53 protein-coding genes, 1 pseudogene and 1 riboswitch (2 of these 55 only partly in view) are annotated in these 55,617 nt (G+C 72.6%); of the genes and pseudogenes, 29 read left to right on the top strand and 25 right to left on the bottom strand.

From position 1 onward, the window contains the following. Nucleotides 1–372: the end of a DUF2254 domain-containing protein gene (locus AB0M18_RS15925; RefSeq protein WP_365758145.1), read on the top strand. 921 nt of this gene lie to the left of the window's left edge; only the last 372 of its 1,293 coding nucleotides appear in the window; the start codon falls outside the window, past its left edge; its stop codon occupies nt 370–372. 78 nt (nt 373–450) lie between these two features. Here the strand turns inward: AB0M18_RS15925 and AB0M18_RS15920 are convergent, their stop codons facing one another. The 3 genes from AB0M18_RS15920 to AB0M18_RS15910 all read right to left on the bottom strand — a co-directional run bounded on the left by AB0M18_RS15920 (nt 451) and on the right by AB0M18_RS15910 (nt 2,018). After that, nucleotides 451–741, bottom strand: coding sequence for an SHOCT domain-containing protein (locus AB0M18_RS15920; RefSeq protein WP_365758143.1), 291 nt, complete (start codon nt 739–741; stop codon nt 451–453). Nucleotides 742–775: 34 nt separating this feature from the next. Further along, the gene (locus AB0M18_RS15915) at nt 776–1,228 is read right to left on the bottom strand and encodes a DUF6325 family protein (RefSeq protein WP_365758141.1); all 453 of its coding nucleotides are present in this window, start codon (nt 1,226–1,228) and stop codon (nt 776–778) included. 148 nt (nt 1,229–1,376) lie between these two features. Beyond that, a complete protein-coding gene (locus AB0M18_RS15910; RefSeq protein WP_365758139.1) occupies nt 1,377–2,018 on the bottom strand; it encodes a GAP family protein in 642 nt (213 codons plus the stop codon). A gap of 224 nt (nt 2,019–2,242) precedes the next feature. On the opposite strand from AB0M18_RS15910, the gene AB0M18_RS15905 reads away from it, so the two are divergent. Then, entirely contained in the window at nt 2,243–3,574 is a 1,332-nt protein-coding gene (locus AB0M18_RS15905) for a DUF1254 domain-containing protein (protein ID WP_365758137.1), read from the top strand. A gap of 69 nt (nt 3,575–3,643) precedes the next feature. After that, complete coding sequence (locus AB0M18_RS15900; protein ID WP_365758135.1) at nt 3,644–5,155, top strand: DUF4246 domain-containing protein; 1,512 nt, start codon at nt 3,644–3,646, stop codon at nt 5,153–5,155. Between the two features lie 15 nt (nt 5,156–5,170). Here the strand turns inward: AB0M18_RS15900 and AB0M18_RS15895 are convergent, their stop codons facing one another. Next, a complete protein-coding gene (locus AB0M18_RS15895; RefSeq protein WP_365758133.1) occupies nt 5,171–6,508 on the bottom strand; it encodes a DUF5685 family protein in 1,338 nt (445 codons plus the stop codon). A gap of 292 nt (nt 6,509–6,800) precedes the next feature. Here AB0M18_RS15895 and AB0M18_RS15890 point away from each other — a divergent pair, with 292 nt between their 5' ends. Further along, complete coding sequence (locus AB0M18_RS15890) at nt 6,801–8,702, top strand: FHA domain-containing protein (RefSeq protein WP_365758130.1); 1,902 nt, start codon at nt 6,801–6,803, stop codon at nt 8,700–8,702. Between the two features lie 107 nt (nt 8,703–8,809). Beyond that, nucleotides 8,810–9,040 (top strand): annotated as a pseudogene (locus AB0M18_RS15885) (glycosyl hydrolase 53 family protein); the annotation flags it as partial. A gap of 26 nt (nt 9,041–9,066) precedes the next feature. Here AB0M18_RS15885 and AB0M18_RS15880 read toward each other — a convergent pair. The 3 genes from AB0M18_RS15880 to AB0M18_RS15870 all read right to left on the bottom strand — a co-directional run bounded on the left by AB0M18_RS15880 (nt 9,067) and on the right by AB0M18_RS15870 (nt 11,876). After that, nucleotides 9,067–10,692, bottom strand: a complete 1,626-nt coding sequence (locus tag AB0M18_RS15880; RefSeq protein ID WP_365758128.1) for a multicopper oxidase family protein — start codon at nt 10,690–10,692, stop codon at nt 9,067–9,069. 76 nt (nt 10,693–10,768) lie between these two features. Further along, on the bottom strand, nt 10,769–11,188 hold the full coding sequence (locus AB0M18_RS15875; RefSeq protein WP_365758126.1) for a hypothetical protein: 420 nt from the start codon (nt 11,186–11,188) through the stop codon (nt 10,769–10,771). Nucleotides 11,189–11,240: 52 nt separating this feature from the next. Continuing rightward, nucleotides 11,241–11,876 carry a TetR/AcrR family transcriptional regulator gene (locus tag AB0M18_RS15870; protein WP_365758124.1) on the bottom strand — a complete coding sequence of 212 codons (636 nt, stop codon included), beginning with the start codon at nt 11,874–11,876 and terminating at the stop codon, nt 11,241–11,243. A gap of 120 nt (nt 11,877–11,996) precedes the next feature. Between AB0M18_RS15870 and AB0M18_RS15865 the strand changes: the two genes are divergently transcribed. The 9 genes from AB0M18_RS15865 (at nt 11,997) to AB0M18_RS15825 (ending at nt 18,750) form a co-directional block, all read left to right on the top strand. Continuing rightward, nucleotides 11,997–12,140: a hypothetical protein gene (locus tag AB0M18_RS15865; protein WP_365758122.1), complete on the top strand. Its 144-nt coding sequence runs from the start codon at nt 11,997–11,999 to the stop codon at nt 12,138–12,140. Further along, nucleotides 12,140–12,664, top strand: a complete 525-nt coding sequence (locus AB0M18_RS15860) for a hypothetical protein (protein WP_365758120.1) — start codon at nt 12,140–12,142, stop codon at nt 12,662–12,664. Before AB0M18_RS15865 ends, AB0M18_RS15860 begins: the two co-directional genes overlap by 1 nt. A gap of 182 nt (nt 12,665–12,846) precedes the next feature. Beyond that, nucleotides 12,847–13,413: an SRPBCC family protein gene (locus AB0M18_RS15855; protein ID WP_365758118.1), complete on the top strand. Its 567-nt coding sequence runs from the start codon at nt 12,847–12,849 to the stop codon at nt 13,411–13,413. Between the two features lie 56 nt (nt 13,414–13,469). After that, complete coding sequence (locus AB0M18_RS15850; protein ID WP_365758116.1) at nt 13,470–13,898, top strand: hypothetical protein; 429 nt, start codon at nt 13,470–13,472, stop codon at nt 13,896–13,898. A 163-nt stretch (nt 13,899–14,061) separates the two neighbouring features. Next, nucleotides 14,062–14,481, top strand: a complete 420-nt coding sequence (locus tag AB0M18_RS15845) for a CBS domain-containing protein (RefSeq protein WP_365758114.1) — start codon at nt 14,062–14,064, stop codon at nt 14,479–14,481. A gap of 219 nt (nt 14,482–14,700) precedes the next feature. After that, nucleotides 14,701–16,062: a lamin tail domain-containing protein gene (locus AB0M18_RS15840; RefSeq protein ID WP_365758305.1), complete on the top strand. Its 1,362-nt coding sequence runs from the start codon at nt 14,701–14,703 to the stop codon at nt 16,060–16,062. 143 nt (nt 16,063–16,205) lie between these two features. Further along, complete coding sequence (locus tag AB0M18_RS15835) at nt 16,206–16,913, top strand: VanZ family protein (RefSeq protein WP_365758112.1); 708 nt, start codon at nt 16,206–16,208, stop codon at nt 16,911–16,913. A gap of 66 nt (nt 16,914–16,979) precedes the next feature. Next, nucleotides 16,980–17,672: a response regulator transcription factor gene (locus AB0M18_RS15830; RefSeq protein WP_365758110.1), complete on the top strand. Its 693-nt coding sequence runs from the start codon at nt 16,980–16,982 to the stop codon at nt 17,670–17,672. Then, the gene (locus tag AB0M18_RS15825) at nt 17,665–18,750 is read left to right on the top strand and encodes a HAMP domain-containing sensor histidine kinase (protein ID WP_365758108.1); all 1,086 of its coding nucleotides are present in this window, start codon (nt 17,665–17,667) and stop codon (nt 18,748–18,750) included. Before AB0M18_RS15830 ends, AB0M18_RS15825 begins: the two co-directional genes overlap by 8 nt. A gap of 12 nt (nt 18,751–18,762) precedes the next feature. Here AB0M18_RS15825 and AB0M18_RS15820 read toward each other — a convergent pair whose 3' ends face one another. Continuing rightward, nucleotides 18,763–20,076, bottom strand: a complete 1,314-nt coding sequence (locus AB0M18_RS15820) for an MFS transporter (RefSeq protein WP_365758106.1) — start codon at nt 20,074–20,076, stop codon at nt 18,763–18,765. Nucleotides 20,077–20,728: 652 nt separating this feature from the next. Here AB0M18_RS15820 and AB0M18_RS15815 point away from each other — a divergent pair. From AB0M18_RS15815 to AB0M18_RS15795, 5 genes are read left to right on the top strand one after another with little or no spacing between them, the layout of a single operon-like run. Continuing rightward, nucleotides 20,729–22,408 (top strand): sensor histidine kinase, encoded by a 1,680-nt coding sequence (locus AB0M18_RS15815; RefSeq protein WP_365758104.1) that lies wholly within the window; start codon nt 20,729–20,731, stop codon nt 22,406–22,408. 29 nt (nt 22,409–22,437) lie between these two features. After that, a complete protein-coding gene (locus tag AB0M18_RS15810) occupies nt 22,438–22,818 on the top strand; it encodes a roadblock/LC7 domain-containing protein (protein ID WP_365758102.1) in 381 nt (126 codons plus the stop codon). After that, complete coding sequence (locus AB0M18_RS15805; RefSeq protein ID WP_365758100.1) at nt 22,815–23,171, top strand: DUF742 domain-containing protein; 357 nt, start codon at nt 22,815–22,817, stop codon at nt 23,169–23,171. Before AB0M18_RS15810 ends, AB0M18_RS15805 begins: the two co-directional genes overlap by 4 nt. After that, nucleotides 23,152–23,775 carry an ATP/GTP-binding protein gene (locus AB0M18_RS15800; protein WP_365758098.1) on the top strand — a complete coding sequence of 208 codons (624 nt, stop codon included), beginning with the start codon at nt 23,152–23,154 and terminating at the stop codon, nt 23,773–23,775. The genes AB0M18_RS15805 and AB0M18_RS15800 overlap by 20 nt, the downstream gene beginning before the upstream one ends. Then, nucleotides 23,772–25,223, top strand: coding sequence for a cytochrome P450 (locus AB0M18_RS15795; RefSeq protein WP_365758096.1), 1,452 nt, complete (start codon nt 23,772–23,774; stop codon nt 25,221–25,223). The genes AB0M18_RS15800 and AB0M18_RS15795 overlap by 4 nt, the downstream gene beginning before the upstream one ends. Nucleotides 25,224–25,320: 97 nt before the next feature. Here AB0M18_RS15795 and AB0M18_RS15790 read toward each other — a convergent pair whose 3' ends face one another. From AB0M18_RS15790 to AB0M18_RS15760, 7 genes are all read right to left on the bottom strand, one after another. Next, nucleotides 25,321–26,388, bottom strand: a complete 1,068-nt coding sequence (locus AB0M18_RS15790) for a hypothetical protein (protein WP_365758094.1) — start codon at nt 26,386–26,388, stop codon at nt 25,321–25,323. 559 nt (nt 26,389–26,947) lie between these two features. Then, nucleotides 26,948–28,198, bottom strand: coding sequence for an MFS transporter (locus tag AB0M18_RS15785; RefSeq protein ID WP_365758092.1), 1,251 nt, complete (start codon nt 28,196–28,198; stop codon nt 26,948–26,950). Nucleotides 28,199–28,264: 66 nt separating this feature from the next. Next, nucleotides 28,265–28,678, bottom strand: coding sequence for a hypothetical protein (locus tag AB0M18_RS15780; RefSeq protein ID WP_365758089.1), 414 nt, complete (start codon nt 28,676–28,678; stop codon nt 28,265–28,267). A gap of 55 nt (nt 28,679–28,733) precedes the next feature. Next, the gene (locus AB0M18_RS15775) at nt 28,734–29,084 is read right to left on the bottom strand and encodes a metalloregulator ArsR/SmtB family transcription factor (protein ID WP_365758087.1); all 351 of its coding nucleotides are present in this window, start codon (nt 29,082–29,084) and stop codon (nt 28,734–28,736) included. A gap of 150 nt (nt 29,085–29,234) precedes the next feature. Beyond that, nucleotides 29,235–29,597: a zinc ribbon domain-containing protein YjdM gene (locus tag AB0M18_RS15770; RefSeq protein ID WP_365758085.1), complete on the bottom strand. Its 363-nt coding sequence runs from the start codon at nt 29,595–29,597 to the stop codon at nt 29,235–29,237. 92 nt (nt 29,598–29,689) lie between these two features. After that, a complete protein-coding gene (locus AB0M18_RS15765; RefSeq protein ID WP_365758083.1) occupies nt 29,690–30,502 on the bottom strand; it encodes a polysaccharide deacetylase family protein in 813 nt (270 codons plus the stop codon). Nucleotides 30,503–30,665: 163 nt separating this feature from the next. Next, complete coding sequence (locus AB0M18_RS15760; protein ID WP_365758081.1) at nt 30,666–31,535, bottom strand: LysM peptidoglycan-binding domain-containing protein; 870 nt, start codon at nt 31,533–31,535, stop codon at nt 30,666–30,668. Between the two features lie 4 nt (nt 31,536–31,539). Further along, nucleotides 31,540–31,695, bottom strand: a riboswitch (cyclic di-AMP (ydaO/yuaA leader). Between the two features lie 561 nt (nt 31,696–32,256). Between AB0M18_RS15760 and AB0M18_RS15755 the strand changes: the two genes are divergently transcribed. Next, a complete protein-coding gene (locus tag AB0M18_RS15755; protein ID WP_365758079.1) occupies nt 32,257–35,073 on the top strand; it encodes a hypothetical protein in 2,817 nt (938 codons plus the stop codon). Between the two features lie 125 nt (nt 35,074–35,198). Next, nucleotides 35,199–35,450 (top strand): EF-hand domain-containing protein, encoded by a 252-nt coding sequence (locus tag AB0M18_RS15750; RefSeq protein ID WP_365758077.1) that lies wholly within the window; start codon nt 35,199–35,201, stop codon nt 35,448–35,450. A 37-nt stretch (nt 35,451–35,487) separates the two neighbouring features. On the opposite strand, the gene AB0M18_RS15745 is transcribed toward AB0M18_RS15750, so the two are convergent. The 3 genes from AB0M18_RS15745 to AB0M18_RS15735 all read right to left on the bottom strand — a co-directional run bounded on the left by AB0M18_RS15745 (nt 35,488) and on the right by AB0M18_RS15735 (nt 37,223). Next, the gene (locus tag AB0M18_RS15745) at nt 35,488–35,769 is read right to left on the bottom strand and encodes a hypothetical protein (protein ID WP_365758075.1); all 282 of its coding nucleotides are present in this window, start codon (nt 35,767–35,769) and stop codon (nt 35,488–35,490) included. A 185-nt stretch (nt 35,770–35,954) separates the two neighbouring features. Then, on the bottom strand, nt 35,955–36,824 hold the full coding sequence (locus AB0M18_RS15740) for a SigB/SigF/SigG family RNA polymerase sigma factor (RefSeq protein ID WP_365758072.1): 870 nt from the start codon (nt 36,822–36,824) through the stop codon (nt 35,955–35,957). 192 nt (nt 36,825–37,016) lie between these two features. Beyond that, on the bottom strand, nt 37,017–37,223 hold the full coding sequence (locus tag AB0M18_RS15735) for an antitoxin (RefSeq protein WP_365758070.1): 207 nt from the start codon (nt 37,221–37,223) through the stop codon (nt 37,017–37,019). A 168-nt stretch (nt 37,224–37,391) separates the two neighbouring features. Between AB0M18_RS15735 and AB0M18_RS15730 the strand changes: the two genes are divergently transcribed. Then, nucleotides 37,392–38,597 carry an alpha/beta hydrolase gene (locus AB0M18_RS15730; RefSeq protein WP_365758068.1) on the top strand — a complete coding sequence of 402 codons (1,206 nt, stop codon included), beginning with the start codon at nt 37,392–37,394 and terminating at the stop codon, nt 38,595–38,597. Nucleotides 38,598–38,631: 34 nt separating this feature from the next. Here AB0M18_RS15730 and AB0M18_RS15725 read toward each other — a convergent pair whose 3' ends face one another. From AB0M18_RS15725 to AB0M18_RS15710, 4 genes are all read right to left on the bottom strand, one after another. Further along, entirely contained in the window at nt 38,632–39,936 is a 1,305-nt protein-coding gene (locus tag AB0M18_RS15725; protein ID WP_365758066.1) for a sugar ABC transporter permease, read from the bottom strand. Next, a complete protein-coding gene (locus AB0M18_RS15720; protein WP_365758064.1) occupies nt 39,933–40,736 on the bottom strand; it encodes an ATP-binding cassette domain-containing protein in 804 nt (267 codons plus the stop codon). The genes AB0M18_RS15725 and AB0M18_RS15720 overlap by 4 nt, the downstream gene beginning before the upstream one ends. Before the next feature lie 43 nt (nt 40,737–40,779). Continuing rightward, nucleotides 40,780–41,883, bottom strand: a complete 1,104-nt coding sequence (locus tag AB0M18_RS15715; RefSeq protein WP_365758062.1) for a substrate-binding domain-containing protein — start codon at nt 41,881–41,883, stop codon at nt 40,780–40,782. 197 nt (nt 41,884–42,080) lie between these two features. Next, nucleotides 42,081–43,496, bottom strand: coding sequence for an aminopeptidase P family protein (locus tag AB0M18_RS15710; RefSeq protein WP_365758060.1), 1,416 nt, complete (start codon nt 43,494–43,496; stop codon nt 42,081–42,083). Between the two features lie 151 nt (nt 43,497–43,647). Between AB0M18_RS15710 and AB0M18_RS15705 the strand changes: the two genes are divergently transcribed. From AB0M18_RS15705 to AB0M18_RS15680, 6 genes are all read left to right on the top strand, one after another. Then, on the top strand, nt 43,648–44,631 hold the full coding sequence (locus AB0M18_RS15705) for a helix-turn-helix transcriptional regulator (protein WP_365758058.1): 984 nt from the start codon (nt 43,648–43,650) through the stop codon (nt 44,629–44,631). 354 nt (nt 44,632–44,985) lie between these two features. Further along, nucleotides 44,986–45,225, top strand: coding sequence for a hypothetical protein (locus tag AB0M18_RS15700; RefSeq protein WP_365758056.1), 240 nt, complete (start codon nt 44,986–44,988; stop codon nt 45,223–45,225). Nucleotides 45,226–45,354: 129 nt separating this feature from the next. Beyond that, nucleotides 45,355–46,125 carry an HlyD family efflux transporter periplasmic adaptor subunit gene (locus tag AB0M18_RS15695; RefSeq protein WP_365758054.1) on the top strand — a complete coding sequence of 257 codons (771 nt, stop codon included), beginning with the start codon at nt 45,355–45,357 and terminating at the stop codon, nt 46,123–46,125. Continuing rightward, the gene (locus AB0M18_RS15690; protein WP_365758051.1) at nt 46,122–48,356 is read left to right on the top strand and encodes an NHLP family bacteriocin export ABC transporter peptidase/permease/ATPase subunit; all 2,235 of its coding nucleotides are present in this window, start codon (nt 46,122–46,124) and stop codon (nt 48,354–48,356) included. The genes AB0M18_RS15695 and AB0M18_RS15690 overlap by 4 nt, the downstream gene beginning before the upstream one ends. Nucleotide 48,357: 1 nt before the next feature. Continuing rightward, nucleotides 48,358–51,327, top strand: a complete 2,970-nt coding sequence (locus AB0M18_RS15685; protein ID WP_365758049.1) for an NHLP bacteriocin export ABC transporter permease/ATPase subunit — start codon at nt 48,358–48,360, stop codon at nt 51,325–51,327. Nucleotides 51,328–51,372: 45 nt separating this feature from the next. Beyond that, complete coding sequence (locus tag AB0M18_RS15680; RefSeq protein ID WP_365758047.1) at nt 51,373–51,798, top strand: hypothetical protein; 426 nt, start codon at nt 51,373–51,375, stop codon at nt 51,796–51,798. Nucleotides 51,799–51,821: 23 nt separating this feature from the next. Here AB0M18_RS15680 and AB0M18_RS15675 read toward each other — a convergent pair whose 3' ends face one another. From AB0M18_RS15675 to AB0M18_RS15665, 3 genes are all read right to left on the bottom strand, one after another. Further along, nucleotides 51,822–52,469 (bottom strand): alpha-ketoglutarate-dependent dioxygenase AlkB, encoded by a 648-nt coding sequence (locus AB0M18_RS15675; protein ID WP_365758045.1) that lies wholly within the window; start codon nt 52,467–52,469, stop codon nt 51,822–51,824. 60 nt (nt 52,470–52,529) lie between these two features. Beyond that, nucleotides 52,530–53,402, bottom strand: a complete 873-nt coding sequence (locus tag AB0M18_RS15670) for an NmrA family NAD(P)-binding protein (protein ID WP_365758043.1) — start codon at nt 53,400–53,402, stop codon at nt 52,530–52,532. A gap of 108 nt (nt 53,403–53,510) precedes the next feature. Next, nucleotides 53,511–54,869 (bottom strand): aldehyde dehydrogenase family protein, encoded by a 1,359-nt coding sequence (locus tag AB0M18_RS15665; RefSeq protein ID WP_365758041.1) that lies wholly within the window; start codon nt 54,867–54,869, stop codon nt 53,511–53,513. A gap of 126 nt (nt 54,870–54,995) precedes the next feature. Between AB0M18_RS15665 and AB0M18_RS15660 the strand changes: the two genes are divergently transcribed. Beyond that, nucleotides 54,996–55,617, top strand: partial view of an ABC transporter substrate-binding protein gene (locus AB0M18_RS15660; RefSeq protein ID WP_365758039.1) — the beginning only. 1,133 nt of this gene lie beyond the right edge of the window; 622 of the gene's 1,755 nt are visible here — the first part of the coding sequence; its start codon is at nt 54,996–54,998; the stop codon falls past the right edge of the window.

The following is a 55,617-nucleotide window of genomic DNA, read 5'->3' as shown; positions in this document are numbered from 1 at the left end:
GCCGTGCAGGTGATCAACTACGTCGAGTGGCTGCTGCGCACGGTGGGCAGGACGCGCCTTCCCGGTCGATATGTGCTGGCCGACCGGCACGGGGACGTCAGGCTCGTGCTGCCGGGGCGCGACTGGGAGGCCTATCTCCAGCTCGCCACCTGCGAGATCATGGCCTACGGCAGCTCGTCCGTGCAGATCTGCCGGCGGCTGCGGGCCATGCTGGAGGGGCTGCTCGACACCGTGCCGCAGGAGCTGCACCCCTCGGTGCACGCGCAGTTGGGCCTGCTGCGGGACTCGGTCGAGCGGGAGTTCACCGATCCGGACCGCCGGGCCGTGGCGGAGCAGGCGGATCACCAGGGCATCGGCGGGCAGTCCTCCTGAACCCGCTCGCCCCGCCGCCCGCGCGAGGGGGCGCGGGCGGCGGGGCGAGCGGGTGGTTCAGCGGCCGGGCCGGCGGGTTCAGGAGCCGAGGATGCGGCTCTTCTGGGCCTCGAACTCGGCCTCGGTGAGCACCCCTTGCTCCTTGAGCTGACCGAGCTCCTTCAGCTGGGAGATCTTGTCGTCCATCGACGGCGCGGCCGGGGGCGGCGGAGCGCTGTACGCCTGCTGGGGCGGCGCCGCCGCGGCGCTTCGCTCGTAGTCCTGCTGCGCCCATCGGCCCGCCTGCCGGCGGGAGACCCGGTTGGACACGGCGGTGGCGGTACCGGCGACGACCGCGGTGCGCGCGACACCGCGAAGAAGACCAGGCATGTCAGATTCCTTCTTGTCGGGCGGCCGTCGGCCGTCAGGAGGCGGACCCGGCCTCGACGGCCTCCAGGGTTTCCAGGAGGTCCTCGGCCGGGATTCTTCCGTTGGCCACCATGCGCGCTCCGCTGCGGCGCAGGGCGGCCGCCAGCGGCGCGGCCCACAGGTTCTCGTACACGATGACGCCCGCGGAGTTGCCGGGTTCGAGGACGCCGGCGGCCTCCTGGAGGTCGTCCTGACCGAGCAGACCGGAGGACGCGCCCTCGAAGACGGCCAGGTCGAGCTCCCCGTCGCCGTCCAGGTCGGTGAGTTCGACCGCGGTGACCGAGCCGTCCTCGTCCTTGCGGACGAAGGACAGGTCGAGGATGCGGATGATGCGCCGATCGACGAGATCGAGCAGCAGGGGCAGGCCTTCTCCGGTCATGCGATTTCCCGGGAACTCCAGGATCAGGTAATCGACGGGTCCCATCTCGGAGAGTTCGTCGACGCTCATTCCGACTCCTCGCTGGCGGCTGACTGCCTCCGACGGTGCGGCGCCCACTGCCCCCCGGCCGCACTCATTTCCGCCTCCCATTCCAACACCGGGGGACGGCGCACGCACCTTCGTGGCGACCCCGGCGGCCCGCCCTGCCGCAGCGCGGTCAGGTGAGCTCGAAGATGGCTCTGCCGGTCAGCCAGAAGCCCAGGGCCAGGGAGAGGACGACGACGGCCTGGTCCTGGTGGGTCGTGATCGCGCGCATCAGCTCCTGGAGCCGGGCGTTCGCCCGAGCGGGCCGGAACGTCGCGTACAGCTCCATCGCCAGCAAGGTGGAGGTGGAGAGCAGGCAGTAGAACATCAGCGTCAGCCAGGTGAGGCCCTGCGACAGATCGGCGTTCACCACGGTCGCCGCGCCCGCCGCGACCATGCCCCAGGGCTGGAGGAGTACGGCCATGCCGGCGCCCGACCATGAGGAGGCATTGCGCAGCCTCCCCAGCCAGGCGGGCTCCTCCCTGGGCCTGCTCTCCTTGCGGTGCTTGTACGCGCCGTACAGGATCAGTCCGACGCCGATGGCGAGCTTGGCGGCGACGGCGGCGGTCGACGGAACACTGTGCTTCTTGGGCGGGTCCCCGCCGGTGAAGAGCAGGACGCAAGCGATCACCAGGACCAGGCACGCCAGCCAGGCGAGCACGAAGACCAGCCCCTTGCGCACGCCCCGGTCGCCGGACAGCAGCAGGATCAGTGCCATGGCGGGCAGCGGGTGGAGTGTGATCGCCAGGCCGATGAGGATCATGTCGAGTGTCATCTGCGGGCGCTCTCGTCATCGGGGCCGCGGACGGGTCTGCCGAACCCAGCCAGCCACGAACCTTCGGTACGTGCGAGAGGTGGACGCCCATGGGAGTGAGCCGCCCCGAAGGGACCGCGTTCCGTCCGTGCGCGCCACCCGTTCGGCGGACTCCCCGCGCGGGGAGCGGGAGGCGCTCGTAGCGTCGGCCCGGACGAGTACCCCCGTACCCCTGGGAGAGGGCGATGACGGACGAGTCGATGGAGAAGCTGGCGACGCAGGCCTGGATCTACGGGTATCCGCTGGTCACGGCGGCCGTGACGAAGAGCGACATGACGGCGGTCCCGGCCCGGGACGACGCGCGGCGGAAGGCCCCGGTCAACCAGTTCTGCTACATGCGCACCACACCGGACGCCGCCTTCACCGAGGTCGTCTCGCCGAACGCCGACACCCTGTACTCCAGCTCCTGGCTCGACCTCTCCGCGGAGCCACTGGTGCTGGCCCTGCCCGAGTTCGGTGACCGGTTCTGGATGGTGCCGATCCTGGACGCCTGGTCGAACGTCTGCGCCGTCGTCGGCCGGCGCAGGTACGGCTCGTCCGCCGGACCGTTCCTGATCGCCGGGCCGTCCTGGTCGGGACCGACCCCGGCCGGCCTGACGCTGCTGAAGTCGCCCACCGCCGTGAACTGGATCATCGCCCGGTACGCGACCAGCGGCCCCTCGGACTTCCCGGCCGTCAACCGGCTCCAGGACGGCACCCGACTGATTCCGCTGTCGGAGTGGACCGGCGACCCCGACGCCTACTCTCCTCCCACCGATGTCCCGGTCCCGGCCGATGCCGACACCACGACGGCGCCCGTCGACAAGGTCCACGCGCTCAGCGGCCGCGCGTACTTCACGCTGCTCAACCGGATGATGGTCGACAACCCTCCGGACCCCGCCGACGCCCCGTTCCTGGGGACCGTCGCCAAGCTCGGCATCGCGCCCGGCGCGAGCCTGGACGACCTGTCCCCCGAGGAGCTCGCCACCCTGGACGCGGGTGCGCGGCGCGGCCCGGAGGTCCTGAGCGAACTCCTCGCCAAGGCGGAATCCGCCGGCTCCGGCGGGTGGACCGTGCACCGGGGTCTCGGTGACTACGGAACCGACTACGCCAAGCGCGCGGTCATCACCCGGTTCGGGTACGGAGCCAACCTCGACGCCGACGCCCTGTACCCGCACGCCACGACCGACGCCGACGGCCGGCCTCTCGACGGCGCCCACACCTACGTCCTGCACTTCGACGCCGGGCAGACCCCGCCCGTCGACGGCTTCTGGTCCCTGACGATGATGAACGAGCGTCAGCTCTTCGCCGACAATCCGCTGGACCGCTACGCGATCGGCGACCGCAGCGGCATGCGGACCAACCCCGACGGTTCCCTGGACATCCACGTCCAGCACGCGAACCCCGGACCGGACCGGGAGAGCAACTGGCTCCCCGCCCCCGCGGGCGGCTTCAACGTCTTCCTGCGCCTGTACTGGCCCGAGGAGCCCGCTCTCACGGGCAGTTGGACCCCGCCGCCGCTTCGCCGCACCAGCTGAGAGCTCCACTGTCAGTCCGCTCACGTATCCTTCCCGGCACCGCACACCGACTGGGGAGGACCCGGAGCATTGACCGGCCTGACCACATTTCCGCTGCCCTTTCACTCCTCCCGTTCCCTTTCGTTCGCGACACCGCGCACGCTGCGGGAACTCGAGATGATCCAGTGCAGCGCGCACCTCAGGGCGAAGCCGGGGTGGTTCGACAAGAGGAACGATCCCGGCATCGTCGCCCGGTGGACGCAGGAGGCGATCGACCAGGGCCTCACCGAGGCGCAGGTTCGCTATGTGCTCGCCGAGCTCGCGCATTACGCGGCGCTGCGGGACGGACGAAGCGGCGTCGAGGTGTCCGCCGTCGACGGGGTGTGGCATTCGGACACCCTGATCGACGACAAGCTCAGGTCCCGGCTGCGCGAGGCGGTGCGGGTTCTGGAGCAGGTCCCCGAAGCAGAACAGGACTGGCATCCCGGGTCCGACGGCCAGGTACTGGATCTGGTCCATCCCTCGCTCTTCTGCCTGGTGCGGGAAGCGAGCGGGGCGCCCGAGCGGGCCTGGAAGAACCCGACGAACCGATGGTCGACGTACGAGTTCTCGGAGAGATTCCAGTGGCTGCCCACGGACGTCGATGTCAGTGAGGACGGTGAGGTCTCCTTCCTTTCGTACGTGAACAACGTGCATCCCGAGCATCATCACGAACTGGCCTCCGTCCTGCCGGACCTGTTCGCGCATCTGCGTCCGCTCTTCGAGAACGTGCTCACCGATCTGCGCCATCCGCGGCCCCTGCGGATCGAGGCCGATCCCTACAGCTGGTACGGCGACTCGGAGCCGGAATACCCGGACAGGGCCTCGTTCGGTGATGACGAGGCCTACGCGGAAGCCCGCCGCACCTGGGAACAGGCCATGGACGACTGGTGGGAGAACCGCCGCCCGGCCGTCCCGGACGCCCCGGCCTTCACCCCGCCCGAGGTGCCGGGGGAATCCGCCCGGGTCGACCTGCGCGGCCGCCGACTCCAGGTCATCGTCAAACTCGCCACGATTCATCTCACGCCGGAAAAGCCCGAGTACTCCGGCGGTTCCTGGCATGTCGAGGGGATGGTGAACGAGCGGATCGTCTCGACCGGAATCTACTACTGGGACAGCGAGAACATCACGGAAAGCCGGCTGAGTTTCCGGGCGGCGCTCGACGACCCGCGCTACGAACAGAACGACGACGACGGTCTGCGCGAGGTCTACGGCCTGGAGGACGAGGACGCGCTGAACCAGATGCTGGGATCGGCGGCGACCCCTGAGGGCCGCTGCCTGGCGTTCCCGAACATCCTGCAACACCGCGTCGGCTCGTTCCGCCTCGCGGACCCCACCCGCCCGGGACATCGCAAGATTCTCGCGTTCTTCCTCGTCGACCCGTCGGAGACGATCGTCTCGACCGCCGATGTGCCGCCGCAGCAGCCGTGGTCCGACACCTCGACCATGACGCTCGAACAGGCCAGGGAATACCGCGAACAACTCATGCGGGAACGCAAGTTCTTCGTCGACGAACACAACGAGCAGCTCTACGAGCGAGAGTTCTCGCTCTGCGAGCACTGAGCCGCCCGTCGTCGTTCAGTCACAGCAGTCGCAGCAGCACTTGCACGGGTTGCAGCAGCCGTCGCCCGAGCCACCGCAGGAGCCGCCGGAACCTCCGGAGCTTCCAGAGCCTCCGGACCCTCCGGACCCGTGTCCGCCGCCCGAGCCGCCGCCGTGCCCGCCGAACCAGCCGTCGCCCCCGGAGCCGTCCCTGCCGGAACCGTCCCGGCTCGAACCGCCGCCGCGGTTGCCGTCCCCGAACTGGCAGGGCTCTCCGTCGTCGCCGGCGTCGGCGTCGCAGCGGCAGCAGTTGCGGCACAACCGGCAGTGGGCGCACAGCCGGCGCCACTCGCGGCACTGCCGGCACTGTCCCTCCGGTGACCCGCCCGACACCATCGACACCCCCTCCGGGACCGTGCACGCGCCGGCCTCGGAGGGCGTGTCCGGCGTCGTACGGCGGCCCAGCCAGGGCAGCATGCGCAGGCCCCGCGCCGGGCGACGGTGCTGGTGGTGACGGTGCCGGGGGTCGAAGACGCGGTCGACGGCACGCTCCAACTCACCGCCGAGGAGCGCCCGTACGAGCCGCCCGTCGACGAACTCGGCGTCCGACAGGGCGAGTCGGATCCCATGGACGGCGTCGTCGCACAGGCGACGCACCTCGGCACGGTCCGCGCCGGTCACGGCGATCGGGTTCCACGCCCCGGACGCCCGGTCCGCGTCCAGGTCCTCCATCGCGTCGAGCAGATGCGCGAGGCGGCCGAAGAGACGACCGGCCTCCGCGAGCGGTCCGGCGTTGCCCGGGCGGCCCGCGAGCACCGCGGTGTACGCGAAGGCGGCCGCGGTCGCCGTCTCGGTGGGCTCCGTGACCGTCAGGAGTGAGTCGCCGGGGCCGGTCGACCGCTCTACCTCCGGCTGGCGCTCGACCGCCCTGAGCAGCACCGCGGTGTCGAAGCCGAGCTTCTCGCCACCGGCGGCGCCCGCACGGTCCCAGCCGTGGGCGATCCGGCGCGCCGCAAGCCCCACCGGGCGGCGCCCCATCAGGCCGTCGCCGTCGGCGACATGGTCACGGATCTTCGCCGCGGCGAGGACCAGCGACACCGTCGCCGCCAGCCGCGCTCCCTCACCCTGCGCGACGTCCGCCGACCGCATCCCGCGCAACGGGCACGGACCGGCCCCGCGCCGCCAGTCCCCGCTGCGCTCCGACTGCGCCTCGGTCAGCACCGAGACGATCAGACCGTCGTAGTTGGTGGCCACCCGCGCGAACTGCCCGTACTCGCCGCGCAGGGCCAGGCACAGGCCGCACAGGTGCGCCATCCACTCGACCCGCAGGCCCTCGCCCAGCCGATGACGGCATGGCCTGATGATTCCGAACACCGACGTACTCCCCCGTGAGAACCGCTACCCGGACGCGCCCCGCCGGACGGCCCGCCGGCGCACGATTCACCTGCACCTCAACCGCCCCGACCGGGACCCTACTGTGACATCTTCACAGAATGGCCACCGCGTGATGATCAGTCAGTCCGCCTATCTTCTCATCGACCTCGCGGCCGCCCTAAGATTGCCCTGCGTGCCGGACAGCTCGCGGTGTGTGATGCGGAGTGCCGCTGTCGAGTGACCGGTTTCGCAATTCGTCATCGGATCCGTGACTTATGGAATTGGGTGACCCATGCCTCCTCGGCTTGTCGGCCATCAGGGCTCCCTGGCCGGACAGCAGTTCCCGATCGGCGCCACACCAGTGACACTGGGCCGCAAGGGCGACAACAGCATCGTGATAGTCGGCGAAAACGTGTCACGCTTTCATGCCGAAGTGCGCCGCGAGGGCCACGGATTCGTGTTGTACGACAGCGGAAGCAGTAATGGAACGCGCGTCAACGGGACTCGTGTGACGTCGCACGAACTGCAGCCCGGGGATCTCATCGAGATAGGAACCGAGACGTTCCGATTCGAAGCGGCCGACGCGATGGAGACCATCCTCGACCTCTCCGTGCTGCGCCCGCTCGGCCCCTCCTCCCAGGCGACCCTGGCGGCCGGGCCGGTGCTGAACGTCACGGTGTCGGGCGGCGGTCCCGTGGGCCTGAGTTTCGCGCTGCTCCTGGAGCACCTGATGGGGCACCGGGTCGCCATCACCGTGTACGACGGCCGCTGGACCCAGGACGGGCCGAAGGTCGTCTGGAAGAGCGAAGGCCAGGGCAACGTACGCCGGCAGCAGGTGGTCACGGTGCAGAGCCGCCAGTACCTGAACCTGCCCGAAGAGGTGCAGGGCCGCCTGTTCCGCGGCGACGCGTTCACCGAGATGTGGCCGGTCGGCCCCGACTCGATCCGCGGCCGCAGCCCGAGGAACCTCCGGATCGCCTACATCGAGGACACCCTCCTCGAACTGGCCAACGAGAAGCCGGACCGCATCCGGCTGGTCCCCGAGGCGTTCGACCCGGCCGAGCACCAGAAGTCCGGGCCCAGGGACCACGTGCTCGCCATCTGCGAGGGCGGCCGCTCCCGCACCCGGGAGTATTTCGCCGACAAGTTCGGCAACGCCGACAAGTCCATCTACTCCCTGCACGGGCAGCACGTGCAGGACGTCGTCCTGGGCCTGCGGGTGAAGTCGGCCCTGACGGACCCCATGACGGTCCTGCTGACCGTGGCCCAGAACTGCTTCCTCCTCAACGCCCTGCGCGGCGAGGGCTTCCTGAACATGCGGCTCACCGACGCCGAGGCCGCGGAAGTGGTCGGCATCGACCCGGTCCGGCATGTCTTCGAGGAGTGCATCGCCTCACGCCCCTGCGTCATGGGGCGTGACGACCACGGCGACTTCCAGTGCTCGACGCACAGCACGCTCTTCCTGCCCGCCATGGTCAGGGGCTCCGCCCTGTGGAAGCGGGTGCTCGAGGGGCTTGCGCTGTTCAGTGTCGCCGAGAAGGACCTGAGCGCCGTCACCGCCTTCCGGCTCGACATGGTGCAGCGCCCCAGGTTCACCACCCGTCTGCACTCGGCCACGTCGACCTCCCCCGGGACGTACGGATTCCTGCTCGGCGACGCCGCCAACGCCATCCACTTCTGGCCGGGCCGCGGGCTCAACAGCGGTCTGGGCTCCGCCATCTCGCTGGCCCGGTCCCTCAACGGCGCCTGGACCGGCCGGCCGTTCCGCGACGCCGACTTCGCCCGCCACGAGGCGGCGATGTCCATGCTCCAGTACCGGCACAAGAGCCGCGCGTGGAACACGATGATCACGACCGACGAGAACGGCGTCAGCCGCCCGATCAAGGAGAAGATCGCCCAGAGCATCGAGGAGTGGGAGGGGAAGGACCTCGACAGGAACGCGGACATCGACGCCCTCATGGAACGCCTGCGGTCGATCCGCGACCGGCTGTCCTCCCGCCTGCCCGGCATGCCCGACGACGCGACGCTCCGGAACCACCTGGAGACGCTCGACTCCTCGACCCTGCGCACGCTGTGGGAGAGCGGAGCGTGGGACACACTGATCGTCGGCGGCGAAGAGGTGGACATCGACATCTTCTACCAGCAGGACTCCTCGCCCACGACCGCCGCGACGAGGACTCCCGCGGCTTCGTGATCACGCGGGTGTCCGTGCGGCGGGGCGTGGGGCCACGCCGCACGGACCGGCCGGGGGTCTCTCGCCCCTCGGCACGGCGCCGGTGTCGGCGTCGAGCACCCGCCAGGTCGAGCGCGGCCGGCCAGTCGGCGTGGCTGCGGAACGTCATGAGCGTGGTCGACGCGGTCTCGGGCGGCCGCGGTCTCGGCGTCGTCTACTGGGAACCGACCTGGACGGCGGTCGACGGGAACGGCTGGGACCCGGCCGACCCCGGGTCCGGCAACGGCTGGGAGAACCAGGCCCTGTTCGGTCACGCCGACAGGCTCCTCCCGGCGGCCGGCCGGCTCGCGCACCGCTGACGCGCCCCGAAGGGCCGGTGCTGCCGCTACTTCAGATAGCCGAGGACGGTCATCATCCCCGACTCGGCGTGGTAGATGTTGTGGCAGTGGACCATCCACAGGCCCGGGTTGTCGGCGTCGAAGTCGGCCTCGAGCCGCTTGCCGGGCAGGACGATCGAGGTGTCCTTGCGCGCGCCGCCGTCGGGCAGTTGGTAGGTGTGGCCGTGCAGGTGCATGGGGTGCCACATCGTCGTGTCGTTCACGAAGGCCAGGCGCACGCGCTCGCCGGAGCGGACGGGGTAGCGCTGGGCGGGGTCGTACTTCCTGCCGTTGACGGCCCAGTCGTATTTCATCATCGATCCGGTGAGCCTGAACTCGATGGTCCGGTCGGGCCGGCTCGCCGCCAGGCGGACGGACTCCGCGGCCTTGAGCTCGCCACCGTGCACGACCTGGCCGTCGAGCTCCTTCGGGCGTACGGAGGCGGTGGGCGCGGCTCCGCCGCCGGTGCGCAGCACGGCGAGGGCGGTGCGGTGCTTGCCCTCGGCGAGGGCGGTCAGCGGGAAGGCACCGCTGCCGACGGTCACGAGGGCGTCGATGCGCTCGCCCATCCCGAGCAGCAGCGCGTCCGCCCGCGCGTGCTCGACCGGGAAGCCGTCGGCGTGGGTGACCGTGAACGTGTGGCCGCCCAGCGCGACCCGGAACGCGGTGTCGCCGCCCGCGTTGATGATCCGCAGCCGGATCCGGTCGCCGGGCTTCGCGGTGAAGGTCTGCGGGTTCTGCGGCGTACGGCCGTTGACGAGGTAGTACGGGTAACCGACGTCGCCCGCGTCGCCGCCGAGGAGCTCGCTGGTCGCGCCCATGAGCATGCGGGAGGGGCCGCCGGACGGAGACGGGGACAGCGACGGGGACGGTGCCGTGCGGGTCGTCGTCGACATGGCGGACATGTCGTGGCCTTCCATGCCGCCGTGGCCCGTGCCGCCCGTGTCTCCCATGCCGCCCATGCCCTTGCCGAGTTCGGCGAGGACGGCGTCCGGCGTGGAGCCGTCGACGCCGTCGACCCAGTCGTCGAGGACGATCACCCATTCCCGGTCGTACGCCAGGGGCTCCCTGGGGTCCTCGACGATCAGCGGTGCGTAGAGGCCGCGGTCCTGCTGGACACCGGAGTGCGGGTGGAACCAGTACGTGCCGGGGTGGGTGACCGCGAAGCGGTACTCGAAGGAGCCGCCGGCCCTGATGTCGCGCTGGGTGAGGCCGGGCACGCCGTCCATGTCGTTGCGCAGCGCGAGTCCGTGCCAGTGGATGCTCGTGGCCTGGGGCAGGTGGTTGGCCAGGGTGAGGGCGAGAGTGCCGCCGGCGGTGACCCGCACCTCCTTGCCGGGGAGCTCGTCCCCGTACGCCCAGGTGCGGACCGTGCGTCCGCCCCCGAGGTCGAGCGGGGTCTCGACGGCCGTGAGCCTGACCCTGTGCTCGGGACCGGGCTTGCGCCGTGCTTCGGCGGCCCCGACCACCTCGCTGTCCGGGGTGAGGTAGTCGGCGGCCGGCCGCGCGCCGGAGCCGCTGGAGCAGGCGGCGAGCAGGCCGGTGCCGGCGACGGCGAGTCCGGCGCCCAGGACGGTACGACGGGTCGGTGGGGTCGGTGGGGTCGTTCGGATGGGTCGGATGGGTCGGGTCATGACGGTGGAACCTCTCGACGTGGTCGCTGTGTGCGGAAGACGGCGTACCGCTCGTGGCGAGGAGCGGCTGCTCGTCCTATCTGCGCGACAACGACAGGAGCGTCAGGAGGGACCCGGGCGGGGCGGGCGGCGGGATCGCGCGGAGCGCGTACGCGAGCCGGGCGGTGGGCGGCGGCACATCGAGGGTGAACAGGCGCCTCCGGGCGGCTCCCTTCAGGAGCAGGGCCCCGATGCCCGCGCCGAGCACGGCGAGGCAGACGGCGACGGCCCCGGCCCCGTGGGCGGGTGCGGGGTGCGTCGAGTGAGGAGGCCGGGCGGCGCCGCCCGGAGGCTCCGCCGATGGGGCCGCCAACGGGGCCGCCGGTGGGGCCGCCATGGCATGTACGGAGTGTTCGCCGGGATGGCCGAGGGCGTGCATGAGCACGACGCCGAAGAGCAGCGCGACGGCGAGCAGGCAACGGCCCACCCATGGCGCGGCCTTCCGGTGTGCCGCCACGTCCACCTCCCGTCCTCGACCCCACCGATGATACGGGGCGGGGGTATCCCGGCTATCCGTGGGCACCGTGGTGGTGGCCACCATGATGCCCGCGATCCGCCTCCACGACGTCGGCCGGGGGCAGCAGCCCGGCCACCGTCACCGCGACCAGCCGGCGGATCGCCGCCTTCGACGGCAGCCCGGCCGCCGCCCCCAGCGAGTGCAGGCAGTACGCGGCGAGCTCGTCGGCCGGCACGTCGGAGCGCAGCGCGCCGCGCTCCGCCCCGTCGGCGATCAGACCCGTCACGAGCTCCAGGAGCCGCCGGTGGGCCTCGGTGATCCCGGGGCCCTGGTGCAGCAGCGCGGCCACCTCGGTGCCGTGGTGCGCGCGGCGCTCGTACGACATGAGGGCGTATGCCTCGAGGACGGCCCGCAGCCGCTCGCCCGGATCGGCGACCCGGTCCCGTACGGCTTCGAGCTGCTCCAGATGGCCCGCCACCCGGCGCTCGTGCCAGGCGGCCAGCACGGACTCGACGTCCGGGAAGTACTTGTACAGCGTCGCCCGCCCGATGCCGGACTCCTGCGCGATCCGCGACATCGTCACGGACATCAGCCCGTGCTCCGCGACCAGTGCGGCGGCGGCGTCGAGCACAGCGTCGCGGATGGCGCCACGGTGCGCCTCGATCGTCTCGTTCCACAGTTTCGGCATGCCCCCAATGTACGGGACGACAAGGTCGTGACACTTTGACTTGACAGAGACACTCTGTCTCGAAAAAGCTGAGCGTGGAGCGCCTGCTCCTCATGTCCTCGTACGAGACGGAGTTCTCCGATGCCCGACGCACCCGACCGGCCGGCCCCGCAGCACCCGCCCCGGCCCCGCTGGGTGACCGCACTCCTGATCGGCGCGGCCGTCCTCCTCGTGGTCTTCGTCGCCCTCCACCTGACCGGGGGCGGCATGCGAGGGCACGGCTGATGGCGACGATGTCCCCCCGCGTGCGCAAGCTCGCCCTCACCGCCCATGTGACGGCGTCGGTGGGCTGGTTCGGCGCGGTCGCGGTCTTCCTGGCCCTCGCCGTCACCGGCCTTGCCACGCGGGACGCGGCGACGGTCGGACCGGCCTACGTGGCCATGGACGTGACCGGCTGGTACGTGATCGTGCCGCTCTGCCTCGCCTCGCTCGTGACCGGCGTCGTGTCGTCGCTCGGCACGACCTGGGGGCTGCTGCGCCACTACTGGATCACCGTGAAGCTCGCGATCACGGTGCTCGCCACCGGGGCGCTCCTCCTCCACCTGCCGCCGATCAGCCGTGTCGCCACCGCGGCGGCCGCCCCTGGCTGGACCGGCGCCGACCTGGTGGACCTGCGGACCCGGCTCGTCGTCCAGTCCGGCGCGGCCCTGCTCGTACTCCTCGGCGCGACCGCCCTGTCGGTGTACAAGCCACAGGGCCGGACCCGACACGGGCAGCGGCACAAGGAGCGCCAAGCCGCCCCTGCCTGATCCCGGCCAGGAAGCCCCTTGTGCGGTACCCGCCCTCGGCGGGGTCGGCCCTTTCGGCACGGAATATTCCGCGGGGCATGCGTACGCGGCGTCTGACGGGGTAGTCGCAGGCGTCCACGGAGGAATTCCGGGCGGCGGCAGGTAGACGCGTCGTGCGCGGAACGCAGCCGGGAGGAGGAGACATGAGCATGGTGCAGGAGACGATCCGGGTGGCCGCCCCGCTGCGCGCGGTGTACGGCCAGTGGACGCGGTTCGAGGAGTTTCCGCGCTTCATGGAGGGTGTCGAGGAAGTCCGGCAGCTCGACGACCGCCTCTGCCACTGGCGTACCCGGGTGGCGGGCGTGACCCGGGAGTTCGACACCGAGATCGTCGACCAGCTCCCCGACGAGCGCATCTCCTGGCGCACGGTGAGCGAGGGTGTGAGGCAGAAGGGCGTCGTCAGCTTCCGACGCCTCGACGACGCGCACACGCGCGTGAGCCTGGCCATGGAGGTCGAGCCGCAGGGGATCATCGAGAAGGCCGGTGACGCCCTCGGCTTCCTGGAGGAACGGGTCCGCGGCGATCTCCTGCGCTTCAAGGAGTACGTGGAGGAGGGCGACGGCACCGAGAGCGGCTGGCGCGGCCGGCTGCGGCCCGCCGACAGCACCGGCCAGGCCCCGGAACCGCCCGAACCCCCCGAACCGCCGGAGCGCCCAGGCCCTTACCCGGGACAGCTCCCGGAGGCCCCGCCCGGCGCGCCCCACATCTGACCGGCACGGGCGGAAGGTGCGGGGCCGGGCCCCGGCGCACGAGGCGGTGAACCGCGATGACGGCTTTCGAACTGGTGGACCTCTGCCTGCACACGGAGGATCTGGGACGCCTCGAAGTGCCCCTGTGGGGCGACAACGACGGGGTGGGCGCGGAGCCGCTGGACCTGCCGGAGGGCACGGTGATCAGCGTCGGGCTCACGTTCCGGCTCGGCCGGGACATCGAGGGGCTGACCTTCGAGGAGACCCGGGTCAGGGACGGGACGGTGCTCTCCACCGCGCGGACCGTGCTCGGCGGCTTCCGGACCGGCGGCCCGTACGAGGTCCGGCTCCCTGCCGAGCGACTGCCGCTGGGCCGGGCGCATTGCGGCGTGTACGTGGTGACCAGCCGCTTCACCGACGGCGACGGACGTGAACTGCTGACGCTGCGCCACCGGATGCGCCTGGTCCCCCAGCCGGCGCCGCATCCCGCGCGACGGCCCGCATGAATGCCCTGCGCAGGGGCAGCGGCCGGGTGAGGGCTCCGGCGCACGACGAGAGAGCGGGTTCGCGCCCCGGGGATCGGGTGCCGGGGCCGTCTCCGCAGGACACGAGTGTCCTTTCGAACGATTTCCCGGACGCGCATTCCCCCACAGGAGAGCGAGCACGGTCATGAACACCGCACGCGATCTGATGACCCCCGACGCCACCTGCATCCGCTCGACCGAGTCCGTGGTCGACGCCGCGCGGAAGATGGCCGAACTGGACGTGGGCGCCCTGCCCGTCTGCGGCCCGGACGAGCGCCTGAAGGGCATGCTCACCGACCGCGACATCGTCCTGAAGGTCGTCGCCGAGGGCATCGACCCGGCCCGCTGTACGGCCGGCGACCTCGCCGGCGACGACATCGTCACCGTGGGCGCGGACGACTCGGCCGACGACGTGCTGCGTGTGATGAGCGACCACCGCATCCGTCGCGTCCCGGTCATCGACCAGCACGTCCTCGTCGGCATCATCGCCCAGGCCGACATCGCCCGCGAGCTGCCCGACCGGAAGGTGGGCGACCTGGTCGAGTCCGTCTCGGCGGCGTCCTGACAAGGGCGAACGGCGGGTCGACCGAGGCCGTCGTCCGCACGGCAGCGCGTCGGGACCCGCCGTTCGACGCGCGTTCACCTGGCAACAGGGCCGCTGCCGACCGCCGTTCGGCAACGGCCGGGACCCTCGTCTCGCTCAGTCAGCGCTCCCCCTCCTCCCAGGACGGACACCGTGCTCGAAGTACGCGCCCCGCTCCGTGTCGCCGTCGCCGGCGCCACGATGGCCGCCCTCGCGGCCCTGCTCGCGCCCGTGGCCCAGGCGGCCCCGGCGGACGACATCCGTATCAACGAAGTGGTGACGACCGGCAGCGTCGACGACTCGGTCGAGCTGTTCAACAAGGGCACGGCCACCGTGGACATCTCGGGCTGGGTCCTCAAGGACGAGAACAGCAGCTCGAAGTTCACGGTGCCGTCCGGGACGACGCTCGCCCCGGGGGCGGTCCGCGCGTTCGACGTGTCCGGGTCGTTCGGTCTCGGTTCCAGCGACAAGGCCCGCCTGTATCTGCCCGGCGGCAGCACCCTGGTCGACAGCTTCGGTTGGAGCAGCCACTCCACCCCGTCCTGGTCGCGCTGCCCCGACGGAACCGGCGCCTTCGGCACCGCGGCCCTGACCCTCGGCGCCCTCAACGACTGCGGTTCCGGCGGCGGTACGGGTCCGGTGGCCTGGCCCGGCGGCAGTGGCGTCGCGACGGCCGACGGCTCGAACGTCTTCGGCTCGGACCTCAGCGGTCTGTACGAGGAGGGCTCCGTGCTGTGGGGCGCCCAGAACTCCGGGAAGCTGTGGCGGCTGGTCCGCGACGGCTCCGGCGGCTGGCGGCCGGACACGACGAACGGCTGGACCGCCGGCAAGACCCTGCGCTTCCCCGGCGGCAGCGGCACCCCCGACAGCGAGGCCGTCACCCTGACCGGTGCGGGCGCCGCGGGCGGCGCGTACGTCGCGAGCGAACGCAACGGCGACGCGTCCGGCACCAGCCGCCTGTCCGTCCTCCGTTACGACGTCGACTCGGGTACCGGTACCGGTACGACGCTGACCGCCACGAAGGAGTGGAACCTGACCGCCGGCCTGCCGGCCGTGGGCTCCAACGCCGGCTTCGAGGCGATCACCTGGATCCCCGACGCCACGCTCACCGCTGCGGGCTTCAAGGACGAGTCGACGGGCGCGGCCTACGACCCGAGCCGTTTCGGCGCGCACACCGGGGGCGTCTTCCTCCTCGGCGTCGAGGGCACCGGCGCGGTCCACGGTTATGTCCTGGAGGACGGCGGGGCCGCCACCCGGATCGCCACGATCAGCAGCGGCATGTCCGGTGTGATGGAGCTCCAGTGGGAGGCGCAGGCCTCGCGGCTGTGGGTGGTCTGCGACGACACCTGCTCCGGTCAGCACCGCACGATGAAGATCGGCACCGGCGGCACCTTCGGTCTCGCCGCCGCCTACAACCGCCCGACCGGCATGGCCGACCTGAACAACGAGGGCTTCGCGCTCGCCGCGGCCGACGAGTGCGTCGGCGGCAGCAAGCCGGTGTACTGGGCCGACGACGGCAACACCAGCGGGCACGCGATCCGCAGGGGCACCGTCACCTGCTGAGCCCGGGCGGGCGGGCCGGGGCCGCGCAGCGCTAGCATCTCGCGGACATGCCGCGGGCAGCTCACGGGCGCCTCACAGGTGTATCGCGGGCGTATCGAAAATCGCATACGCCGTCACAACAGCCCCTGGTCTGCAATGAGGGAATGAACCGCAACGCTTCGCCGCCGGCACCCACCCGTCCCACGCGCGGGATCGTGCTCCCCAGCCTCCTGTTCCTCGGATTGGCGGGCACCCTGTTCGTCATGCGGGGGCCGCTCATGATGTCCGCTCCGAGGTGCATGGCCGGGCGGTGGCACGGCTGCTACGACACCTTCAACGGTGTGGTGCTCATGACGCTGGTCGCGCTGCCGCTGTCGGGGCTCGTGGTGTGGGCGCTGGCGCGCCTCCGGCGGGCGGTCGCCGACGGCACGTCGGCGCTGCGCCTGTCGGTGGCCGAGGTGGGCATGGTGCACGGGACGGTGCCGTTCCTGTGGCTGACCCTGATGCCGGGCGCCGGGGCCGGCGTCGTTCCCGGGCGGTTCAGTCTGGTGCCGTTGCGGGACCTGGTCGTCATGGGGCCGCTCGGGATCTTCGGCAATCTGCTGGTCTTGGCGTCGCTGGGGTTCTTCGCGCCGATGCGGTGGGCGGCGCTCGCGTCCGTGCCGCGGATCCTGGCGCTCGGGGCGGGCTGCTCGGTCCTGGTCGAGAGCGCGCAGTACGTCCTGCGGCTCGACCGGGTGTCCTCCGTGGACGACGTCCTGGTCAACGCCGCCGGCGCGGGGCTCGCCGCGCTGGCCTCGCGCCGCTGGTGGCGCACGACGGCGCAGGTGCCGTCGGACCGGTCAGCACCCGTACCCGTATCGGCGGGCTGAGCATCGCCGGCCGCCCGGGCCGGGTCGCATATGCCGGCGATATGCCGTGCTGATTAGGCTTCCGGCATGCGTGTACTGATCGTGGAGGACGAGCCCTTTCTGGCCGAGGCCGTCCGTGACGGTCTGCGGCTGGAGGCGATCGCCGCCGACATCGCCGGCGACGGCGACTCCGCCCTGGAACTGCTCAGCGTCAACTCCTACGACCTCGCGGTCCTCGACCGCGACATCCCGGGCCCGTCCGGCGACGAGGTCGCCCGGCGGATCGTCGCCTCGGGCAGCGGCATCCCGATCCTCATGCTCACCGCCGCCGACCGGATCGACGACAAGGCGTCGGGCTTCGCGCTCGGCGCGGACGACTACCTCACCAAGCCGTTCGAGCTGCGGGAGCTCGTCATGCGGCTGCGGGCCCTCGACCGCAGGCGCGCGTACGCCCGGCCGCCGGTCCGTGAGATCGCGGGCGTGCGCCTCGACCCGTTCCGCCGGGAGGTCTTCCGCGACGGACGGTACGTCGCGCTCACCCGCAAGCAGTTCGCCGTCCTCGAGGTCCTCGTCGCCGCCGAGGGCGGGGTCGTCAGTTCCGAGGAGCTGCTGGAACGGGCCTGGGACGAGAACGCCGACCCGCTCACCAACGCCGTACGGATCACCGTGTCCGCCCTGCGCAAACGGCTCGGCGAGCCCTGGGTCATCGCGACGGTCCCGGGCGTCGGCTACCGCATCGACGCGGGCCCCGCCCGTACCGACGACGGTCCCCGTGCGTAGACGCCCCGGGCTCAGCGTCCGGATGAAGCTGACCCTCAGCTACGCCGGCTTCCTCGCCGTCGCGGGCGCGCTGCTGCTCGCCGTGGTGTGGGTGTTCATCCTGCGCTACGTACCCGACAAGGACCAGGGCCTGCTCGGGATCTCCCCGAACCGCTATCTCCTCGTGCACACCTTCGCCCCGGCCGCGGCCGTGGCGATGGCCTTCCTCCTCGTCTTCGGCCTCGTCGGGGGCTGGCTGCTCGCCGGCCGGATGCTCGCGCCGCTCACCCGGATCACGGACGCGGCGCGCCTCGCGGGGAAGGGGTCGCTGTCCCACCGGATCCGCCTGGAGGGGCGCCAGGACGAGTTCCGGGAGCTCGCCGACGCCTTCGACACCATGCTCGGAGAGCTCGAGTCGCACGTCGCCGAGCAGCGGCGGTTCGCCGCGAACGCCTCCCACGAACTGCGCACCCCGCTGGCCATCACGCAGGCCATGCTGGACGTCGCCCGCCAGGACCCCACCCACGACCGGGGCGAACTCGTCGAGCGGCTGCAGGCCGTCAACGCGCGGGCGATCGGTCTCACCGAAGCCCTCCTGCTGCTCAGCCGCAGCGACCGCGGGACCTTCACCCGCGAGAGCGTGGACCTGTCCCTCGTCGCCGAGGAGGCCGCCGAGACCCTGCTCCCCCTCGCCGAACGGCGCGGGATCACGCTCGACGTCACCGGCGGCCCGGCCCGGACCAGCGGCTCCGCGGAGCTCCTGCTGCGGATGGTGACCAACCTGGTCCAGAACGCCCTGGTCCACAACCTGCCTGCCGGCGGCACCGTGACGGTCCACACCGGGACGCGGGGCGACACGAGCGTGCTGCGGGTCGAGAACACCGGCCGCCCGGTGCCGCCGGACCTGGTCCCGACCCTCACCGAGCCCTTCCAGCGCGGTACGGAACGCGCCCGCACGGGCGGGCCCGGCGAGCACCCCGGCGTCGGCCTCGGCCTCGCCATCGTGCACAGCGTGGTCCGCGCCCACGACGGAACCCTCGACCTCGCCCCGCGCCCCGAGGGCGGTCTCCTCGTCACGGTCCGGCTGCCCGCCGCGTAGGACGGGGCTGCGTCATCGGTCCAGAGGCTTGTGGGCGGTTTCCGGCAGGCGCAGATAGACGGCGGACGAGACGAGACAGAGCGCCGCGACGTACCAGGGGAAGAGGTCCGGACGGTCCAGTTCCTTGAGGAGGGTGCCGACGTACGGGGCGGTGCCGCCGAACAGGGCGACGGTCAGGGAGTAGGGGAAGCCGATGCCGGCGGCACGGACGCGGGCGGGGAAGGTCTCCGCGTTGACGGCGGCCGAGACGGAGGTGAACCCGGTGAGGAGCACCATGCCGGCGCACTGGACGAGGAGGAGGGTGCGGAAGGAGCCGTCGAGCGCGCGGAGCAGCGGGACGACGAGGACGGCGAAGCCGAGCCCGAAGAAGAGCAGGGTGGGCCTGCGGCCGAAGCGGTCGGAGAGCAGTCCGCCGACCGGCTGGAGGAGGGCGAAGAACGCGAGGGACAGGGTGCCCGCGAGCAGCGCGTCCTCCTTGGCGATGCCGGTGTTGAGCTCGGCGTACGTCGGCAGGTACGAGGTCCAGGTGTAGTACGCGAGGGTGCCGCCGGCGGTGATGCCGCCGATCAGGAGGGAGGCACGCGGGTGGTACCGGAGCGCGTCGAGGAGTCCGGGGCGGCGTTCGTCCGCGGGCCGCTCCGCACGGGTCTCCTCGGCGCCGCGCCGGATCCAGAAGCCGGCGAGGCTGAGCACGGCGCCGAGCAGGAACGGCACCCGCCAGCCCCAGCCGTCCATGGCGGACTCGGACAGGACGGCGACGAGCAGCGCGGCGACGCCGGAGGCGGCGAGCTGGCCGATGGAGGTGGAGACGTACTGGAAGGAGGAGAACAGTCCGCGCCGGCCGGGCGCGGCCGACTCCACCAGGAAGGTCGTCGAGGCCGCGAACTCCCCGCCCACCGAGAGTCCTTGGAGCAGTCGGGCGGTCACGAGCACGACCGGGGCCAGGACTCCGGCGGCGGCGTAGGTGGGGGTGAGGCCGACGAGCAGACTGCTGGCGCCCATCAGGAGAATGGTGACGGTGAGCGCGGTGCGCCGGCCGCGCCGGTCGGCGACGGCGCCCATGAGGAGGCCGCCGACGGGCCGCATGAAGAATCCGACGGCGAAGACCGCGAACGTGGAGAGCAGCGGGACGAGGGAGTTGCCGGTGCCGGGCGGGAAGACCTGGCGGGCGAGGTAGGCGGCCAGGAAGGTGTACGCGTACCAGTCGTACCACTCGACCGCGTTGCCGACGGAGGCGGCGAGCAGCTGACGTAACGGGTGGGCGGTCGGGGCGGGCGGGGTGGGCGATGCGGGAGTGTCGGACGATACCGAGGGTGTCTCTGTCATGATCATGCACTGCCCGCCGGACGCGCCTCGTACGCAAACCGGGTGCACCGGAGGTGGAACGGCCGCCCGCCCTCGGCGCCGACCACCGGAACCCCGACCGGCGTGGCACACCCGCGCCCACCTCGAACACCCGATCGCCCCTCCTAGCCCACCGGCCCCATCAGCTCGTCCCGCCGCCGGATCACCTCCGCACGCCCCACTCCACCCCCATGCGCCCCCTTGCCCGCGCCGGACCCCCTCAGCGCCTGCGCGCGGCGTCGGACGCGCGCATCCCTGTCACCGCCGTGACAGATTTTGATCGCTTGATGACATCTTCAGTTCGAGTTTCTTTCCCTTTATCAGCCTGGAGGGATCGATGGAGGCTTCCGCTCCATCCGGGGCACATGCCAATCCCGAACTGACTATGCTCCCCACATGTGTTGCGACGCGCTCACACAGAGTCACGCGTGCGAAACCGGGCATGGACGAAACCCGCCCGCGAAACGAAAAGCCCACCGGTCTGCCGCAGCGCTCTCGCCCGCTCGCGCACACATTCTTTCCCGCTCATTCGTTCCCCTCGTTCATTAGTCCGCTCATTTCCGTCTGTTGAGGGACCCTTTTGATGGTTCGTGCAGCTTCGACTTCCAGAGCCAGGCCGCGGAACGCGGCTCCGGTGTGGCTCATTCCTCCCGGAGCCCTGGCCGGCGTCTTCGCCATAGGGTTGTTCTTCTCCTCCGCGCAGATACGGTCGTCGCTCGCCTGGTACGGCCTGGTGGCCGTCGCCCTCACGGCCGTCACCTCGGCCGTGACCATGCGCCGGCTGCGTACGTCCGACTCGGCCCGCCGGACGCAGGCGGCCACCGAGGCGCGGGAGTACTACGCCCGGCGCGAGGCGGCGCTGCTCGGCCGGCTCGCGGACCAGCGCTCCACCACCCGGTGGCTGGCCGACGAGCTGCTGCCGGCGGCCGTGGCCCGATTGCAGAAGGGCGAGAGCGCGTCGGACATCATGCAGTCCGTCTCCTTCGGCGACCACCTCGACGACGAGTTCACCGAGGCGCTGAAGGGAGCCCTGCGGACCCTCCTGGAAGCCGTCGAGGCCGAGGAGAGCACCCGCGACTCGTCGCAGCGCGCCCTCGTCGCGGTCGCCCGCCGCGTCCAGGCGATCGTCCACCAGCTCGCCAAGGACCTGCACGCCATGCAGATCCTGCACGGCACGGACATCGTCGTCTCGCGCGGTCTGCAGGACATCGACCACCGCAACGCGCTGATCGGCCGCCTCGCGGCCAGCATCGCCGTGCTCGGCGACGCCCGGCCCGGCCGTCAGTGGTCGAAGGCGATCCCGCTCTACGACGTCCTGCGCGGCGCCATGTCCCGTATCGTCGACTACCCCCGCGTACGGCTGCAGGCGGTGACCGAGGTGGCCGTGATCGGCCCCGGCGCCGAGCCGCTGATCCACCTGCTCGCCGAACTCCTCGACAACGCCACGACCTTCTCCCCGCCGCACACCCCGGTGGAGGTCACCGCGAGCGAGGTGCCCTCCGGCATCGCGATCGAGATCGAGGACCGCGGCGTCGGCCTGACCGAAGAGGTCCGGCAGCGCATCGACCGCGTCATGACGCAGTCGGCCACGGGCATCTTCCTGGCGGGCCTGGGCGAGGTCACCCAGCTCGGCCTCCCCGTCGTGAGCCGGCTGGCCCGCGAGCACGGCTGCGAGGTCGACCTGCGCACCTCCGCGTACGGCGGCGTGCGGGCCGTCATCCTCGTACCCCGACGCCTGATCACCACGGTGCAGCAGCCTGTCATGAGAGCCCCCCACGAGACCCACCGGAAGCGCTCCGGCGGCCCGGCCTTCCCGCCGCCCCCGCCGCCGCCCACGGTCATCCCGCCCGCGCCGGCCCCGATGCCCGCGCCCGCGTCCGCGTCCGCACCGGCCCCCGCGCCCGCCCGGACCTCGACCGCCCGCCACGCCGCGGTCCCGGCCCCCGCCGCTCCCGCCACCCCCTCGCCGTCGTCCTCCGCCCCGTCCTCCGCCCCGTCCTCCGCGCCGTTCACGACCGCGCCGTTCAGGTCCTCGGCGGACTCCGGCGCGACCGGCACCGGCACCGGCACCGGCGCGACCGATTCCGGCGAGCCGGGGAAGACCGTCAACGGGCTCCCGCAGCGCCGCCGTGTGTCGCCCGTCCCCACCCCGGTCGTCCGCACGGGCAGCACTCCCCCGGAGACGCCGACCCTCCCCCGGCGCAACGGCACGCCGCGCCAGCCGGGGCTGATGTGGGAGGCCTTCAACGGCGAGAAGCGAACGGCCGCCGATCCCTCCACTCCCCACAGCGATCCGTCAGATGAGGTCGAGTAACCATGCAGCCACTGCCCAACATTGACTGGATGCTCACGGAGCTCGTGGGCAGCGTTCCGTACGTGCGCCACGTGGTCGTCCTCTCCTCGGACGGCCTGTGCATCGGCCAGGCGAACACCACGCCCGACACCGCCGACTCGATCGCGGCCGCCTGTTCCGGCATCCAGAGCCTGGCCAAGGCCATCGCGCAGATGTTCCCGCACGGCGACGGCTCGACGCGGATGGTCGGGATCGAGGCCGACGGCGGCTACTTCTCCCTCATGGCGGCCGGCCCCGGCGCGTACCTCGCGGTGCTCGCCGACGAGGAGGTGGACGCGGGGCTGCTCGGCGACCGGATGCGGACGCTGGTGGTGCGGATCGGTCAGCACATGACGAGTCCGCCCCGTGATGACGTGCGGCAGGCGATGTGACATCAGAGAACCACGGCCCTTGGGACGAAGGCACCCCCGTTCCGCTCTACGTCATCACCGGTGGCCAGGGCTCCGGGGAGAAGGCCTTCAACCTCGTCACCCTGATCGCGTCGCGGTCCGCGCCCGAGCCTTCGATGCAGCCCGAGACCGCCGCCATCCTCACCATGTGCCAGTACCCGCTGTCGGTGGCCGAGGTGTCGGCCTACCTCAGCCTTCCGTTCAGTGTCGTCACCGTGCTCCTGTCCCAACTCGTCGAGGACGAACGTGTGGAAGCCATCGCACCCGTGCCCGTCGCGGCATTTCCCGAACGCGGCCTGTTGGAGGCGGTGATCCATGGACTACGCAAGCTCTGAGGCCCCCCTGGCGGGCCCGCGCGGCACCGATGTGCTGCTGCCGCACGGCGCCCGGGGAGTCAAGGTGGTGGTCGTCGGCGGCTTCGGCGTCGGCAAGACCACGATGGTCGGTGCGGTCAGCGAGATCAAGCCGCTGACCACCGAGGAGAACATGACCCAGGCGGGTGTCGGGATCGACAACAATCCCGGCGCCGCGGGGAAGAGCACCACGACCGTCGCGATGGACTTCGGCCGGATCAGCATCAACGAGGAGCTGGTCCTCTATCTCTTCGGGACCCCGGGACAGGAGCGCTTCTGGTTCCTGTGGAACGGGATCTTCGAAGGCGCGCTCGGCGCGGTCGTCCTCGTCGACACCCGGCGGATCGAGGTGTGCTTCGAGGTCATCACCCGCCTCGAGGACCGCCGGGTCCCCTTCGTCGTGGCCGTCAACACCTTCCCGGAAGCTCCGCAGTACCCCCTGCCCGAACTGCGCACTGCGCTGGCCCTCGGCGAGTCCGTCCCCATCGTCACGTGCGACGCCCGCGACCGGGCGTCCTGCCGTGACGCGCTGCTCTCGCTGATGGTCTACCTGTGCACCCTCGCCGCCCAGGAGACCCCCGTATGACCGTCCCACCCTCCGATCACGCCGGCCCGGAGACCGATCTCCTGCCGCCGCCGGGCTGCCCGGCACACGCGGCGGCCACCGGTCCCGACGGCACCACCCGGCTGTACGGCCCCACCGCGGCCACCGACCCCATGGGTCTGTACGAGAAGCTGCGCGCCGCGCACGGAGCGGTCGCGCCCGTCCTGCTCGACGGCGACGTGCGCGCCTGGCTCGTCCTCGGCTACACCGAGAACCGCGACGTCGCCACCCGCGCCACCCAGTACTCGCGCGACCCGCGGGTCTGGCACGGCTGGCGCAGCGGCGAGATCGACCCCGCCACCTCGCCGCTCGTCCCCATGATCGGCTGGCGGCCGGACTGCGTGTGCGCGGACGGCGAGGAGCACCAGCGGCTGCGCGGGGCGGTCACGGCGGGCCTGGACCAGTTCGACCACCGCGGCCTTCGCCGTCACATCACCCGCTTCGCGCACCAGTTGATCGACGGGTTCTGCGAGAGCGGCGAGTCGGAGCTGGTCAACCAGTTCACCGAGCACCTGCCGATGCTCACCCTCATCCACCTCCTCGGCATGTCGGACGAGTCCGGCCCGGAACTGGTGCACGCCGCGCGTGACCTGTTCAAGGGGACCGAGACCTCGCTCGCCAGCAACGCCTTCGTCCTCAAGGCCCTGGAGGAGCTGGTCGTCGCCAAGCGGTCACGGCCGGGGCAGGACATCGCGTCGGCGCTGCTCGCCCACCCGGCCGGTCTCACCGACGAGGAGGTGCAGCACCACCTGCGGCTGATCCTGCTCGCCGGTTACGAGACGACGGCCAACCTGATGTCCAACGTGCTGCGGATGGTGGTCACCGACCACCGCTTCCGCGGTTCGCTGGCCGGCGGTCAGATGACCCTGCCGGAGGCCGTCGAGCAGGTGCTGTGGGACGAGCCGCCGCTGATGGTGTGCCCGGGCCGCTGGGCCAACGGCGACACCACCCTCGGCGGGCAGCGGATCAAGGCGGGCGACATGCTGCTGCTCGGCCTGGCCGCGGGCAACGTCGACCAGTCGATCCGGCCGGATCCGGCGACGCCCGTGCACCACAACCGGGCGCACCTGTCCTTCAGCGCGGGCAGCCACGAGTGCCCCGGTCAGGACATCGGCCGCATCATCGCCGACACCGGCATCGACATCCTGCTGACCCGGCTGCCGGACATCTCCCTCGCGGTGCCGGAGGAGGAGCTGTCCTGGCGTTCCTCCACCTGGGCACGGCACCTGACGGCGCTTCCGGTACGGTTCGCGCCCCGGCAGCCCCGGACGCAGGACCTGCCGGCGCCGCTGCCGGCGCCGCCGACGAAGAGCAGCGGGATGCCGGCGGCGGGCCCGTGGCCGGAGACCGCACCGGTCGCGGAGCAGCGCCCGCCGGCGGCCCGGGGCTCTTGGTGGGCGCGACTGCGGCGTCGGCTGTCCCGCCGCTAGGGACTTCCGCGGTCTCCGGAGTTCGGAGGGGGCGTCGGCACACGGGTGCCGGCGCCCCCTCCGGCGTGTCCGGGCGGTCCCGGCGGGTTCCCGTCGCTCACGCGCCGGGCGGGTACCGCTCGTCGAGGCCGCGCTGTTCCGGAACGGTGGGGTCGGCGGGTACGTAGCGAGGTGCCCCGGTGTACCAGGCGTGCAGCCCGGAGAGGAAGCCGCACGCGCCCGCCATCCAGGCGTCGAGCTCGTCGCGCTCGTCGGGGTGGAGCCCTGACTGCCGTACGAGCTGCGGGAGTTCGTGGGTCCGCAGGTACTCGAAGTCGCGGAGGCGGGAGTTGACGAGGTGGACGGAGGCGGGCACGGCGTCGTGCAGGGGCAGTCCGAGGGACTCTCCGATGACGACCACCAGGTTGTTGACGTCGTACTCCTCGTGGACCTCCCGTTCGTAGGAGGCGAGGTCGTTGGCCAGGCCCATGAAGTCCATGAAGGCGTCGAGGAGGCTGCGGACGGTGCCGCTGTCGCGTATCGCCTCGGGTATTCGCGCGCGGGTGGAGAGTTCGACGGAATAGGGCGCGGTATGCGCGGCGAAGCTCTCCCGCCGGAACGGCGCGTATTCGATGAGGCTGGGAACACGCCCGGCGAGGCTGTTGGCGAGTTCCGTCACCCCCGCGTCGATGTATTTCGCCAGGGCCCGGTTGAATTCCAGCCGCCAGTGCGCGAGGCGGGGCGGGAAGAACTGCGCCTGGAGATCGGCGATTCCGCGTTCCACGGCGTTTTCCGGATACGGGAGCCGGGCGGGTATCTCGGGGCGCAGAAAATCGTGCAGCCGGGCGGTGAAGGCGAGCGCGCCCGGGAGGTCACCGGTCCGCTTGAAGGCGTTGGCGAAGTAGTCGTCCCAGGCGAGTGCCCAGATGTTGAACCGGTGATTGAGCCGCAGATCGGCCGGCGAGGCGTCGGGAAGGCACCAGGCGGTCAGCTGGTCCACCGTCATGGCGTGGAACTGGGACCGTGTCCATATCCCGTCGTACGCTCTCCGCCCTCCGTCGCCGTGCAGCATCCCCATCTCGCGCGCCCAGGTCTCGGTCTCCGCGCGCAGACCCGGCAGATACGGGTTCACCCGCACCGGGTGGGGCATCCACAGCTCGGGGAGCTCGACGGCACGCACTGTCATGGGACCAACCTCCTTCGTTCCTCGGCCCGTTCCACTGTGCGGACCACCATCGCGTCGTTCTCACCTCGGGGCGCCCGGGCAGCGGCGGCACGGCCCGCCGGCGGGACGCGCCGCGAGACCACGGCACGCCGCGGCACACTCCTTCTCTCTCCGCCCCACCGGACCGATCTCCGTCGCCAGTGCCACTGACGGCGGACCATTCCCCAGGTCCTGAACCCCAAACCTGCCCACCTTGGCCGAACTGCAACCCCAAGTGGCTTTATTCCGCTCGCCGTTGATAGCGAGGGTTCGGAAGCTGCTCGTTCTGTGTGCGTTCGGTGTGCCGGGGCAGGGTGCAGGGGACGGGCGGGACACACGGGGCGCCGACCGGGCCCGTACGACACCGCCGGCGGCTCTACACCCTCCGCCGCGACGGCGCCAGCGGGCGCACGGGCGGGCGTGATGGCGGGCGGACGGGGGGCGCGCGCCGGAGAGGGCCAAGGGTCCGGGATCCGAAGCGAACCCGCGTCCGAAGGTCGCGGTGGCGTACGCACCGCCCATCGCCCGTGAAGGCACCCGTTCAGCCTCGGCGACCGCTCTCCGGCAGCGGGGACGCGGCTTGCGTCCCCGGACGCCCGGGGCGGGTGCGCTCGGCCCATGCCGCCACCGGAGGTCCCGCCGCGCCCAGGGCCGCGAGGAAGACGCCGAGGAGCAGCCAGCCCGTGTGGCCGAGGGCGAGGACCGCGCCGGTCAGGACCAGCGGGGCGAGGGCCTGGCCCGCGTTGAAGCCGATGCCGAAGAGGCCCTGGTACTGGCCCTGGGCGTGGTCGGGGGCGAGGCCGAAGCCGAGGGCGTAGCCGCCCGAGGACTCCCAGACCTCTCCGATGCTGTGGACACACACCGCGAGGACCGCGAGCGCCGCTGCGACCCAGACGGGAACATCGGCGGTCAGCGCCATCAGCGGGCAGCTGATCAGGAACAGGAGTCCGGCTCGGCGGAAGGCGCGGCCGCCCTGGCGCGGGGTCTCGACCCTGGCGCCGAGGCGGCTCTGGAGCAGCACGCAGACGCCGCTGTTGACCGCGTAGACCGCGGCCACGGTCCAGCGTGGTGCGTCGGTGTGGGCGGCGAGCCAGATCGGCAGGAGCAGGGAGACGGCTTGGTACTGCAGGCCCATGGCGCTGTAGAGCGCGACGAAGGACACATACGGCCGGTCGGCGAGGACGGACCACTGACGGTGGTTCTCGGGCTTGGGCAGGGGCCGGTAGTTCGGGACGCCTATCAGCACGATCAGTCCGGCGCAGGCGAAGCTGGCGGCGTTGGCGAGGATCAGCGCGGTATAGGCGGGGCGGGTGTCGATCTGGAGGGCGACGGCCGCGCCCAGGGTGCCGACGACGACGCCGAGATTGACGAAGGTCCGCAGTCGGGCCCGGAACGCGGCTGGCCGCTCGCCGCCGACCCTGGCGACGAGTGCTCCGCCCGCGGCGCCGCTCGCGGTGGCGGCCAGCCGGTCCAGAGTGGCGACGAGGGTGAAGGCGAGCCAGCTGTCGATGAGGACGAAAGACGCCATGGTGAGGGCCAGCACGGCCTGGGCCGTCAGCGAGACAGCGCGCGGCCCGTACCGGTCGGCCAGGTTCCCGGCCGGTATGCCGGCTGCCAGGCCGCAGAGCCCGGCGATCGTCAGTCCCGCTCCCACCTGTGTGGCGGGCAGGTGCACGACGAAGGTGAAGTAGAGGACGGCGGCGGCGTTGAAGAGCCCGTTGCCGACCCGGCTGACGAAACTGGCGGCGATCAGAGCCCGCTGCGGACCGGCTTCGGGCCCGCCGCGACGCAAGCGTCTCCCTAACCCTGTCGTGATCATGACGGTGAGGCTAACAGGGACCGGGGCACGTCACGGCCCCTACGCGGGTTCGGGCAGCCTTCCCAGGTGCGCGGCGACCCGCGTGCGCAGCAGCAGGTATGCGTCCCAGCGGCGGGGCAGGGGGCCCGGAGGGCGTTCGACGACGCGCTCGGCGCTGACCTGCTCGCCCCGGCGGAACTGTTCGCGGGTCAGATCGAGGTCGATGCCGTTGGGGAGGCGGTTCCACCAGTGGTAGCCGTGCTGCTCGCCGGCCAGGTGGACCTCGCCGACGACGAGGTCGCCGCCGAAGAGGTCGTTCACGATCAGGGCGGTGATGTCGCAGTGGCCCCAGGCGGGGTTGTCCGGCTGCCACTGGGTCCGGTAGTCGGGCGAGCTGGTGTCGGCGGCCCAGGATGCGCGCAGGGCGCCGTCGAGGTCGAGGAGGCTCCATGTCGTGGTCACACCGGGGAGCATGACACCGGCCACTGACAACGGTGCCGCCGTCAGTGGCCGGTGCGGTGACGTGGGCCTACTCGGGCGGTGCGACCGCCGTTCCGCTGGCGCGGAGGTCGGCCAGGAGTTCGGCCTGCCCGGCCAGGACGCCGGACAGGATCGCGCGGGCGACCACCAGGAGCTGCGCGACCTGCGGGTCGGTGAGCGTGTAGCGGACCGCCGAGCCCTCACGGCGCGCCACGACCAGGTTGGCGCGGCGCAGCACGGCGAGCTGCTGGGAGAGGTGCGCGGGCTCGACGCCGACCTCGGCCAGCATCTCCGAGACCGCGTGTTCCCGCAGGCTGAGCAGCTCCAGGACGCGGATGCGCACGGGATGGCCGAGCGTCTTGAAGAATTCCGCCTTCAGCTGGTAGAGCGGCGCGCTCACGGTGCCCACCGCCCCTTCCCGGGGAGCGCCGAGGGCGCGTCCGCGCCCGGCCGTCCGCGCCCTCGCCACGTCGATCGTGTGCAGTCAGAACTCTTCGTCATGGGACCATCCTCGCGTCTTCGCGGCGTCCCGCTGCAACGCCCTCGAAGGTCAGGCCTTCTTGACCACGCTGGACTTCAGCTGCATGGGGCCGAAGCCGTCGACCTTGCAGTCGATGTCGTGGCCGTCGACACCGTCGACCAGGCGGATGTTGCGGACCTTGGTGCCCGCCTTGATGCCGCTGGGGCTGCCCTTCACCTTGAGGGTCTTGACCACGGTCACCGTGTCGCCGTCGGCGAGGACATTGCCGACGGAGTCCCGGATCACCTTCGCGCCGCCGGCGGCGTCGTCGGAGCCCGCCTCGGCGGCGGAGGCCGACCACTCGTGGCCGCATTCGGGGCACACGAGCAGCGAGCCCATCTCGTAGGTGTAGACGCCGGAGCACTCGGGGCACGGGGGAAGGTTCTCGTTCACCCCTCGATTCTATGAGCAGCCGATCGAATTGCGAAAATCGGCAACCCGCCCGGTGGGCAGTGCGGCCTCCGGGCGGGACGGCGCCGGCCCGGTCAGGGTGCGGTGCGGACCGGGAAGCTGGTCGGGTGGCCCTGTTCCTTCAGCCAGGGCAGGACCTGGCGGAGGGCCGCGACGGTCTGGCTGCGGTCGCCGCCGCCGTCGTGGAAGAGGATGGTGGGGCCGTTGGACAGCTCGTTCTTCACGGTGCCGACGATGGCCGCGGTACCCGGGCGCTCGAAGTCCTTGGTGTCCACGTTCCAGCCGAGTGGGCGCATGCCCTCGGCCGCGGCGATCTTCCGGCTGTCGGGCGTGAACGCGCCGCCCGGCGCCCGGTAGTACTCGATCTTCGCGCCGCCGGCCGCCTCCTCGATCAACCGCTTCGCGTCGAGGATCTGCTGCCGCTGGTACGCGACCGGCTTCTTGTCCATGGTGGTGTCGTGGTCCATGGTGTGGTCGCAGAGCCGGTGCCCCTCGGCGACGACCCGCTTCACCAGCTCCGGGTGCTCCTTGGCACGCGGCCCGACCATGCAGAACGTGGCCTTGACGCCGTTCTCCTTGAGGATGTCGAGCATCTGGGGCGTCCAGTTCGGGTCGGGACCGTCGTCGATGGTGATGCTCACCGACTTCCCGCCCGCCTCGGTGGCGTGCGCGATGCTCACCGGGACCTTCGCCGGCTTGACCTGCTCCGGGCCCTTCCCGTCCTCGGTGGGCGGCACGCGCTGCTCCTGCCGCGCCCCGGCTCCTCCGCCGTCCCGCGCCTCCGCCTCCGTGTCCGTCAACACGGCGGCCCCCCAGGCGGCCAGGCTCAGCGCGACCGCCGACGCGACCGCGGCTATCTGCGGCGTGTACTTACTCTTCAGCCCCATGTGCTGCCCACTCCCCGTGACTCTCCCGACGGCTCCCGCAGGAGAGGACGGAGGAACGGCCGAGAAGGTTTCACCTGATCGCGTGAGGAATGTGGGCCAGGTGGCCGGGGGCGGGTCGACGTGCCCGCGGGTGCCGTGCGCGGCGCCCGCGGGCGACGGTCCGTCAGTAGGCGCCGAAGACGTTGTCGATGGAGCCGTAGCGGTCGGCGGCGTAGTTGCAGGCCGCGGTGATGTTGGCGACCGGGTCGTACGGGTCGAGCGAGGTGCCGGCCACGTGGTAGGCGCGGAAGGTGGGGTCGATCACCTGGAGGAGGCCCTTGGAGGGGGTGCCGGCGAGGGCGTTGGAGTCCCAGTTGTTGATGGCCCGCGGGTTGCCGGAGGACTCGCGCATGATGTTGCGGTAGATGCCGTCGAAGCTGCCGGGGATGCCTTCGCGGGCCATGATGTCGAGGGACTCGCGGATCCAGCCCTCGAGGTTGTCGGCGTACGTGTAGCCCGCGGACGTGGCGGAGCCGGTGGAGGTCGCGACGGCCTGGACCGCCTTCGACCGAACGGCCTTCGCGGGGGCCGAGGCGGCGGCCACGCTCGTGCCGGCCTTGGCCGCCTTGGGCGCCTTGGCCGCCTTGGCCGCGGCCTTCGCGGCGGTTCCGGCGACGGTGAGCTTCTGCCCCGGGTGGATCAGGCGCGGGTCGCCGCCGACGACGCGACGGTTGTCCTTGTAGAGCTTCTTCCAGCCGCCCTGGACCCCGTACCTGTGGGCGATCTTCGACAGCGAGTCACCGGCCACGACGGAATACCTCACCGGCGCCGCCTTCACGGCCGCCGGGGCTGTGAAGGGGGCCACTGAAGGCGCCGAAAGAGGCGTCTGCTTTGCCACTGCGACGGAGGGAGCGACGGCCGGGGTGGCCGCGCCGGCGGTGGTGGCGCCGGCCAGGGGCAGGGCGAGGGCGGCGCTGCCGGTGAGGCCGACGGCGGCGATGCCGCGGGCGAGCGGGGCGTTCTTCGGGCGGCGGTGCTTGCCGGATCCACGCATGGCGAGTTCCTCTCCTTCGCCTGCGAGGTGAGCTGTCGGGTTCGGGCAGGAGATGCCCGGCCGCGCTGCGCGCGGCTTCACCCCGAGCCGTCCCCGGAGACCGGGGCCGGCGGCGAACCTGGGTCCCCCGCTCCTGCCGGAAGTGTGGTGAGTGCGGTCGACCGGGCGGCGGCAGGATTCGGCGTTTCCGTCCGGTTTCGGGGCGACCGTATGCGAAGACAAATATCGAAAACAAGGAGGGAATTCATCACGCGAAATCGATCTGCGGGCAAATTCAAAAGGATCATCACGCCCGCTCCCACCCCTCACCCCAATCCTTTTCCGTCCGGCCGCTCCTGACGCCGCGACAGCATTCCGGAGGCCCTTCCGGAGACCGGTCCCAGGTGACCCACATCACCCCTGACCGATCGGCGCCGCCTGCCCACCTTTCCGGCTCGAATTACCCCCTTCATGAATCACCTCGGCATTTCGGCATTGCAATGGAATAGCCGGACATCGTCCGTTTTGATCCGGCACCGCCCGACGGCGGGCGGTGGCCCTTCGTCGGTCCGCCGACGGTCAGGGATCAGAACCGGCCACCCCTCCCCCGCCGGGCAACCCCGTCTCTCCCTCCCCCGTCCTCCGGGGGCAAGAGGGGCGCCCGGGGGATCGCAGGCGCCCGGAAGCGTGCTGGACGAGAACGATCGTGAGGTAGAGCGCTTTGATACGTGTCACACGCGGCATGACCACCGCCGTGACGCTCATGGCCCTGGCGGGTGTGTCGCCGGGGCTCGCGTACGCGCAACCGGACACCGCCTCGGCCGCCGTCACCGGATCCGCCGCGGCAGGGCTGCCCGAGGGGTGGCGGGTCGCCGGAAGCGGTGCGGGGCGGGAGTTGGTGTGGACGGCCGAGGAGGCCGTGCCGATGGGGGATGCCCGGGTCGAGTTCCGGGTCGACGGGAGACTGCTCGGGTACCCGGAGGCCGCGGCGGACGGGCGGTCGTTCCGGCTCGCCATCGGGGCTGAACGGGTGGACGGCGGGGCGCGGTTGAGCGTCACGGCGGGCGGACGGCGGCTCGATGCCGAGGCGCCGGCCCAGGCGCCCCGTCTGCGGCCGGCGGCTCCGGCAGATCCCGGGGCACGGCCTGAGGCGCCGCTGCCGGCGAATCCGGTGGATCCGGGGGTCCCCGGCCCGTACCGCACCGTGTCCGGCGAGTACGCGCTGAAGGACGTGCGGCTGCCCGGCTTCCCCGAGCCGGTCGAGATGCGCGCCGCCGTGACGGCGCCGGCGGGCGCGCCGGGGAGGCGGCCGGTGGCGCTGTTCCTGCACGGCCGGCACGGCACCTGCTACAAGCCGGGTGTGGAGGAGGGATCGGGCGAGTGGCCGTGCCCGGCGGGCATGCGGCCGATACCGAGTCATCAGGGATACGGGGCGGCGCAGAAGCTGCTCGCCTCGCAGGGGTACGTGACGCTGTCGGTGTCCGCGAACGGCGTCAACGGGCAGGACCACCGGGCGGACGACGGCGGCGCGCAGGCCCGTTCCTCGCTGGTCCGGCTGCATCTCGCCCGCTGGGCGGAGTGGGGCGAGCACCCGGACAAGGCGCCGGCGGTGGTGCGGAAGGCCGCGGCGGCCGCCGACCTCTCCCGCGTCCTGCTGGTCGGGCACTCGCGGGGCGGCGAGGGCGTGAACCGGGCGGCCCTCGACAGTCTGTCCGCGCCGCCCGCCGGCCAGGACGGCTACCGGGGGCCGGTGCGCTGGAAGATCCGCGGCGATGTCCTCATCGGGCCGACGATCTTCGGCCAGAACCCGGTCCCGGACGTGCCGTCGATGACGATCCTGCCCGGCTGCGACGGCGATGTGTCCGATCTGCAGGGGCAGTTGTACCTGGACGCCACGCGCGGTGTCAGCCGGGGCGCGGCCCTGCACAGCGCGGTGTACGTGGTGGGCGCCAACCACAACTTCTTCAACAGCGAGTGGACGCCGGGCCAGGCGAAGGCGCCGGCCGTGGACGACTTCTGGTCCGACGGGGAGCAGCCCGATCCGGTCTGCTCCCCCGGCACCCGGACGCGCCTCGCCGCGCCGCAGCAGCAGGCGGCGGGCGCCGCCTACATCGCGGCCGCCGCCCGGCTGTTCGTGGCGGGTGACGACCGGGTGCGGCCGCTGCTCGACGGCACCGGCCGGCGGGCGCCGTCGGCGGGCCCGGCGCGGGTGCTCACGCACGCCGTGGGGGCGGGCCGCGTCCCGGCGTTCGTACCTGGTTCGCCCGGGGCCGCGGCGGCCCTGACCGTGTCCGGCGCGGGCCGGCTGTGCGCACAGATCGACCCCGACGCCGCCCGCGCGTGCCTGGCGCCCGACGAGGGCGGGCAGTCGCCGCACTTCGCGTCCTGGGAGACCTCGCCCGAGCCGGGCCGCGATGCCGTCGCGCTGCGCTGGACCCGTACGGGCACGCCGGTCACGGTGCGGTCGGAGCGGCCGGTGTCCCTCGCGGGCGCCGAGTCGCTCGCGCTGCGGGTGGTCGTGCCGCCGAACACCAAGGGCACGGAGCTCGACGTGACCGTGGCCGACGCCTCGGGCCGCCGGGCGGCCCTCGGCCGGGTGCGGGTGGACGGGCTGCCGGGCAGTGAGCGCACCGCCTCGTACTGGGCGCGGGAGGTCCGCGTCCCGCTGTCCCCGGCGGTCCGGGCGCGCCTCGATCTGAGGAACATCGCCGCGCTCGAACTGGCCCCGCGCACCGCGGAGGGCCGGGCCTGGCTGGTGGACTCCTGGGGCTTCCGCCCGGGTCTGCCGGCGGTGCGTCCGGTCGCGCTGCCGCGGGTGGACGTCGGGCGGCTCACGGTCGACGAGGGCGACTCCGGGGTGCGGACGTACCGGGTGCCGGTGACCGTCTCCGGCTCGGGCAGCGGTCAGGTGCGCCTGTTCGCCCCGAAGCCCGGCGCCGACGGGGCCGACGGGGCCGACGGGTTCACCTCCCGGGTGGTGACGGTCCGCCCGGGGCACCAGGACATCGACGTACGGGTGCCGGTGGAGGGGAACACGCGGTACGGCTGGGACGTGACCCGCGACGCCTTCGTGAAGGCCGTGCGCGGCATCGCCGTCGGCGCGCACCGGGGCGGGGTGACGGCCCGCAACGACGACCCGATGCCCGAGGTGCGGGTGACGCCGGTCGCCGACGCGGTGGCCGAGGGGCAGGCACTGGTGTGGCGGGTCACGCTGTCGCGGCCCGCCGACGCCGACATCCTCGGCGGCGTCTCCTTCCTGGCCCCGGCCGGCGGCGCGCCCGAGCTGTCCACGGCCGATCTCGACCCGGAGTGGGTTCGGGACACCTACGGCTCCGTGCCCGATCCGGCGCGGCCGCTGTCCCGGCCGGAGTACCCGGACGCGTACGCGGCGTTCGCCGTACCGGCGGGCGAGACGGTGACCGAGGTGCGGGTGCCGACCGTGCGGGACGGGGTCGCCGAGCCGGCGGAGGCGCTGCGGGCCGTGCCCTTCACGTACGACGCCGAGTGGCGGCAGGTGCCGGGCAGGGAGTTCACGGGGACCGTACGGGACGCCTCGTAGCGTGGTGTGAGGGGCGTACGGACGCCGGGACGCCGGGGGCAACTCGCGAGGTGCCCCCGGCGTCCTTCCGTACGACTGACTGCACGCATGCGAACGCCCGCCTCGGCGGACAGGACGGACACGCGATGAGCGACAAGGCCCGGGTTCTCTTCGACGCGCTCGATCTCGACCACGACGGCACCCTGACGCGCGCCGAGGTCATCGCCGCGCTGCGCGCCAAGGGGCCGACGCTGGTCGCACAGGGGGTGATCCCGGCGTGGGGCCTCGGGGACGCGGACGCCTCCTCGGCGCTCTTCGACGAGGCCGACGCGAACGGAGACCGGGTGCTCAGCTTCGAGGAGTTCGCCAGGATCGTGAACCGCCGCTTCGGCTGGTGACGTGGTCGCGGCGGCCGGTTGTGCGGCCGGACACCTCCTAGGCTGCGGTGGGGCGCGGCGGGGTGCGGGCGACGTGGACCGGGCCGACGACGGTCAGCGGGATGCCGAGGTGCTCGCAGAGCCGGCGGGCCCGGGAGAGGGCGCTGAGCGAGGCCGGGGACGGGTCGGCGGTGGGCAGCTGGACCCGGACGAGGCGTGGCCGGTGGGACAGCAGGAGGGCCTCGGTCTGGAGGAAGGCCGCTGCTCTGCTGGTGACGTCGAGGTCCTGGAGGAACGACAGGTGCAGGACGCCGTCCTCGAAGGCGTGGCTGATGAGCATGACGATCTCCTTCCGCCGCCCGGTGGCCACCCCCGCCTCGCGGCATGCCGGACGGCATGAGCGGGGCAGACGGCGGCTCACCCAGTATGCGGAGAAGCGTGCCGGATGCACCCTTTCGTGCGGCGTGTCGGAGGGCGGCGGCCAGGGAGGTCTCCCGGACCCGTTCCGGGTGGTTCCGGGGCCGGTCAGGCCCGACGCGGCAGGGCGGCCGGGCCGTCGTCGGCGAGCAGGCCGGCCCGCAGTTCGTCCAGGATCCGGTTGAGCAGCCGGGAGATGTGCATCTGCGAGAGCCCCAGGCGTTCGCCGATCTGGGCCTGGGTGAGTTCCTGGCCGAAGCGCAGGGACAGGATGCGGCGGTCGCGTTCGCCCATTCGGGCGATGAGCGGCTTCAGCGCGGTGAGGTCCTCGATGAGGTCGTACGCCGGTTCCGGCGCGGCCAGCCGGCGGCTGACCAGCGGCGGGGTGTCGTCGTCCTCGGACAGCGAGACGTCCAGGGAGCGGGCCGTGTAGCCGCGGGCGGCGAGCTCGCCCTCGGCGACCCGCTCCACAGTGAGCCGGAGGTGCTCGGCGAGCTCGGCGCGGCTGGGCCGGTGGCCGTGCCGCTGCTCCAGGAGGTCGCCCGTCCTGGCCAGGTCGATGCGCAGTTCCTGGAGGCGGCGGGGGACGCGGACGGCCCAGCTGGTGTCCCGGAAGAAGCGCTTCATCTCGCCGACGACGGTGGGCAGCGCGAAGGCGGAGAACTCGATCCCGCGCGACGGGTCGAAACGGTCGATCGCCTTGATCAGGCCGATGGTCCCCACCTGCACGATGTCCTCACGCTGCTCGGGCCGGTTACGGAAGCGACGGGCGGCGAAACGCACCAGACTCAGATTCAGCTCCACGAGCGTGTTGCGGACGTACGCGTGGCCGGGTGTGCCGGGTTCCAGTTCGCGCAGCCGCACGAGGAGGGCGGCGGACAGGGTCTGGGCCTCGTCGGTGGAGACCCGGGCCGGCCGGTCGATCTCGGGCAGCCCGTCCAGGGCGGCGCGCCTGGTCTCGGAGGCGGTGGTGGACATGAGGCTCCTTCGACGGTGGCGGTGGGCCTGCGCCGCGAGCAGGGCGGGCGGCGGGGGTCCGTCGTTCGAGCGTCCTGACAGAAGGATTCCCTCTTCGGGCGGGTCTGACACGAATGAGGCGGTACAGACGGCCGCCCGGCCGGGCGCTGAGGCCCGGCCGGGCGGCCGTGGGTATGCGTGAGGGGGCGTGGCTCACTGCTGAGGGGGCTGCTCCCTGCGCTCGGGGCTCGTGTCCGTGCCACCGAGCTGTTCCTTGAGCTTCTCCTGGGCCGTGTCGACCTGGCTGCTGTACTTGCCCTGGGTCTTCTGGTCGACCATGTCGCCGGCCTTGTCGACGGCCTTGCCTGCCTGGTCCTCGTGCCCCTTGAGCATCTGCTTGAGCTTGTCCATCACGGACATCGCGGCCCTCCTCGGACGGCCCCCCTGGTCCGTCCCAGCATCCCGGACCCGCCGGTGACGCGCATCCTCAGGCGGAGGAGACGGTCCGACCGGGGGTCTACGACCCGCCGTAGGTCTCCGCCCGTGGTCTGACGCGGGGCTGGTGCGGGGCGCCGTAGCGTCCTGGGCATGATCGCATTCAGCCGGGCGGCCGCGGCCGCCCTCCTCGCCTGTGCCGTCGCGTTACCCGCGACCGCCCTGCCCGCCCAGGCCGCCGCGCCCGCCGCGCCGGCCGTCTCCCTCTCCGCCCCGGCCGACCGGGCCGCGGCGCTCCGGCTCCCGGCGCCGACCGGCAGGTTCGGCGTGGGCGCTTCCGTGCTTCATCTCGTCGACCGGTCGCGGACCGATCCGTACGTGCCCTCGGCGGGCGCGCGGGAGCTGATGGTGACCGTCCACTATCCGGCGGCCCGCACGGCACGGGGCGACGCGCCCGCTCCGTACGCGACCGAGGAGGAGGCCCGGCTCGTCCTGGTGGGAGTCGAGAAGACCGATCCCGCCGACATCCGCGCGCTGGCCGGCATCGACACGTACAGCAGGAAGGACGTCCGGCCGGCGCCCGGGAAGCATCCTCTCGTGGTCCTCTCGCCGGGCTTCGGGGCGCCCCGGTTCCTGCTCACCGGCCTCGCCACCGACCTCGCCTCGCGCGGATACGTCGTCGCGTCGGTCGACCACGCCTACGAGAACTCCGGCATGTCCGTGCCGGGCAGGCCGGCCCTGACCTGCGTGGCCTGTACGCAGCTGCACGACGGGAAGATCAAGGGCGCCGACGTCACGGCCGTACGGGCGGCGGACGTGCGCTTCCTCCTGGACCGGCTGACCGGACCGCGAGCCGTCGCCACCTGGCCGTACGCGCGGACCGTCGACCCGACCCGGATCGGCATGGCCGGGCACTCGATCGGCGGCGCGGCCGCCGCCACCGCGATGGTCGCGGACCGGCGGATCGACGCCGGGGTGAACATGGACGGCGCGTTCCACGACACCCTCCCGGCCGACGGGCTCGGTGGGCGGGCGTTCATGTTCCTGGGCACCGACGACGAGATGCACCGGCCGGGCGGTGTCGACAGCAGCTGGGACACCACCTGGAAGGCGCTCGACGGCTTCAGGCGCTGGCTGACGGTGTCCGGCGCCAACCACTTCACCTTCACCGACGCCCCGGTGCTGCTGCGCGGCCTCGGCGTGCCGGACGAGGGCGCCACCATCCCCGCCGACCGGGCGCTCACGGTGACCCGCGCCTATGTCGGCGCCTTCTTCGACCAGCAGCTGCGCGGCCGGCCGCAGCCGCTGCTCACCGGTCCGAGCCCGCTGCACCCGGAGGTGCGCTTCCAGCAGCCCTGAGCCACCAGGGCCACCGGGTCGCGGGGCGGCGCCGTCAGGCGCGTCCCGCGGCCTTCTGGCTGCGCCGGGACAGGGAGTCGACGACCACGGCGGCGAGCAGCACTGATCCGGTGATCATGAACTGGACGGCGTTGCTGACGCCCATGATGTTCATGCCGGACTGGATCGAGCCGATGACCAGCGCGCCGAGCAGTGCCGACCACACGGAGCCGCGTCCGCCGAACAGGCTGGTTCCGCCGATGACGGCGGCGGCGATGACGTTCATCAGGAGGTTGCCGCCGCCGGAGGTCTGGCTCGCCGACTGGATCTGCCCGGCGAGGAAGAGGCCGCCGACCGCGGCCATGGTGCCGGCGACGGTGAAGACGCTCATCCGCACGAAGGGCACGCTGATGCCGGCCCGTCGGGCGCCCTCGATGTTGCCGCCGACCGCGAAGATCTGCCGTCCGTAGCGGGTGCGGCGCAGCACGAGGTCGAGCACGACCAGCAGGATCAGGAAGATCAGCAGGGCGAGCGGCAGGCCCTGGTACTGGTTGAGGATGTACGCGGCGGCGAAGGCGATGGCCGCGATGACGACCGTACGCAGCACGATCTCGGCGATCGGCCGGAACGGCACGCGCGCGGCCTGCCGGCGCCGGGCGTCGAGCAGCGAGGAGAGCAGGAAGAGGCCCACGCCGACGGCGGCCGTGACGTAGGCGGTGGCCGGACTGTGGAAGATCGTCGAGTACATCTCGGCGACGACGGTGTCGCTGGGGATGTTGATGGTGCCGGTGGCACCGAGCACCTGGAGCATGAGTCCGTTCCAGGCGAGGTTGCCGGCCAGGGTGACGACGAAGGCGGGCACGCCGACCTTGGCGAAGAAGAAGCCCTGGATGAGACCGACGGCCGCGCCGCCGGCGACGGCGACGAGCAGCGCCAGCCATTGGTTCATGCCGTTGTTGACGTTGAGCACGGCGAAGATGGCCGCGCACAGGCCGCTGACGGAGCCGACGGACAGGTCGATCTCGCCGAGCAGCAGCACGAAGACGATGCCGACGGCGATCATGCCGGTGCCGACGATCTGCTGGCTGAGGTCGGAGAGGTTCTGCGCGGAGAGGAAGGTGCTGTCGAGGCTGCCGAAGACCGTCCAGATGATGATCAGGGCGACGACGACGGGCAGGGAGCCGAGTTCGCCGCTGCGCATCTTGCGCTTGAACTCGCCGACGTAACCGCGCAGTCCCTCCTCGCGGACGATGAGGCGGGTGTCGACGGCGGGCATGGCCTCGGGCGCCGGTGCCTGGGTGCCGGCGTCCTCGGGCCGCTCGGGCCCGGGCGTCCCGCCGGGGTCGCGGTCGCCGCTCATGGCAGGTCCTCCTCCCCACGTGCCTCCCGCTGCTCGCGGATGCGGGCCTGACGCCGGGTCACGGCGCTCTCGGTGGCCCCGGTGATCGCGGAGATGATCTCCTCGGTGGTGGTGGAGCGTCTGTCGAAGACGCCGTTGTTGCGGCCGAGCCGCAGCACCGCGATCCGGTCCGCGACGGCCATCACGTCGACCATGTTGTGGCTGATGAGGATGGTCCCCAGACCGTGACCGCGGAGCCGTTCGACGAGGTCGAGCACCTCGGCGGTCTGTTCGACGCCCAGCGCGGCGGTGGGCTCGTCGAGCAGGACGACCTTGGGGTCGCCGATGAGCGAGCGGGCGATCGCCACCGTCTGGCGCTGGCCGCCGGACAGCGACGCCACGGGGATGCGGACGCTGGGGATGCGGATGGACAGGGTGTGGAGCAGTTCGCGGGAGCGCTGCTCCATGCGGACCTCGTCGAGCACGCCGAAGCGGCGCAGTTCCCGCCCGAGGAACAGGTTGCCGACCACGTCGAGGTTGTCGCACAGCGCGAGGTCCTGGTAGACGGTGGCGATCCCGAGGTGCTGGGCGTCGTGGGGCCGGCTGATGGAGACCCGCCGTCCCTGCCATTCGATGACCCCGTCGTCGGGCGGGTTGACCCCGGCGATCGCCTTGATGGCGGTCGACTTGCCGGCGCCGTTGTCGCCGACGAGGGCGACGACTTCTCCGGCGTTCACCTCCAGGTCGAAGTCCGACAGGGCCTGGACCGCGCCGAACCGCTTGGAGATCCCCCGTAGTGACAGCACAGGTGCTTCGGGCACGGTTGACCGCCTCCGACCCATACCAGGGCCCGTACCGGGCCGGTTACTCCAGTCCGGCCTGCTTGCACGCGGCCTCGTACGTCGGCGTGCAGATCTCGTCGACCGTGTAGAGACCGTCCTTGACGACGGTGTCACCGATGTTGGTCTTGTCGACCACGATCGGGGTCAGCAGGTTGGCCGGGACCTTGTCGCCGCTGCCGTTGGTGACGGTGAGGGGGACGAGGTCCTTCGTGAGCGCCTTGCCCTCGGCGAAGTCGACGGCCATCGTGGCGGCGATGTCGGCCTCGGGCTTGTACGGCTTCATGATCGTGATCGTCTGATCGCCGATCAGGATCCGCTGGATCGCGTCGAGTTGGGCGTCCTGCCCGGTCAGCGGCACGCTCATGCCGGCCGCCTTGAGGGCGGTGGAGATGCCGGCGGCGAGGCCGTCGTTGGCGGAGTAGACGCCGACGATCTTGTCCTTGCCGAGCGCGCTGATGGCGCCGGACATCTGCTGGTTGGCGTTGTTCGGGTCCCAGTTGGGAGTGTCGTACTCCTTGCCGATCTGCACCTTGCCGTCGAGGACGGAGTGCGCGCCGGCCTTGAACTCGCCGGCGTTCGGGTCGGTGGGCGAGCCGTTGTGCATCACGATCACGCCGGACTTCGCCTTGTCGCCCAGCGCGTCGAGGAGCGCCTTGCCCTGCAGCTCGCCGACCTTGCGGTTGTCGTACGAGACATAGGAGTCGACCGGGCCCTGTGCGAGGCGGTCGTAGGCGACGACCTTCACGCCCGCGGCGTTGGCCTTCTCCACGGAGGACTGGATCGACTTGCTGTCCACGGCGTCCAGGATCAGCACCTGATCGCCCTTGGCGAGCGCGGTGTTGACCTGCTGCTGCTGCGTGGTCGCGCTCTCGGCGGCGTTGTAGTAGTCGACCTGGGCGCCTGGCGCCAGCTCCTGGATCTTCGCCTCGATGTAGGGGCGGTCGAACTTCTCGTACCGCGTGGTCTTGCTCTCCGGGAGCAACAGGCCGATCTTCACCTGGCCGCCCTGCGCCGCGCTCGTCTCCGAGCCCGTCGACTGGTCGGCGTCGGAGCTGCACGCGCCCAGACTCAGGGACAGCGCCACGGCTCCCGCGACGCTGATCGCCGCTCGCAATGTACGGGTCATGGCCGGCTCCTTCCGCGCGCCCTCCGTCCCTTCACCGCGGGACTGTGGGGCTGCGAAATCCGCCCGACCGCGGGAGCGTCGGCGCACTTATGGCCTACGTATCGACCCTAGCTCCAACCGGTGAAGGCGACCATTCGCGGCGCCGCCGCCCGTACGGGACACGGGCGGCGGGGCGGCGGCGGAACAGGCGGTGCGGGTCAGCCGGCGACGCGGGCCATCCAGGCCTCGACCTCGTCGGAGGAGCGGGGCAGTCCGGCGGACAGGTTCTCGTGGCCGTCCTCGGTGACGAGCAGGTCGTCCTCGATGCGGACGCCGATGCCGCGCCACTCCTCGGGGACGGTCAGGTCGTCCGGCTGGAAGTAGAGGCCGGGCTCGACGGTGAGCACCATGCCGGGCTCCAGGACACCGTCGACGTACTCCTCGTTGCGGGCGTGCGCGCAGTCGTGGACGTCGAGGCCGAGCATGTGGCCGGTGCCGGCCATGGTGAAGCGGCGCTGGAGGCCGAGTTCGTAGGCGCGCTCGGCGGGTCCCTCGATGAAGCCCCAGTCGACGAGCCGGGCGGCGAGGTGGCGCTGGGCGGCCTCGTGGAAGTCGCGGTAGGCGGCGCCGGGCTTCACGGCGGCCATGCCGGCCTCCTGGGCCTCGTACACCGCGTCGTAGACCGTGCGCTGCACGTCGGTGAAGGTGCCGCTGACGGGGAGGGTGCGGGTGACGTCGGCGGTGTAGAGCGAGGTGGTCTCCACGCCGGCGTCGAACAGCAGCAGCTCGCCGGGGCGGACCGGGCCGTCGTTGGTGGTCCAGTGCATGATCGTGGCGTGGTCGCCGGCCGCGCAGATGGAGCCGTAGCCGACGGAGTTGCCCTCCAGGCGGGCACGGCGGTAGAAGGTGCCCTCGATCCAGCGTTCGGAGGTCGCCACGGCGCGGGACAGCTCGGCGACGGCGTCGGTGAAGCCGCGGACGGTGGAGTCGACGGCCCGGCGCATCTCGCCGATCTCCCAGTCGTCCTTGATCAGGCGCAGCTCGCTGAGCACCTCCTCCAGCTCGTCGTCGCGGTCCTCGTCGGTGGTGACGGCGGCCTCCAGGGCCGGGTCGACGCCGCGGACGATCCGGGTGGGGACGGTGCCGGTGGAGGCGGCGAGGTCGGCGGCGGCGGTGCGGACGTCGCGGCAGGGCAGTCCGAGCACGGTCTCGGCCTCGGCGAGGGAGCGGCGGCGGCCCATCCAGAGCTCGGCGGTGTAGCCGCTCCAGAACTCGTCGTCGTCGCGGGCGTCGCGCGGCAGCTGGTAGCAGTAGGCGTCGTGGCCGCCGTCGGCGCGGGGTTCGAGCACGAGGGCGCCGTCGCGGGCCTGGTCGCCGGTCATGTGCACATAGCCGGAGTACGGGCGGAACGGGTAGGTGTCGTCGTTGGAGCGCGCCTTGAGGTTGCCCGAGGGGATCACGAGCCGCTCGCCGGGGAACCGGGCGGACAGCGCGGCCCGGCGGCGGGCCGCGTGCGGGGCCTGCGGATCGGGCGTCAGGTCGTGCCGCTCGGTGTCCGCCCAGCCGGTGCGCATGAGCGCGGACAGCTCCGCGGAGATGCCCGTGTAGAGACCGTTCTTGCGGGCCTTGGCCACGTCGTACCCCTTCGTCCGGGTGGAAGGGACCGCTCCGGTCGGTGTGCGGTCCGTCGCGGACGGTAGTGGGCGCGGAGGGCCGTGGGTGCACGGGAGTGCCAGTGGCACTGATCGGCCACGGGTGGGAGGGGGCGGCGCCGAGAATGGGGGCATGACGAACGCGAGACTGGGTGAGGCCCTGCGACTGCTCGGCCTCGGGACGGACGCCGGGCGGGTGTACGCGGCGCTGCTCGACGCGGCGCCGGCCCCGCTGGGCGACATCGGGCGGGTCGCCGGGCTCGCCGGGGCCGAGCTGGCCGCCGCGTACGGGGAACTGGTGGCGGCGGGGCTGGCCAGCGCCACGGGGGACGACGGGGAGGTGGTCGCGCCGGTGCCGCCGGCGGCGGGCCTGGAGGTCCTCGCCCGGCATCGGGCGGCGGCCCTGGAGGAGTCGCGGATCGCGGTGGGCGGCGCCTTCGAGTCGTTCCGGCGGCACCGGCTCGCGGCGTACAACGACGACCTGGTGGAGGTGGTGACCGGCGACGCGATCGGGCCGCGGATGCGGCACGCCTGGGCGAGCGCGCGGGAGCAGATCCGGCAGTTCGAGTCCCCGCCGTACGTGAAGCTGCCCGGCGCCACCGAGGACGCCCTCGCCACGCTCGCGCGCGGGGTGCGGCAGCGGGTCGTCTACTCGCGAGAGTCCCTGGAGCACCCCGGGCACCTGCGGGACGCCATCGAACCGACGGTCGCGGCGGGCGAGCAGGCGCGGGTGCTGCCCTCGGTGCCGGTGAAGCTGCTGATCATCGACGAGGCGTACGCACTGGTGTCGTTGTCGATCCGGGAGGCGGACGTCGTCAACTCGATGCTGGTGGTGCAGCCCTGCGGGCTGCTCTCGGCGCTCGTCGCGCTGTTCGAGCAGTGCTGGAACGCCGCACTCCCCCTCCACGGCGACACGGCCCGCCCGGCGGGGCTGCCGCCCGCCGACCGACGGCTGCTGCGGCTCCTGGCGGGCGGCGCGAGCGACGAGGTCGTCGCCCGCGAGCTGGGCATCAGCCGCCGGACGCTCTTCCGCCGCCTGCAGATCCTGATGGCCCGCCTGGGCGCCGCGAACCGTTTCCAGCTGGCGCTGCAGGCGCAGCGGGCGGGGTGGTTGTAGGGGCGGCCGGGAGGTGCCGGGACGTGCCCCGGCCGTTGCCGAGAACCTGCACATTGTGTACGTGACTTGAACCGTGCCTCCCCCGGCGTCTCCCGGTCCGGCACAAGGCGACGACCGTACTGTCGGAATTCACCCCGGTTCGTCCTGCCGCCTCCGTGCAGCGCTCGACTTTGTTACTCGTTCCTGCGGAGAAGGTGTCGGTGTTCCGTGAAAAAGGGTGCACGCGGGGGCTCTCCCGGTGCTGTTCCGGCGCCGACGGGGCGTCAACGGAATTGGCTCGCAAAGCCGTTCGCGTGCTTTGATCTGGCCCGCCGCGGCAGTGGATTCCCCCCATCAGATGAAAGGTGCGCTTTCATGCGTAACAACCTCGAGACCCGTGAGATCGCCGACACCGAGCTCGACGCCGTCTCCGGCGGCCTCGTCAGCATCCAGGGCGGTCTCGTCGGCGCCGTGGGCGGCGACGTCACCAACCTGCTCGGCGTCGTCGGCGACCTGCAGACCGTGCAGAACGTCGAGGGCCTCGTGCAGGGCGTCCCCGGCCTGGTCCAGGGTGTCACCGGCGTCTCGGTGAACACGGGCGTCGCCGGTCTCTGAGCGGACTGAACGGCGGGCCGGGCGCCTCGGGGTGCGACCGCCCCGAGGCGCCCGGCCCGCCGCACGCCCGTCGCCCCCTTTGCGGGACGGGCGAGGAAATACGGTCGAAGGCAGTCGAAGGAATAGTCCATGCAGTTTCGCCAAAAGGCTCTTTCCAAGCTGCAATCGCCCGAAGAACTCGATCTGCCGGTGCGTTTCGCGCGCCCGCAGGGGCGGCTGGTGCTCGCCGTCACGGTGCTCGTGACGGCGGCCGCCGCATTCTGGGCGTTCACCGGGACGGTGACGTCCAGACTGCCCGCCTCCGGCATTCTCACTCGCGCCGAGGGCCGCTATCTGCTGCAGAGTCCGGTCGCGGGCCAGGTGACCGAGGTCCTGGCCGCCGAGGGCCGGACCGTCGCCGCGGGCGACCCGCTGGTCGTGGTCCGCACGGCCGACGGCGACCGGCAGGTGCGGGCCGTGGCCGCCGGGCGGCTCGCCGTCCTCTACGCCCGCACCGGCGCCGTCGTGACGGCCGGCGCCGACGTGGCCGCCGTCGAGCGCGGCACGGACCCCGACGAGCCGCTGGTGGCGGTGCTGTACGTGCCGGCCGGCGACGCCGCCGGGATCCGGCCGGGCGCCGCGGTCGACGTCACCGTCCGCACCACCGGCCAGGGCGGTGACGGCGCGCTGCGCGGCCGGGTCACCGCGGTGGGCCGGGCGCCGCAGTCGCGCGCCCAGATCGGCGGCTTCCTCGGCGACGACGGACTGGCCGCCGCCTTCACCCGGCAGGGCAATCCGGTCGCGGTCCTGGTCCGGCTCCCCGGCCCCCCGGCCGGTCCCGAGACCGCCGACTCCGGCACTCCGGTCACGGCCGCCGTCCACCTCTCCGCGCAGCGCCCGATCGACTGGCTCCTCCCGTGAACCCGCGCAAGAAGTCCCCCCGTTCCGCCCGCGCCCGGCGCCGCCCGGCCCGGGCCGCCGCACTGCCCAAGGGCCGCCGGCCGCGCCCTGTCCGTACCCCCACCGTGCTCCAGATGGAGGCGGTGGAGTGCGGGGCGGCGGCGCTCGCCACCGTGCTCGGGCACCACGGCCGCTTCGTGCCGCTCGAAGAGCTGCGGATCGCCTGCGGGGTGTCCCGCGACGGCTCGCGCGCCAGCAACCTCCTCAAGGCGGCGCGGAGTTACGGACTGACCGCCAAGGGCATGCAGATGGATCTGGCGGCGCTCGCCGAGGTCCGGGGACCCGCGGTGCTGTTCTGGGAGTTCAACCACTATGTCGTGTACGAGGGCATGGGCCGGCACTTCGGCCGTCCGGGCGTGTACGTCAACGACCCGGCCAAGGGGCGCCGGTTCGTGCCCATGGAGGAGTTCGACGGCGCCTTCACCGGCATCGTCCTGGTCATGGAGCCGGGTGCCGGGTTCCGGCGCGGCGGGCAGCGTCCGGGCGTGCTCGGCGGGGTGTCGGGCCGGCTGCGCGGCACCTCGGGCACGATGACGGCGGCGATCCTGGCGAGCGTGCTGCTCGTGGCCGTCGGCGCGTGGGTGCCGGCGCTGAGCCGCACGTACATCGACACCTTCCTCATCGGCGGGCAGTCCTCGCTGCTCGGCGTGCTGTTCGCGGCCATGGCCTGCGCGCTGGTGCTCACCGCCGTGCTCACCGCGCTCCAGCAGGGCAATCTGCTGCGCGGGCGGATCGTCTCCTCGACCCTGGGCGGGGCCCGGTTCCTGCGGCACCTGCTGCGCCTGCCCGTCGCCTTCTACGCCCAGCGCAGCCCGGCCGACCTGGTGCAGCGGCTGCGCTCCAACGACCAGGTCGCCGAGACGCTGGCCCGCGACCTGTCGGCGGCGGGCGTGGACGCGGTCGTCGTGCTGCTCTACGCGGCGCTGCTGTGGAGCTACGACCCCCAGCTGACCCTGGTCGGCGTCGGGGTGGCGCTGCTCAACGTGGCGGCGCTGCGAGTCACGGTGCGCGTACGCGCCACCGGGGCGCACAAGTTGCGTGCCGAGAGCGCGCGTCTGACCAACACCTCGTACGGCGGACTGCAGACGATCGAGACGATCAAGGCGACCGGCGGCGAGGACGGCTTCTTCCGGCGCTGGTCGGGGCAGCACGCGGTCACCCTCGACGTGCAGCAGCGGCTCGGCGTGCCCGGCGCGTGGCTGGCGATCGTCGCCCCCACCCTGGCCGCGCTGAACAGCGCCCTGATCCTGCTGGTCGGCGGTCTGCGGGCGGTGGAGGGACATCTGACGGTGGGTCTGCTGGTCGCCTTCCAGTCCCTCGTGACGGGCTTCACCGCGCCGGTGGCGCGGCTCGGCGGGGTCGCGGGCCGGATCCAGGACCTCACCGCGGACGTGGCGCGGCTCAAGGACGTGGAGAACTTCCCCGTCGACCCCGTGCACACCCGGCGCGAGCCGGCGGCCGGGGCACGGCGGCTCACCGGCCATGTCGAGCTCGACGGCGTCACCTTCGGCTACAACCCGCTGGACACCCCCCTGCTCGCGGACTTCTCGCTCGCGGTCGGTCCGGGCCGGCAGGTGGCGCTCGTCGGCGGCTCGGGCAGCGGCAAGTCCACCGTGTCGCGGCTGATCGCCGGGCTCTACGCGCCGTGGGAGGGCACGGTACGGATCGACGGGATGCGGCTCGCGGACGTGCCGCGCGGTGCGCTCGCCGCCTCGGTCGCCTTCGTCGACCAGGACGTCTTCCTCTTCGAGGGCACGGTCCGCGACAACGTGGCGCTGTGGGACCCGTCGGTGCCGGACGAGGCCGTGCGCGCCGCGCTCGCCGACGCCGCCGTCCTCGACGTGGTGTCCCGGCGGCCCGGCGGCATCCACAGCCGGGTCGAGCAGGACGGCCGGAACTTCTCCGGCGGGCAGCGCCAGCGGCTCGAACTGGCCCGGGCGCTGGTCCGCGACCCCGGCGTCCTGGTCCTCGACGAGGTGACCAGCGCGCTCGACGCGGTCACCGAGCGCGAGGTCATCGACAACCTGCGGCGGCGCGGCTGCGCGTGCGTGGTGATCGCCCACCGGCTGAGCACCGTGCGCGACAGCGACGAGATCCTCGTCCTCGACCGGGGCACGGTCGTGGAGCGCGGACGGCACGCCGAACTGGTGGCGGCGGGCGGCCCGTACGCCGAACTGGTCAAGGAGCACTGAGATGACCACCCCCGCCACCCCTGCCACCCCGTCGTCCTACGCCCCCGCCACGGCGGCGGCCGATCCGGTGCTCACCGCGCTCGGCGGCCTCGGCGCCCCGCTGGACTGCTCGGGCCTGCGCAGCCTGTCCCTGGAGGGGCCCTCGGTGCTGTGGCTGGTCGTGCACGGCAGCCTCGACCTGTTCGCGGTGGACGCCGGGCAGGCCGGGGCCTGGCACTTCCTCGGCCGGGTGGAGAGCGGCGCGCTGCTGCAAGGGCCCGCCGAGGGCCCCCGGCACACGCTGGTCGGCCGCCCGTCCCGGGAGTGCCTGCTGCGCCGGATCGAACTGCGCGAACTGCACCGGCCGGAGACGTACGGCCCCGAGACGTACGGCCCCGAGACGTACGGCCATGGACACGAGTGGCACGGGTACGAGGGTTACGGGTACGGGAGTCACGGCTACGGCTGGGACGCGTACGGAACCCCGCAGGCCCCGGCCGCGAGTCCGCTGGAGGACGCCTTCGCGCTCGGCGTGGGCCGGGGCCTGCGGGTCCTGTACGAGGCGCCCCTCGACGCCCGGCCCGGCGACGGGCGGACGGCCGGCGACGACGAGGTCATGTGGATGCAGGTGCCGCCGGGCGGCGTGGCGTACGGCGCCGCGTACGAGGCGGGCGCGGCCGGCGGGCTCCTCGTCGACGCGGCGCTGTGGCAGGGCATGGTGGAGCAGCAGTACCGGCTGCTCTACGCCCTCGACGACTGGATCGAGGAGCGCGAGCGCGCCCAGGAGGACCGTACGGCCGCCGGGCTCGCGGCGGGACGGGCGGCCGGCAGCGAGGCGGACCGGACGCTGCTCGCCGCCCTCGGGCGCCCCGGCGGGCGGGATGGCCGGCGCGGGTCGGCGGGCGGTGCGGCCGGGGTCGACGCGACGCTCGCGGTGTGCCGGCTCGTCGCCGCCGACGCGGGGGTGCTGCTCGCGGAGTCGGCGGCCGGGGTGGCGGCGGGCGCCGGCGCGAACGGCGAGCGGCTCGATCCGGTCGAGCGGATCGCGCTGGCCGCGCGGGTCCGCACGCGCGAGGTCGGGCTGCGCGGCCGCTGGTGGCGGGAGGACTGCGGGCCGCTGGTCGGCCGGCGGGAGGCCGACGGGTCTGCGGTGGCGCTGCTGTGGCGGCGTGGCGGGTATGTGGCCGTGGAACGGGCGGGCACCCGCCGGGAGCGGGTCGACGCGGACAACGCGGAGGACTTCGAGCCGCGCGCGGTGATGTTCTACCGGCCGCTGCCGGAAGGCCGTCCGACGCTGCCGCGGCTCCTTCGCTTCAGTGCCGGCGGCACTCGCCGGGAGCTGCGGGCGCTGCTGCTCGGCGGCCTGGTGTCGGTGGTGCTCGGGGCGACGGTGCCGCTGGCGACCGGCCGGATCCTCGGCGAGTACGTACCGGCGGGCGAGAGCGGTCTGATCGTACAAACGGCGGTGGCCCTGGGCGCGGCGGCGGTGCTCCAGGCCGCGTTCATGCTGCTGCAGAACGTGGCGCTGCTGCGGATGGAGGGCCGGGTCGAGGCCACCCTCCAGCCGGCCGTGTGGGACCGGCTGCTGCGGCTGCCGGCGACCTTCTTCGCCGGACGGTCCACCGGCGAGCTCGCCAACGCGGCGCTCGGCATCGGGGTGATCCGGCGGATGCTGTCCGGGATCGCGCCGGTGTGCCTCCAGTCGACCGCCGTCGGCGTCGTGAACCTGGTGCTGCTGCTCGCGCACAGCGTGCCGCTCGGGCTGCTCGCCCTGGCGATGCTGCTGGTGGTCGGGGCGGTGCTGCTCGGTCTCGGGCTGTGGCAGCTGCGCTACCAGCGCCGTCTCGTCGAGCTGGGCAACCGGCTCGACAACCAGGCCTTCCAGACCCTGCGCGGACTGCCCAAGCTGCGGGTCGCGGCGGCGGAGAGCTTCGCCTACGCGGCCTGGGCCCGGGAGTTCGCCCGCACCCGGGTGCTCCAGCAGCGGGTCGGCCGGCTCCAGAACACGGTCACGGTGATCGGCGCGGTGTGTCTGCCGCTGTGCACCCTGGTGATGTTCGCGCTGCTCGCGGGCCCGGCCCGGGGCGCGATGTCGGCCGCCGGCTTCCTCACCTTCTCCACCGCGCTCACCCTGCTGCTCTCCTCGGTGACCCAGCTGACCGGCGCACTGCTGTCGGTGGCGGCGGTACTGCCGGTGTACGAGCAGGTCGAGCCGATCCTGGCGGCGGAGCCCGAGGTGCGGGCCGGCACGGTCCGCCCGGGCGTGCTGAGCGGGGCGATCGAGGCCCGCCAGGTGTCGTACCGCTACACCGAGGACGGGCCGCTGGTGCTCGACGGCGTCGATCTGAGCGTCCGCCCCGGGGAGTTCGTGGCGATCGTGGGCGCCAGCGGCTGCGGCAAGTCGACCCTGCTCCGCCTGCTCATCGGCTTCGACCGGCCCACCGAGGGCAGTGTGCTCTACGACGGGCAGGACCTGGCGGCGCTCGACCGGGCGGCCGTGCGCCGCCAGTGCGGTGTGGTGCTGCAGGACGCCCGCCCGCTGACCGGCTCGATCCTGGACTGTGTGCGCGGGGCGGAGGCGTACACCCTGGAGGAGGTGTCGGAGGCCATCACCCTGGCCGGGCTCGCCGAGGACGTGCAGGCCATGCCGATGGGCCTGCACACCATGCTCTCGGACGGCGGCGGCACGATCTCCGGCGGCCAGCGCCAGCGGCTGATGATCGCCCAGGCCCTCATCCGCAAGCCCCGGATCCTCTTCCTCGACGAGGCCACCAGCGCCCTCGACAACGAGGCCCAGCGCCTCGTCATCGAGTCCACCCGCGCCCTGCGCACCACCCGGGTGGTGATCGCCCACCGGCTGTCCACGGTGATGGGCGCCGACCGGGTGATCGCCATGGCGGACGGCCGTGTCGTACAGCACGGCTCGCCCGCCGAGCTCCTGGCGGACCCGACGGGCCTCTTCCACGAGCTGGTCCGGCGCCAGCTGACCTGAGGTCGCCAGGACCGCGCGGGCGTTCGAAGTGAGAGGATCTTGGTCATGTCGCTTCCCGAACCCGCCGATCTGACCTCTCTCGTGCTCCGCACGGACTTCGCCGACGAGCGGCTCTGGGAGACCGTCCGCGACGCGCTCGACGCCGTGGACGAGTACCCGCACGCCACCTGCGTGGCCGAACGGCGGTTCGCCGACGCGCGCGTGGCGGATCTGGTCGCGTGGGACGCGGCCGCGCCGGAGGGAGAGCGGGTCTCCTACGTGTTCCTCGCGGACGCGGCGGCGCTGGCCGATCCGGAGCACCCGCTGCTCGCGGTGGACCTGGCCTACGAGCCGGGACGGACCTTCCGGGTGCCGGTGCGCTGGTTCCCCGACGTCTCGGCGAACCTGTCGCTCGCCAACATGGACTTCGCCGAGTTCGCCGACACGGCCGACGAAGGCGACGGGACCTACCGCGGCTTCGGCGAGGACTGAGCGCGCCCGGCCGGGCGCGGGGTTCAGCGCACTCCGCGCGGCCGGAACTGGACGCTGATCCGGGGGCCGACGGCACGCGCGGTCTTCGGTACGGCGTGCTCCCAGGTGCGCTGGCAGGAGCCGCCCATGACGAGCAGGTCGCCGTGGCCGGACGGCAGCCGCAGGGCGACCGGCCCTCCGCCGCGCGGACGGAAGACCAGGTCACGCGGGTCGCCGAGGGCGAGGATCGCCACCATCGTGTCCTGGGTGGCGGACCGTCCGGTGCGGTCGCCGTGCCAGGCGACGCTGTCCCGGCCGTCGCGGTAGAGGCAGAGTCCGGCGGTGGCGAAGGGCTCCCCCAGCTCGCGGGCGTAGTGCGCGCCGAGCGCGTCGCGGGCCTCGGCGAGCGCGGGGTGCGGCAGCGGGGCGCCCTCCCGGTAGTGGGCGAGGAGGCGCGGGACGGCGACCACGTTCTCGTACATCCGGCGCTCCTCGGCCTGCCAGGGCACGCCGGCGGCCAGTTCCTCGAAGAGCGCGTCGGCGCCGTGCAGCCATCCGGGCAGGTGGTCGACCCAGGCGCCGGCACCCAGCTCGGTGCGCCGGAGGCCGGTGAGGGGTCCGGGTCCGATCTCGGCGCCCTGGTCGAAGAGGGAGCCCTGGAGTCCGGGGATGTCGGGTCGCGCCGTGGTCATGGCTCCAGCCTAGACCAGAAACCGAACATATGAGCGAATCCCCGACGGTCGCCGTGCGTCTCAGCGCGGGAGCAGGTGCCGGTAGCACTCCGGGTGGGTCGCGAGGAAGTCGGCGAAGGCCTGCGGCGGGTGCCCGGTCAGGATCCGTACGTCGTCGGAGACGTCGGCCATCTCGCCCGCCGCCACCGCCTCGTACGAGGTGACCCAGCCCTCGACCTCCCAGTCGGGCGCCTCGTAGACCGCACGCGAGGCGTAGGCCTCCTCCCGGGTCTCGGGCACGTAGGCGACCGGGCGCCCACTGGCCCGGGTGAGCGCGGCGGCGATCTCCTCGAAGCTCAGCGCCTCGGGGCCGGTCATGTCGTAGGTGGCGTCGTCGTGACGGCCGCCGGAGTCGATCAGCACCGCGGTGGCCGAGTCGGCGATGTCGTCATGGGTGACGGCGCCCACCCGGCCGTCCCCGGCGGGTCCGCGCAGCACGCCCTCGGGCGAGGTCATCGCGGCCAGGTCGGCCTGGTAGGTGCTGTCGCGCAGGAAGGTGAACGCGAGGCCGGTGGAGCGGATGTGCTGCTCGGTGTGCCAATGGTCGCGGGCGTAGGTGAAGGTCGCGTGGGGTGCGGCGTTCAGGTACGAGAGGTAGACGATCCGCCGCACCCCGGCGGCGACGGCGGCGTCCACCGCTCCGGCGTGCAGGCGGACCCGGCCCGGGGCCTCGTGGGCGGAGACCAGGAAGAGGGTGGCCACGCCGTCGAGCGCGGTGCGCAGGGCCGCCTCGTCGGCGTAGGAGGCGGCCCGGGTGTCGCCGGTGGCCAGGGCGGCCAGCTTCTCCGGGTCGCGCCCCAGGGCGCGCACGGTCGCACCCTCCTCGGCCAGCCGGCGCACCACGCGCCGGCCGATCCGCCCGGTGGCCCCGGTCACCGCGATGAGCTCGCTCATGTCCTGCCCTTCCGCCGTGGGCCCCGCCCCGGGGCCCGCATCCCATTCGACCCCGTGGGCCCGCCCCGCGCACGCCCGTGCGCCCCTCCCCCGTGCAATCGGGCCGGGTCAGCCGGGGGTGAGGGTGTAGGTCCGGGAGGAGGTGTAGAAGTCGAGGGCGGCCCTGCCCTGTTCGCGCGGGCCGGAGCCGGAGGCCTTCGCCCCGCCGAACGGCAGGTGGAAGTCGACGCCGGTGGTGGGGGCGTTGATCCGGATCATGCCGGTGTCGAGCCGGTCGAGGGAGTCGAGGGCGGCGGCGAGGTCGGCGGTGTGCACGGAGGTGACCAGGCCGTAGCGGGTGCCGTTGCCGATCCGTACCGCCTCGTCGAGGTCGCGGGCGGGCAGCAGGGCGGCGACCGGGCCGAAGACCTCCTCGGTGAGCAGCGGGTGGCCGGGCGGGGCCTTCTCGACCAGGGTGGGCGCCGCGTACCAGCCGGACCGGTCGGGGACGGTGCCGCCGGCGAGCACGGAGAGGCTCTGCCAGGCGTCGGCGACCGCCCCGCGGGCGGCCTCGCCGATGAGCGGGCCGCAGACGGTGGTCTCCTCGGCCGGGTCGCCCACCGGAAGGGTCCGCAGGGCCTCGGCGAGCGCCTCGCGCAGCGGGTCGAGGGCCGCACCGACGGCGATGACCCGGCTGGTGGCGGTGCACTTCTGGCCGGCGTATCCGGCGACGGCGGCGGCGATGTGCGCGGCGGCCCGCTCGACGTCGGCACCGGGGAGCACGATCGCGGCGTTGAGGCCGCCGGTCTCGGCCTGGACCGGGACGCCCCGGGCGGTGGCGGCGCGGACGACCTCGCGGCCGACGCCGGTGGAGCCGGTGAAGGAGATCGCGTCGGCGGCGGAGACCAGGGCCGCGCCCTCGGCGGCCCCGCCGGGCACGACGGTGAACACGCCCTCGGGCAGGGCTCCTCGGACCAGTTCGGCGAGGCGGAGGGCGCAGGCGGTGGCCTCCGGGGCGGGCTTGAGGACCACCGCGTTCCCGGCGGCGAGGGCGGGGGCGGCCTTCCAGCTGGGGATGGCGAAGGGGAAGTTCCAGGGGGTGACGAGGCCGGCCACGCCGTGCGGGCGGCGCCGGGTGAGCAGCAGTCCGGGGCCGGCGGCGGTCTCGTGGACGGCGCCGGTCGGCTCGTAGGGCGCCTGCGCGTAGTAGCGCCAGACGGCGACGGTACGGGCGAGCTCGGCACGCGCCTCGGCGACCGGCTTGCCCACCTCCCGCACGGCGAGCGCGGCGAGTTCGGCGCTCGCGGCCTCGACGGCGGCGGCGACCGCGGTGAGGGCGGCGGAACGGGCGGCGGCTCCGCCGAGCAGCCAGCCGGGCTGGGCGACGCGGGCCCGTTCGACCGCCTCGGCGGTGAACCAGGCGCCGGAGGCGTGGAGTTCGACGAGGACGTCGGACGGGTCCGCGGGATTGCGGGAGAGGACGGTCATGCGGCGCACCTTCTCTGTCGAGCCCGGAGGCTTGGTCGTGTCCAAGGGCTTGCGCAGTACAATTTCACATTACTATTTTACGGGTCACATTTTCTGCTTGGACTCCCCACTCGGAAGTGACTCCTGATGGACAAGCACGCTCGCATCACCCTTGCCACGGGCCTGTTGACGGCCCTCGCGCTCGGCGCCACCGCCTGTTCCGGGACCGGCGGCCCCCGCGCCGGCGGCCCCCGCGACGGCGCCAACCCCGCGACCGGCAACCTCGGCCGGGTCGTCGGCGGCACCCCGGTGAAGGGCGGCACCCTGAACGTGCTGTCCAACCAGGACTTCACCCACCTCGACCCGGCCCGCAACTGGGTCATGGGCGACATGGACTTCGGCACCCGCCTGCTCTACCGCACCCTGCTCACCTACAAGGCCGAACCCGGCGCCAAGGGAGGCGAGTTGGCCCCCGACCTCGCCGAGGACCTGGGCACCTCCTCGAACGGCGCCCGCACCTGGACCTTCCGCCTCAGGCAGGGCCTGACGTACGAGGACGGCTCGCCCGTCACCGCCCAGGACGTCAAGTACAACGTCGAGCGGTCCTTCTCCCCCGACCTGCCCGGCGGCCCCGACTACGCCGCCCGCTACCTCGCCGGGGCCGAGGGCTACCGCGGCCCGGCGGACGGAAAGCACCTCGCGTCGATCAGGACCCCCGACGCCCGCACGATCGTCTTCGAACTCCGCAAGCCCTTCGCCGAGTTCCGCT

It is taken from the genome of Streptomyces sp. NPDC051909 (assembly GCF_040681095.1).
Taxonomy (GTDB): Bacteria; Actinomycetota; Actinomycetes; order Streptomycetales; family Streptomycetaceae; genus Streptomyces.
Note: the sequence above shows the minus strand (reverse complement) of the source record. Positions and strands in the feature narration are given on the sequence as shown.

What these genes read in the sequence shown, in the direction of transcription:
- AB0M18_RS15890 (WP_365758130.1), top strand. Translation starts at nt 6,801, where the DNA reads ATGCCTCCTCGGCTTGTCGGCCATCAGGGCTCCCTGGCCGGACAGCAG.
- AB0M18_RS15705 (WP_365758058.1), top strand. Translation starts at nt 43,648, where the DNA reads ATGACGAACGCGAGACTGGGTGAGGCCCTGCGACTGCTCGGCCTCGGG.
- AB0M18_RS15725 (WP_365758066.1), bottom strand. Translation starts at nt 39,936, where the DNA reads ATGAGCGGCGACCGCGACCCCGGCGGGACGCCCGGGCCCGAGCGGCCC.
- AB0M18_RS15865 (WP_365758122.1), top strand. Translation starts at nt 11,997, where the DNA reads ATGCCCGACGCACCCGACCGGCCGGCCCCGCAGCACCCGCCCCGGCCC.
- AB0M18_RS15870 (WP_365758124.1), bottom strand. Translation starts at nt 11,876, where the DNA reads ATGCCGAAACTGTGGAACGAGACGATCGAGGCGCACCGTGGCGCCATC.
- AB0M18_RS15910 (WP_365758139.1), bottom strand. Translation starts at nt 2,018, where the DNA reads ATGACACTCGACATGATCCTCATCGGCCTGGCGATCACACTCCACCCG.
- AB0M18_RS15830 (WP_365758110.1), top strand. Translation starts at nt 16,980, where the DNA reads ATGCGTGTACTGATCGTGGAGGACGAGCCCTTTCTGGCCGAGGCCGTC.
- AB0M18_RS15740 (WP_365758072.1), bottom strand. Translation starts at nt 36,824, where the DNA reads ATGTCCACCACCGCCTCCGAGACCAGGCGCGCCGCCCTGGACGGGCTG.
- AB0M18_RS15790 (WP_365758094.1), bottom strand. Translation starts at nt 26,388, where the DNA reads ATGACAGTGCGTGCCGTCGAGCTCCCCGAGCTGTGGATGCCCCACCCG.
- AB0M18_RS15755 (WP_365758079.1), top strand. Translation starts at nt 32,257, where the DNA reads ATGACCACCGCCGTGACGCTCATGGCCCTGGCGGGTGTGTCGCCGGGG.
- AB0M18_RS15745 (WP_365758075.1), bottom strand. Translation starts at nt 35,769, where the DNA reads ATGCTCATCAGCCACGCCTTCGAGGACGGCGTCCTGCACCTGTCGTTC.
- AB0M18_RS15750 (WP_365758077.1), top strand. Translation starts at nt 35,199, where the DNA reads ATGAGCGACAAGGCCCGGGTTCTCTTCGACGCGCTCGATCTCGACCAC.
- AB0M18_RS15915 (WP_365758141.1), bottom strand. Translation starts at nt 1,228, where the DNA reads ATGAGCGTCGACGAACTCTCCGAGATGGGACCCGTCGATTACCTGATC.
- AB0M18_RS15675 (WP_365758045.1), bottom strand. Translation starts at nt 52,469, where the DNA reads ATGACCACGGCGCGACCCGACATCCCCGGACTCCAGGGCTCCCTCTTC.
- AB0M18_RS15700 (WP_365758056.1), top strand. Translation starts at nt 44,986, where the DNA reads ATGCGTAACAACCTCGAGACCCGTGAGATCGCCGACACCGAGCTCGAC.
- AB0M18_RS15855 (WP_365758118.1), top strand. Translation starts at nt 12,847, where the DNA reads ATGAGCATGGTGCAGGAGACGATCCGGGTGGCCGCCCCGCTGCGCGCG.
- AB0M18_RS15685 (WP_365758049.1), top strand. Translation starts at nt 48,358, where the DNA reads ATGACCACCCCCGCCACCCCTGCCACCCCGTCGTCCTACGCCCCCGCC.
- AB0M18_RS15880 (WP_365758128.1), bottom strand. Translation starts at nt 10,692, where the DNA reads ATGACCCGACCCATCCGACCCATCCGAACGACCCCACCGACCCCACCG.
- AB0M18_RS15840 (WP_365758305.1), top strand. Translation starts at nt 14,701, where the DNA reads ATGGCCGCCCTCGCGGCCCTGCTCGCGCCCGTGGCCCAGGCGGCCCCG.
- AB0M18_RS15765 (WP_365758083.1), bottom strand. Translation starts at nt 30,502, where the DNA reads ATGGGGCTGAAGAGTAAGTACACGCCGCAGATAGCCGCGGTCGCGTCG.
- AB0M18_RS15665 (WP_365758041.1), bottom strand. Translation starts at nt 54,869, where the DNA reads ATGACCGTCCTCTCCCGCAATCCCGCGGACCCGTCCGACGTCCTCGTC.
- AB0M18_RS15670 (WP_365758043.1), bottom strand. Translation starts at nt 53,402, where the DNA reads ATGAGCGAGCTCATCGCGGTGACCGGGGCCACCGGGCGGATCGGCCGG.
- AB0M18_RS15680 (WP_365758047.1), top strand. Translation starts at nt 51,373, where the DNA reads ATGTCGCTTCCCGAACCCGCCGATCTGACCTCTCTCGTGCTCCGCACG.
- AB0M18_RS15800 (WP_365758098.1), top strand. Translation starts at nt 23,152, where the DNA reads ATGGACTACGCAAGCTCTGAGGCCCCCCTGGCGGGCCCGCGCGGCACC.
- AB0M18_RS15735 (WP_365758070.1), bottom strand. Translation starts at nt 37,223, where the DNA reads ATGTCCGTGATGGACAAGCTCAAGCAGATGCTCAAGGGGCACGAGGAC.
- AB0M18_RS15820 (WP_365758106.1), bottom strand. Translation starts at nt 20,076, where the DNA reads ATGACAGAGACACCCTCGGTATCGTCCGACACTCCCGCATCGCCCACC.
- AB0M18_RS15850 (WP_365758116.1), top strand. Translation starts at nt 13,470, where the DNA reads ATGACGGCTTTCGAACTGGTGGACCTCTGCCTGCACACGGAGGATCTG.
- AB0M18_RS15835 (WP_365758112.1), top strand. Translation starts at nt 16,206, where the DNA reads ATGAACCGCAACGCTTCGCCGCCGGCACCCACCCGTCCCACGCGCGGG.
- AB0M18_RS15860 (WP_365758120.1), top strand. Translation starts at nt 12,140, where the DNA reads ATGGCGACGATGTCCCCCCGCGTGCGCAAGCTCGCCCTCACCGCCCAT.
- AB0M18_RS15760 (WP_365758081.1), bottom strand. Translation starts at nt 31,535, where the DNA reads ATGCGTGGATCCGGCAAGCACCGCCGCCCGAAGAACGCCCCGCTCGCC.
- AB0M18_RS15810 (WP_365758102.1), top strand. Translation starts at nt 22,438, where the DNA reads ATGCTCACGGAGCTCGTGGGCAGCGTTCCGTACGTGCGCCACGTGGTC.
- AB0M18_RS15715 (WP_365758062.1), bottom strand. Translation starts at nt 41,883, where the DNA reads ATGACCCGTACATTGCGAGCGGCGATCAGCGTCGCGGGAGCCGTGGCG.
- AB0M18_RS15730 (WP_365758068.1), top strand. Translation starts at nt 37,392, where the DNA reads ATGATCGCATTCAGCCGGGCGGCCGCGGCCGCCCTCCTCGCCTGTGCC.
- AB0M18_RS15695 (WP_365758054.1), top strand. Translation starts at nt 45,355, where the DNA reads ATGCAGTTTCGCCAAAAGGCTCTTTCCAAGCTGCAATCGCCCGAAGAA.
- AB0M18_RS15795 (WP_365758096.1), top strand. Translation starts at nt 23,772, where the DNA reads ATGACCGTCCCACCCTCCGATCACGCCGGCCCGGAGACCGATCTCCTG.
- AB0M18_RS15920 (WP_365758143.1), bottom strand. Translation starts at nt 741, where the DNA reads ATGCCTGGTCTTCTTCGCGGTGTCGCGCGCACCGCGGTCGTCGCCGGT.
- AB0M18_RS15845 (WP_365758114.1), top strand. Translation starts at nt 14,062, where the DNA reads ATGAACACCGCACGCGATCTGATGACCCCCGACGCCACCTGCATCCGC.
- AB0M18_RS15905 (WP_365758137.1), top strand. Translation starts at nt 2,243, where the DNA reads ATGACGGACGAGTCGATGGAGAAGCTGGCGACGCAGGCCTGGATCTAC.
- AB0M18_RS15780 (WP_365758089.1), bottom strand. Translation starts at nt 28,678, where the DNA reads ATGCTCCCCGGTGTGACCACGACATGGAGCCTCCTCGACCTCGACGGC.